The following is a 57,671-nucleotide window of genomic DNA, read 5'->3' as shown; positions in this document are numbered from 1 at the left end:
TTGAGTTGTCCAGACGGGTGGTTATGGGCAAGGATGATTCCCACGGAAAGGGTCTTTAGGGTAATGGCAAAAAGGATGCGCAAATCTACCAATGTTCCCGTTATGCCCCCATGGGATAAGGGATAAATGCCCTTGACCTTGTTGGACTGGTTGAGCAGCACGATCTTAAAGGTCTCATGTAGGCCTATGGTCTTGTTGTCCCAATTTTGGAACAATAGATTTGCCACCTCGTTGGAATTGGTCACGGAAAGGGATTTCAGGGTACTGAGCTTTTCCCGATAACTGATCTGTATTTCATTGACACGGTGTTCCATTTCAAATGTTTTACGGATGAAAAAAAAGGGATGCCCAAAAAGGTGGACACCCCTATCCATTTTACTCGGTGGTATTGTTATCACCACCACCCAAAAGCAGGATCTCACTGGCCACTACTTCGGTCACATACTTCTTATTGCCCTCTTTGTCCTCATAGGAGCGGGAGGTCAATTTCCCTTCAATGGCAACTTCCTTGCCCTTGGTCACGAACCCTTCGATGATGTCCGCCAGTTTTCCCCATGCGATGATGGTGTGCCATTCGGTGTTGGTCACCCGTTCCCCTTCGGAGTTCTTGTAATGTTCATTGGTGGCCATGGTGAACCGTGCCACACGTTTGCCTTTGTCAAGGTCTGTAATGGTAGGGTCTTGCCCCACGTTTCCGATAAGTTGCACTTTGTTTCTCAATGTACTCATGATAAAAAGTTTTAAAGGCCTGCCGTCCTCCTTAATTGGACAGATCAGCAAACAGGGTTAAAAATTTCCCTTCTATTTTTTTGGTCTTTGTTTCCCAAATTTTAAGGGGCGTTTGTTTGCTTCTTACGTGCGTAGCACAATAAAAGAAGGGGGTTCTGTCAAGGCTTTTGGACTGAAATCGGGAGGTTCCGCGACGTAGTAAAATCCTGGGATTTTCAAGGAAGTGGAAACCCTATTTATGGACAAAACCTGTCTTGGCCTTGACAGGTTCAATGAGGGCCCTAGGAATTCCATCCGACCCATTGGCAAGAGAGCGTACGGGAAGTTAAGCGACCGAAGGCAATGGTGTCCTGATTGGAAGTCCTTGGGCCCTGCCCTGTTTTTCGATGCCCCGAAAAACAACAAGGGCTTCTTTTATTATGGACCCCTTAAAATTTGATGGGCGGACGGACGGATTTGCGACCTTACAGGCAAAGCCCCAAGAAGGGTTTGCAAAGGAAGGACGCACCAAAAATCCGTTTGGACGACTTCCATATTGGCCGAATGACAATACAACAACTATTGCGATAGTAATGAGTCAGTAATCCTAGAACTTGGTTTCTTTTTAGTCTTTCTGGAACAGCTCTGCCTGATCGTTAGGGGAAGGTTCCTTCAACTTGGGCGTTGAAGTTTTCATACTGTCCTTTAAGGCCTTTCTTCGTTTCTCATAGATCCAGATCCGTAACCTTTTCAAAAGGCCCATCTCATATTCGGACAGTTGTTTTGGTGCCACTTCTTCCATGGCCTCCATCTGCTCTGTTTTTTTGAAGGTCTTGGCATACTGGAGCCCACACCAAGTGTAGATGTTCACCCATTCGCTGGGCATGGGAGATTCGAAGGTCCTGGGCATCATATAGGCCACAACCTCGGTCAAGGAAGCCATGTGTTCCCCACGCATCTGGGTCAACATCCGGGCCATGGTAATATTGTTTAAAAGGTCTTTGGGAACGGCATCCTGCCATTGGGATGGATACACAATGATGGGACTTTGCAATAGGTCCACAAAGTCAATGACAAAATCAGATTTATCCTTCTTAAGGGACTTAGGATTAGGGGTTGGATTCGGTGTTTTCGTTGGCTCCAGTTCAAAGCCAAAATCCAGTTGCACTACGTTTTGTTTTTCCATGATTTGCGTTTTAAATTGAACAATAGTGGCAGACCGCCAAACGCAAGGGAAAATTTTGGAGTGGGAAGGAAACGGAATAAATAGTGACAACGGCAACGGCTTTATGCCGTCCCTTGTCCGAGAAATATTTTCCGGGTTTATCTTTGGACAGTATTGATCGGAATAGCTTCTACACCCTATTATTTGGCCATCAGTGCACCCGTACTTACCTGCCTTGGGTCAGGTTTTAATGGTTGTTTGAGTGTGGTAACCACCTCCAGACTGAAATGCCCGAACTCTTCGGTCACTGTACCGTGGCACAGATAGATGCCCTTTCCATGAATGGGGGTGGATGCCATTGCTTGGGGAAAGTGGACACAGTCAAAAAAGTGACCTTCCAGATCGAGCATGGTGGTAAAGCGCATGGTGTCCCCTTTGGATGTGGTGTTCAGTCGAGTATGCACTAGGGAACCATAGATCCAGATCTTTTGGTTGACATGGGCCTCAAAATCACCGGCGGTCAACCGGCTCTTTATCTTGCCTTCCATGAGCTCATAATACCCGCACAACGGAAACCCCAAAAGTTCCATTTGGTCATAGGCATCCTCAATGGGATGGGAAGGCAGGTGCGGCAATGTAAAATGCCTGTGATTGGGTTTGAACAGCAGTTTCTGTATTGTTTCCTTTCGATGGGCCTTGGTCTTGAACACGGCCTGCCAAAGCACTTGCTTCTTGGGCACGCCAAAGCCCCGAAAGGCATCGATACGCACCAAGATGGTCAACTGTTCGATGGCAATCGGGACACGGTCGATAAAATCATCAAAATCCCGGAATTTGCCATGGAGCTGCCTTTCGTTGAGGATGCGTTGGATGACCAAGCGTTCCAGACTCCGAAGCTGTCCCAGTCCCAAATAGATGTGTTTCCCATAGATGGCATTGACATGGCCACTGCGGTTGATGCAGGGTGGATGGATGACCCCGCCCCACATCTTGGTCTCATGCACATAAAGTTCGGTATCATAGAACCCTCCCCCATTGTTGAGCACGGCCACCATAAACTCCAAGGGGAAGTAGCATTTCAGGTAAAGGCTCTGGTAGCTTTCCACGGCATAGGAAGCGGAATGTCCCTTGGCAAAGGCATAGCCCGCAAAGCTCTCGATCTGTTCCCAGACCATTTGGGTCAGGGCGACATCATGCCCCCGCTGCTTACAGTTTTCAAAAAACTTGAGTTTCACTGCCTGGAATTCCTCCCGGGAACGGAATTTTCCGCTCATCCCCCGTCGCAGCACATCGGCCTCTCCAAGGTCCAGACCTGCAAAAAGGTGTGCCACCTTTAGCACATCCTCTTGGTAGACCATGATCCCGTGGGTCTCCGGCATGATCTCCAACAGGATGGGATTGGCCTCCTTGCGGCGTTCCGGTTCACGTTCCCTACGGATGTATTCATCCTTCATCCCCGATGAAGATACCCCTGGACGGATCACGGAGCTGGCCGCAACCAGTCCAAGATAATCATGCGTCCGTAGCTTTTTCATCAGCCCTCGCATGGCCGGGGATTCCACATAGTAGGCCCCAATGGCCCTCCCCTGACTCAACAGTCGGTTGATGTTGACATCCTGCTTCATCGCCTCCACGCTCTTGATATCCCAAAGCACGGCATCGGGTTGGTTGCATTTGATGACTTCCACTGCCTCTTTGATCTTGGCCAATCCCCGTTGCCCCAAAATATCGAACTTGAACAGGCCCACATCCTCTGCAATGATCATATCAAACTGCACCGTCGGGAACCCTTTGGGTGGTAGTGTCGTGGCCGAATAGTAATGCTCGGAACGGTCCAAGATCAGGATCCCCGAGGAATGCACACTGATGTAATTGGGCATCCCATGGATATAGGTGGCGTATTTGAGCACCAATCGGGCCAGTTCGTCCAAGGCTCCCTGCTCGTACCGACCTGCACTGAGCCTATCGATTTCCTCGGTGGGCAGACCGAACACCTTGCCCAGTTCCCGAACGGCAGCCCTATACTTAAAAGTGTTGTAGGTACCCAAAAGGGCCACATGCTCGAAGCGTTTGAAGATATAGGCAGTGACATCGTCCCGGTCCCAAGTGGAGAAATCAATGTCAAAATCCGGGGGCGAGGCCCGAAAGGGATTGATGAACCGTTCGAAATACAGGTCCAGTTCAATGGGGTCCACATCGGTGATCCCGATCAGGTAGGCCACTAGACTGTTGGCCCCGCTCCCCCTGCCCACATAGGGGTAACCCTTGGACTTGGCATAGGAGACAATGTCATGGTTGATCAAAAAATAGGACACAAAATCCAGTTCTTGGATGGTCTTCAGTTCCCGGAACATACGTTCCCTGACCTTTTCCGTAGGATGCGCATAACGTCGGGGCAACCCTTCCAAGGCCAGTTCCCGCAACCGTTCCACATCCATTGCTTTGGACGCCAAAAAACGGGACTGGTTCTGGGAAATTCTATGGCTTCCAAACCCAAAGGCAATGGAACAGGAATCCATCAACCGCTGTGTATTCTCCCAGATATGCGGAAAATCAACCAAAGCTTTTTTCAATTCCTCCATGGGCCGGAGGGTATCGGTAGGTCTGGCCTCTTCGGACTGTGGGAGTTTGCTCAATAGTGTGTTCAAGCCTATGGCCCGAAGCAACCGATGGGTATTGAAATCCTTTTTGCTGCGAAAGCTCACGGGCTGCAACAACACCAATCTATCGGTATACTCCCGATACTTGGAGAACCGTAATTTCCGAAGCTCATCCATGGATACCCCTATGTATTCATAGGCCCGGAAGTCCGTTCGTTCCTCTTCCTGTATCTTCTCGAAGGGATAGATGACATGGACATGTTCAAAAATTGGAGCCACTGCTGGAATAGGTGTCCCTTTGTGCAGGTGCTGGGAAAGAAAGGCATTGATTTCCCGAAACCCCTCATTGTTTTGGGCCAGTCCCACAAATACCTGTACGTTCCCGTTCCGAAAATCAATCCCAAGAATGGGACGTATCCCCTGCTCATTGGCCAGTCGCACAAAGTTCATGCCTGCTGAACTGTTGTTGATGTCGGTCAGGGCCAAGGTTTCCACCCCATGGGCACGGGCCAATTCCAAAAGCTCGGTTTCGGAGAGCACCCCGTAGTTCAAGGAATAATATGTATGACAGTTCAGGTACATGCTATTGTTGTCTATGTGCCAATAAGATGGGTGGTTGTCCGTCGAAGGGATTACCTCCCCTTCCTATACTGTGTGCCCCCATGGCCGAGGCACGCATCAGACTGGATTCCCCAAATCGATTCCGCACCCGGTCCATGGCCTGATAGAGGTTGAGCAGTTTTTCATCATCAGCGAAGAGGTCGATTTGATAGTGGCCCCCTACAATATGGCTGTAGTTGACTCCGACCAGGCGGATCAGCATCCTTCGGTCATAAAGGGAGGTAAAGAGTTCCTTTACCAAGGGTACCAATACATGGTCCGCAGAAGTATAGGGAACCCGTTTCTGCTTGGTGTAGGTCTTAAAGTCACTATATCGAATCTTCACACTCACACAGCCCGTCATCTTATTGGCCCGACGCAATTGGTAGGCCAGGTTCTCCGCCATGGCGAACAAGGTGGTCTCCAATTTGACCATATCGGTGGTGTCCTTCCCATAGGTACGTTCCGTGGAAATGGATTTCCGCTCATGGAACGGGACCAAGGGGGAATTGTCCAACCCTTGGGCCCGCATCCAAATGGTACGTCCGTGCAGGCCAAAGGCACTTTCCAACATCTCCAAGGGCAGTTCCTGCACCGTCTGTATGGTGGTCACCCCCATATTGGACAAAAGCCCATAGGTCTTCTCCCCCACCGAGGGCAGTTTACGGATGTGCAGGGGCGCCAAGAACTCCTTTTCCAATCCAAGGTCGATCTTCATCTGGTTATTGGGCTTAGCCTCCCCAGTAGCCACTTTGGAGACCACTTTGTTCTGGGAGAGTCCGAAGGAAATCGGCAATCCCGTTTCCCTTAAAATCCGTTGCCGCATTTCCGAGGCGTACTTATAGCAACCAAAGAAGCGGTCCATACCCGAAAGGTCCGCATAGAACTCGTCCACACTGGCCTTTTCAAAGACAGGCACGCTTTCCTTGATGATCTCGGTCACGTTGTCCGAGAACTTCATATAGGTCCCCGCATTCCCCTTGATGACGGTGGCCTCAGGACACAACCTCCGGGCCACTTTCATGGACATCCCTGAATGCACCCCAAAACGCCGGGTCTCATAGCTACAGGCCGCGACCACCCCTCTATCCCCCAACCCACCGACCAAGAGGGGCCGCTTCATCAGACGGCTGTCCAGCAGCCGTTCACAGGAGACGAAGAAGGTATCCAGATCGAGATGGAGAATGGTGGGCTTCATAAAAATTATTGGATATATTCCTATATATTGGAAAATATCCAAATGTAAGCAAAGCGATAAACTGTTTCAAAATTTTAACAATTATGACTATCTTAATGCTATATAAAAGCAACCTCAAGATGTGCTATTCGACCAGACAGACCCGCGAGCGGAAGGAACTGGAGAAATTGCTCTCCGTCAAGGCCATGTACGGCGATCTCGACACCGACCTGGAACTCATCTATTTCCATGCTAACGGCTGGAGCCACCCGGTGATGTGGACCTTGGGCCAGGAAGAGCCCAACAATATGCTCCCTGCCATGTGGGGCATTATGCCCCCTAAGGAAAAACAGGAAAATTATACGGAGTATTTCAAGAACCCCAAGACCTTTGGGGGATTGAACGCCAAATCGGAAAGCCTCTTTGACCACTTTATGTACCGCTACTGTTGGGAGAACCAGCGGTGCATCATTCCCGTGGATGGTTTCTTCGAACCACACAATACGAAAGTGAAGGTCAAGGGCAAGGATTTTAAGGTTCCCTTTTACTTCCATAGAAAGAACGGCGACCCCATATACCTAGCGGGCATCTATACCAACACCCTTGATGGTAGAAGGACTTTTGCCGTGCTCACCAAGGACGCCACCCCCATGTTCGCCGAGATCCACAACGAAAAGAAACGACGTCCGGTCATCATTGATGACGAAAACTTGGATGCTTGGTTACATAACGGCAACAATGAATCCGACGTTCAAGATCTCATTGATGACGATTTATGGGAAGGCAATCTCGAAGCCTATCCCATCACCAAGGATCTATACAGCAGAAGTGTGGATTCCAATTATCCCGGTATCATAGACAAAGTGGATTACGAAGAAGTGTCCATTTCCTATGGTTTACCATAAAAAAAGAGGGGCCTGTTGCCAGACCCCTCCCGTAATCCAAACTAGTCTTCCAAAGCCTTGGCCTGCTGTTCCAATGCAGTGACCCTTTCCTTGATCCTTGTTTCACGCTTTTGACGATTTTCCGCATAAGTGTCCTCAATCGCCGAGATCTTGTCCTTGTAGAAGGATTGCATTGCGACATAAAAGGATTGATTGGTAAGGTCATTGGTGTGATTGCTCTCCCCGAGGTGCACCTGACGGGTCAACAGGAACCGGAGCAGTTTGTACAACGTCTCTTTCTTGAAGTTTTCTTTGAACCGGGCCACCAGCTCTTCTCTGGACAATTGGTCATCATCCCCAAGGAAATCCCCAAAGTGTTCCCTTTGGTCATGCCAGCCCAGATTGTTCTCGAACAGTGAGATGGAAATCGCCACCATCTCGTCCGTGGACAACGGTTTTTTACGATTGATATAATCGGTATCTCGGACCATATCCACGACCTCCTTGAACTGGTTGTTGTTCTCGATCTGCTTTTTCCGAAGTTCCCGAGCATTGATCTTGATGATCTGTTCCTCTGGGGTACACTCGGCCATCTTACGTTTCTCCAAGGACTTGGCACCTGGACTTTCCTCACTGGTTTCTTCCCTGACCCTTACAAAAATGACCTGTGTCAAGTAGGTATCCGTTTCCAGAAGGATACCCTTTTCAAACCCATGATCGATGGCATTGTCCCATGCCTCCTTTTCCTCAGTAAAGGATTCTAAAGCCTCATTCAGGAATTCAGTCAATTCTTCCTCTGTGTATTCATAGTGTCGGTGCTCCTCTGTAATGCTTTCCATGGTAGGCTCAACAGGCTCCTTTAAAATGTCCAGCTCATTGGTCAAATGTACCTCAAGGCCCACTTTTTCCATTTGGGCCATGACCCATTGGTTGCGTTCCTCATCCACCCAGTATTTGCTGATGTTGGGTACAAGTCTCAAACCCTGCTTTTTCACTCTTTTCAAGAGTTGCATAAAGGTCTTGGTCTTTTTGGTCTCAAAACAAGATGTCCGGGTACAGACCATCTTCCCTTCCCCGAATAGGTTCCCTTGGTTGGCGGCATTGAAGGGACAGACATCACAAGCCCCTGCCTTGGTCACCAAGGTATTATCCGTCACTTCAAAGCAGGCTTTGGTCAGGTCAAAGGTCCGGCTTTCTATCATCCGTTTGATTCGATGTTCTTGGTATTCTCCTTCCAGACTGTCAAACATCATCTGCTGTTCCTCGGGTTCAAAAAGCGCCACTGCCACCCCAAGGGAAATCGTCATATCCCCATTTCGGACAAAGGCCTTGAATCCCTCGATCAAACCTGCCAGTTTGATTCGCTGGCGGATATAGTTCTCGGAACGCCCCAAACGCTTTGCAATCTCACCAGGTTCGTAATGGTCCAACAGAAACTGTATGGCCTCGGCCTCCTCTGTGGGTTCCACATCCTTCCGTTGCAGGTTTTCGATGATCTGTACTTCCAGAACTTCCGTGTCGACATAGTCCCTTACCATGGCAGGGATAGTAGTCAATCCTGCCAATTTACTGGCACGGAACCGACGTTCCCCTATGACGATGGTAAATCCTTCATCCATTTTTCGTACCGTGATGGGCTGTAATACCCCATGTTCGGCAATGCTCTGTGCCAAATGATTCAGACTTTGCGCATCAAAGGTTTTTCGGGGTTGTTCCGGATCTGGCGAAACCGAACCGATTTCCAACATTTGTATCTGTGGAACGTTTTCCACTTTTCCAATCCCTTTTGCTTGTTTCGACTTAGAGGTTTGTCTTTTACCTCTTTTTTGTGTCACTCTTTGTTTTGTTTGTGTTTCCATGATTTTTGGATTTTGGTTAAACAATATTTAAGCGCAATACCAAGCGGAAGACAAAATTTTGAAGTGGCAAGGAAACGGAATAAATAGTGACATCGGCAACGGCTTTATGCCGTCCCTTGTCCGAGAAAATTGTGCGAGCTTAACTTTCGGGAATATTGGTTAAATAATAATTATCGCAGGAAAGTTAAGTTTTATACAACCCAATAATTGCCAGCAAAACCATTCATTGATAAAAAACCAATTTTCATCCTTTTGGAAATAAATGTTCATTGGGTAAAACAAAGTATATTTATCAGCTCCTTTTCATTGAGTAGAAACGCCGGACATAGTATACCCCCCTTAGCCGATGCAAAGTGAGTACCCTCAAAACCAACACGAAAATCTAATTTTCAATTCATTCAAACCAACTATTGATGGCTCAAATTTTCCGTTTTTGGTGGCCTTAACTATTCGGCTCATCCAGTATGAACTCTTCCAACCCAATTGTCGCAGCACAAAAGCTGTATTTAAAATATTCAGCAGGTAGCATGGATATGATATATCCAGTGTTTGATTGCCATCGGAGGATCTCCGGATTTGGTAAAAGGAAAATACAGCCAATCCTGTTTTATATACACGAATTGATTTACATTCGGGCGGTAAGTGCCTTGATGATGCGGTTTTTAGGAAAGAATTCCCTTAATATTACTTTCAGAACAGTATACCCAGGAACGGCACCTATCATCCCCACTACACCAAAAAGCAGCCCTGCTATTATAATTATCAAAAAAATTTCCAAGGGATGCGATTTGACACTGTTGGCAAATATAAATGGCTGAGAGAAAAAATTATCTATGAATTGGCCTATGCCCACCCCAATGGCAACATACCCTAATTTCGGGAGAATCTCTGAACCAAAATCTAAATCAACATTGCTGGTAACGGTAAACACCATCATAAAAACGGCACCAATGATCGGGCCAACATAAGGTATAATATTGAACAATGCGCAGAGAAAAGCTATAGCAAGTGGGTGCTCAATCCCTATAATTGTGAGTGTGGCCGCATAAATGGCAAATAATATCAGCATTTGGACCAAAAGGCCTATAAAATATCTGGACAATAGGCTTTTGGTGACATTAAAAGAATTTATAAGGCGAGGTCTATGGTCTTCCCTAAACATACTTACCAACGTATCTTGAATGATATCGGTGTCTTTTAAAAGAAAAAAAGTGATGAAAATTATAGAAAAAAGACTAACACTCATTGTTCCAATAATTTCAAAAAAAGAATCCAGAAAACGCCTCAGGAAACCAGTTTCTATTTCCTTTTTTACAGATTCCTCGATATTTACATCCTCTACAATTTCCTCCACGATTTTTTTTGAAGCTCCAAAGGAGTTTGAAAGTTCATGAAAAAAAAGATCCAGCTCGGCCTGCATATTTCTTAAATTCAGAAGTGCCAGCTTTTCTCCTTGTTCCGATACCAATGGAACAAATAGAAAAAGTAACCCAATAAGCAAGGAAAAGAGAAGAAATATGGTGATGCATACAGCAAGAGTTTTGGGAAACCGTAGCCTAATCTGCAAAAATAGCACCAGTGGTCTACCGATTAACGCAAAAATAATGGCGCACACAATGTAAGCGATTACGGCTCGAATCAAATACAAAAAATAAAGCAGTAAAAAAGTACCGCTTATAAGCAGGAAGGAACTATAGAGTCCTTTTGCGATTTTTCTAGCTTTCATCGCACCGATACATTGTATTTAGTTATTAATTATAAACCTATTATATTAAAAACCGATTCGTATTTTTGTTTGTCATTCATGACGTGATTTTAAAAGAATATCTGTCCAACTAACAAAAATGAAAATTCTCCAACGAACTCATTATCTGAAAAAAACTAAAAGTTAGCTCAAAAACGATAAATTGGATAATCTTACTTCCTATAAAACAATAACATCTGGGGTCTTTTGACCTGTTACAAGATTTTTAATATGGCTTTCCATTAAGGATTGGGCGAGGTTCTTGGGTCTTTGGCAAATAGGGCCATTAGGTTGAAAAGTAGAATGCAAAAAAACACCCAGATTGCTCCGGCAATGAACCCTCCAAGAATATCTGAAGGAAAATGCACGCCTAAATATATACGGCTGATTCCAATACTTAGTATAATTAGAATACAAAGTGCAATCGCTATGGACTTTAATAGTTTTTTCATCGTAAAAGTGTAAAACAAATAAATTAAAAATCCATAGAAAGCCATGGCACTCATCGCGTGACCACTCGGATAACTCAAAGTTTCAACCGAAACAAGATGTTCTATCCCAGGCCTTGCCCTGTCAATGGCCCTTTTTAATATTATATTGGAAATGGATGCCAGTGCAAGTACAAATGCAACTTGGGCAATATGCTTCCACCGCTTGTAAATGAAAGCCGAAATAAGTACGGCCAGTGCAAGTACTATTAGGTAGCCTTTCACATCCCCTAAGTGAGTCATAAATAAAAAATAGTTGGTCAACTTGCTATTACGAAACGAGAGTACATAATTTGTTACCTTTTGGTCATATGTCGCCAACGTATCCGTGGTTAACGTATCCGTGAGTTCAATAAACAAATTGATTCCGAGAATCACTATGATAAAGGCAACGCCCACGGTTATGATATATGGTAATTTTCCATCGTACCTTTTAAGCTGATGGGATAAAAAGCCTCTTATTTTGTTTATAAGATTCCTTAAAAGTTGTTTCATATTGCTTTTAATTGGGAACGCCAATTTCTTATTTTACCCAATAGCCAAAATATAGGTTTTTAAAAAATGGCATCCACAATGTGTTTTGGTACTGTGGTGTGCACTTACATGTTTTCATTGGGGTTATGTCCAATGAATGGGACAGTCCTTAAAAGTGCCAACTATCGGGCCAGAGCCACATGATCAATAAGCCGGCAATTATTGAAATTCCAAAAGCAATGCCAATCTATTTCATCAATTGTTTTGTTCCAAGTATTGCTGCCATCACCCCTTTGAACATAAGGTTTGATAATGAAGCCAAAAGAATCAAGCGCCATCCCGTGCTAGTTTTTAGACCTTCATTTTTCATGAGCTGTGAAAGTGAAAGGGTTATGGCATCAACATCGGTAAGACCGCTAATAATTGCAACCACATACAAGGCCCCACTACCGAATTCTTCCTTTGTAAATGCAACCGCCAAAAGTATCAACCCATAGAGCAGACCAAAAATCAGGGCACTCTTAAATTGAGCTGGATTATCAGGTTCTGGCATTTTGTCATCACTTTCCTTATTTATTTTGTAAAACAGGCCAACACAAATTGCAACCATTACAACAAACTCAACAGTTAAGGGAAGCATTATTTGTGATAACTTTTGGGGAATAATGACACCCACCTCCACCATCACACGCACCAAGGCAATGGCGGATGCCGTGGTGATAATAAACGCCGCCATCTTGTCTATGGATTGCGTATCCTTTGTTTTTCTGGCAAAACTCACCGTTGTTGCGGTGCTGCTGATTAACCCTCCTAATACCCCATTGGAAATTATACCTGTCTTTTTACCAACAAATTTGTAAATAAAATAACCAATTACACTAATACCTACGATCAATACGACCATTAGCCAGATATTATAGGGATTCAGCACATCTAAGGGCCCGTAGGTCGTATTGGGCAAAATGGGCAAAATTACCAGTGAAATGCCGGCAAAGGTCATAATAGCCTTTAGGTCCTTGTTGTTCAAACGTTCAATAAAATCGTGCAAATATTCCTTTACATAGAGAAGAACTGCCAAAGCCCCACCTACAATGATACCGATAACCCTGTCACCCATTACCATATGTGCACAAATCGCATACATTAACAATGCGGCAATTTCAGTCGTTTGACCGACATCCGGGTCATCAAATTTTTTAAGCTTAATGACATTTGCAACGACCAGTAGGGCAACAATTGCAATACCGAAAACAGGAAGAATAAATGGATTATCAAAATCACGGGCCAAAAAACCACTGACAGTACCCAAAATGGCAAGCAGCGTAAAAGTACGTACCCCTGCCATTTTGCTATCGGTGTGTTGACGTTGCAGTCCAACTAAAAGTCCGAGACCGAAGGCTATGCCCAATGTTGTAATATCTTTATAATCCATTTATCATCAAGGTTATTCGTATTCAAATATAATGAGATCAACTTTCAAGTACCCACTAATACATTTGCCATTCTGCTGCCGATCGAGGTTGATTTTATCATTTGTCCATTCAAACAATTAATTCAAAACAATAAAGCGTGTCGACTACAACATCCTTTCCAAAAGCAAAGTGGCCACAGCCCAAAGTATCAGCGACAGTATACCGCCAATGATAAAAAAGTGTTTAAACCTATAGTTACCGATACGGTACACAGGGGTATTGGTTTGATAGCCTACCAGCAATCTTTTCAACCGGATAACACCTGCAATGCAAAAAGGATCAAAGTGGTCAGCAATACAAGAAACACAAGCATGATTTCGGTAGTCATGAGCCAATCAGTTGGTCATGATTAAGGTAGAAATTGTTTGATGAAATTTGTGATTATAACTCAAATGGGGCATTTTTTTATTCTTTTAAGCTAATTTTTACAGCTTAACGGAAACTACTATCTCAAATCTTTACATAAAAAGGTATTTTACAAATTCCAAAACGGGTATACAAAATAAATATGAAACTCATGATAACATTAATAATTGAAGTTCAAAAGACTCTTTTTTTAGAAGTGTATTTGGGGCACCTGTCAAAGAGCCATAAAAAAGGTTAAGAATCTAATTTAACCTGGAAATTTATCGAGTCAAAATCCGATTGTATTGGTATATCATTTTTTTGAACTCTGATGTAGTTTTCCGCTATAATTATAAATTTTAAAATATGGGGACCAAAAATCTTTTTAGCAACGAGGCAAAACAAAAAATAAAAGAACTGGCAGAAGATATCGATATTGCCATTATGGAAACCAATCTTGGGTCAAAGCCCTCGCATACAATCCCAATGAGCACCAAGGAAGTGGACGATGAAGGGTGCATCTGGTTTTTGAGCAATAAAAATAGTGAACATAATTCCTATTTAAACTCAGATAAAAGCATTCAGTTGATTTATTCCAAACCAAGTGATATGGAGTTCATGACCGTATATGGACACGCATTTATCACCACGGATAGAACAGTCTTGGAAAAGTACTATGGGAAATCGGACGATACTTGGTTCGATGGCGTTGACGATCCTAACCTTACGGCAATAAAAGTAATTCCAGAGGATGCGCATTACTGGGATACCAGGCACGGAAAGTTCGCAAGTTTGTTGAAAATGGGCATCGGGGCCTTAACAGGAAAAAAGCAAGACTTGGGTGAAGAGGGCGATTTGGAATTGCATAGCCCAAAGTAAAATTTGAAAAAAGCCATCATTTTAGGAAAATTGTGGATGAGGAGAGGTATTGTTGAATGCATAAAAGAATAAAAGCACTATTGGTTAACAGTGCTCTTATGTTTATCCCATTTAACGCTCGTTGGGATGACCGAACCATCCAATTGTATGTTGTTATAAACCAGAAACAGGCACTGAAACTCTACAACCTGTCCCCTTTAAAAGGCGTTGATTGGTGGGCCAATTTCATTGGCCATACTATTGATCGGTTCTTTTCTGTCGGGGAACTCAGTGGTGATGAAGCCAAAGTACTGATAAAAAACTCACTTGAAGGACTTAGTATGCTTTGCAATACCATAATTTTGGCATCGGCGACCATTTTGACATTACTTCTCACATTGTTAGGTCTAAGCACAGGTTCAAAATTAAAATAAAAAACGACCGTCATGTACTTCAAATCGCCAAGTTTGACACAGCACTCTTTATTTCAGCATTGATCTCCTTTCACTATTCAATCTGCCAGTTACAGATTCAGATAATGTACCCAACAACTGGTTTGAAATGATTTACTATTCCCGTTTGGCGATTTCTAGCATCTTAAGTGCCGCCCTCATCATTGTAGCCTTAATGCTATACGATAAAGTGGTCAATATTATTAAAATAGTAGGTCTGGGAGATACAGACCACTATCTTGCCGCTAATGAGGAGGAAAATGATGGGAAAAAGAAAAGTGGGCAAAATGCCAGCCAATTGTTGTTGGGAAAATAAACATATAAAAAAAGGCTATTCAACTGCGGGCCACATCCTCCAATAAAAAATCCTCTACAGGTCGGTCATGCGCTTTATGAAGGACGGAAATATCACCGGTTGTCTCAAAAACAACCGCTTTAACTTCAGAAAGTTCCACAACATTGGCTTCCCTTAACTTAGCCCGTAAATCAGATTTCGCCACCCTACTTTTTTTCAGATTATCTTCCAAAATAAGCGAACCATCCATGAGCAAAAGAGGTTCGTTGTCCATTACTTTTTTAACTGTATCGCTGCGCCGTATGAAAGCTGCAAAGATTTGAAGCAGGTAGACTGCCACAGTTCCAACAATACCATCCATTAGGCTCACGGATTTCGATAAGATCGTGGAAGCGATGATTGACCCAATGGCAACGGTCATCGCGAAATCGAAACTTGACATTTTGGAAAAACTGCGCTTACCACATAAACGGGTCATTAAAATAACGACTAGGTAAATACCAGTGGCCGTGATCAAAATAGCAAAAAAGGCTTCCCATGAAAACTCGAACCAATCACTCATAATCAATATATTTAATGTTAATTCTTAAACGGTTGGTATTGGTCAATCCAATCAAAATATTATACTGTCCTTTACCTCTGCTTTTTACCCACATATCATCGGAATACAATCTGCAAAAAAAGCCTAAGGGTTCGTTGCAAGTTACCTTCAAGGGCAGATAGGTCTAAATTTTACAGGATGAATTTAATCCCCGTAAAAATAGAGCAGCCAGATAATTTTTTTTAATCGCATGAAATCTATCTTTAGTGCAAAAGGAATCTACACTTTTGATTAAATCCGATCCAGTAAGATCTAATGCCTCAGGTTTTTTATTGTCCTAACCTTGAATAAGAAAATTTCCCATTGTTTTAATTGCATTGACCAACTGGACAAACTACATTATTTCCCGTATCAGACAATTTTTAATCTTAAAAATTCAATAATTGACCCATTCCCTGTCTGGGTTTTTAAATAAACCTTGGACCAGTTATATTAGGGTAGAATATGTAAACGATTAGGAAAAGCCCCTATTTATTTAAAAAATAAAAATTAAGAAAAATGAAGACATTAAAAGATTTATTTGAACATCAATTAAAGGACTTGTACAGTGCGGAAAACCAATTGTTGGATGCCCTTCCAAAAGTCATGCAAAATGTGAATGACAGCGAATTGAAGAACGCCATTGCATCCCACAAGGAAGAAACCCAAAAGCACAAGGAAAGAATCAAGGAAATCTGCACAGAAATTGGAATTAATCCTTTCGGAGAAGAGTGCAAGGCCATGAAAGGGCTCATTGAAGAAACAGCGCATTTTCTAGAAGAAGATGCAGATAGTGATGTTAGGGATGCAGGAATTATTGCAAACTGCCAACGCATTGAGCATTATGAGATTTCAGGGTATGGAACTGCGGTAAAATTTGCAAAGCAATTGGGGCTCAATGATATTGCCAGCAAATTGCAGACTACATTGGACGAAGAATATGATGCAGATGAGAAGATGGACAAGCTTGCCGAAAATAGGATTAATGAGGAAGCAAAGGCCTAGACTTCCATAAATTGATTTGTAGGCGGACCCTTATGTCCGCCTTTTTTTTTGCAGTCTACCTGCCATAGTCCTATCAGCTTGAATCAGAAGTACCACGGATAGTATGAATATATGTTCCAATTGAAAAAGCTTGGCCTACCGCTTTTTCCGGGTGAAAGACTTTTCAGTGAATTTATAATAGAAATAGATCATTGTACCGTTCAAAAGCATAGAAATTCCATTTGTGATAATGATTGGCCAATCTTTTTGGATCAAACCGTAAATCGTCCATAGTATTACTCCGGCAAGTATGGCAAAAAACATCCAGACCGATACATCACCCACACTTTTGCTATGATACGCCTTTACAATTTGGGGCACTGCACCTATTGTGGTAAAAAAGCCTGCAAGAATGCCTATAATCTCTACCCATTCCATTACCTAGAAATTGACAGTTTCTGGAAGAATTCATTCGGAACTTTGGAGCCGGTTGTATAAAATTCTGATTCTTTCGATTTTTCCGGTAGGCTCTTATACATAACATAGAGAAACCGTAAAAATATTGAAGAAGCCCTGCTATGAACATTCTTAAACAAGAAGCGGCTGGCCAAAGAGCCGTTTAAGCAATCTCCGCCCGAGTGGTGTGATAGCCGTATTAAGTGATTCTGATCAATGGCCTTCATAATTTTGTTCAATAGATTTGGTTCCTCATTAAAGGTGCTTTAAATATTTGGTAGCTTTCCATCCATCCGCAAGCGGCTCCTTTTGGGAAAGCTATATTGACAATAATGCCTAGCTTTAGTTTAAAACTACCAAATATTGCAGAATACAACGGCTACGGTCTTCCATCGAAAAAGGAAAGGGCAATGTGCGCCCGCCCCTTCTACAACCAACTAACGAAAAACACTATTATGCCTTAGTTAAATTCCTATAGCATTCCTCATAGTAATTCGAAGTAGACCATCACTGGAATATTTAAAGCGCTTTGTTTGATTAATTATGTGGTCTATTCGACATGCTTTAGTTCAGTGCACTTTGATTGCTTGCCAAAAGCATTGTCGGAAGTTTCAATATTTTGTTTTTGCTAACCATTTTTTTATACATTTAAATTGAAGGTTTCCTTCCGGGCAGAAAATAAAAAAGGAACCGTCCCTCTATCATTGCTCATCTCCATCTGGAGTTATTTCGCTAAGTCCAAATCAAATTCCCTATAGGAGATACCTGCGGCCAAATCCACCGAAACAACTGTGCACCTACCATTCCGATTATGAAACTGGAGTATGCAATCCCCTTTGAGTCTCGATATACTTCCCCAAAGTTTGGTGTTAGGCGTGTTGAGTTAATGGTGTGTGGCTTGCATATTATTTCTTTTATAGGGCTAAAAATAGGTTTACTGTAGAGTCTATTGGCTCATTTTGAAACTAGACTGCCTCTTCAGAATTGAATTCTTCTTTAATTAAAGTCCTTTCCTTTAAAGGCTTGTTCATGGTGGGGGCGACTTTTTTACGAACAGTCCCAACTTTGGCATATTGTTTATTTTTCATGATAGTAGAATTAGTTATTTAGCGTTAGTTCAAAGATGCCGGAATTCTGGCCGGATATGTTATACAATTTTTCGAATTTATTGTACAATTCCACTAAAATGAGAGTTTTATACGTGGCCATTGTATTTCTTGACCTAATTACAATGTTAATAGATAGAATAAAGGAATTCAAAAGAAATAAAAAGCACGACCCTTAGTCGTACTTAATGTGAGGAATTGTACTTTTAAATGTATCGACAATTTCCTTTAACCTTACTTATTTTCACCTATTTTTAGGGTGATTTTGTCATGGTCCGTTTCCATTTTATTGGTATAAATCATTGTTCGTAATTGTTTTTTTTTTGCAAACTATACATTCAATCAAATCCAAAATGCATTCGTATTTGCGGGCCCCTGCCATTTAAAGATTCAGTAATGCCGAAAACAACCTAGGCGTTTAAACTTTGCCCTTTATGTTTGCCCTCCATGGTTTCCTCCACAATTTTCTGTATAAATGCAGGTAAATCGTCAGGATTTCTACTGGTTACCATGCCTTGGTCCACAACAACCTCTTGGTCCAGCCAATTGGCTCCTGCGTTGATGATATCTTGCTTAATACTTTTATAGGAAGTTGCTTTTCTATTTTGCAAAACGCCCGCATCAATCAACAACCAAGGTGCATGGCAAATGGCAGCAACCGGCTTACCCTCTTGGAAAAAGGCCCGAATAAATTGAATGGCATCCTTGTTGGTGCGCAACATATCGGGATTCATGACTCCTCCAGGCAACACCAAACTATCATAGTCTGATGGGGCTGCATTGGCCAAGGTCATGTCCACCAATATGCTTTCACCCCAATCCTTTTGGTCCCAACTTTTTATAAAGCCACTCTCTGGGGCGATGACATGTACTTGGGCACCTTCCTCCTTTAACGCGTTCAATGGTTCAAACAGTTCAGATTTCTCAAAGCCATGGGTTGCTACAATTGCGATTTTTTTATCTTCTAATCTCATGTTTCAATAATTTCTTGTTAATATTCTTTCATTTTTCCCTTTTCTCTTACGGAGCTGGTGTTCCAGATTATTAATCGATTCAGTAATCGAATTTTCAAAATTCTCGTGGCTTGCCTCTGCGAACAATCTTGGTCCGGGAAGGTTCAAGCGTATATTACAGATGTTGCCAGTACCGGGGGAAGACGTATTCTCATACTTAAAAAAAACATCGGCACGAAGAATTATATCAAATTTCCTTTTTAGGTACTCCAGTTTCTCTTTTGCCAATTTTTCCAGTCGGTCACTTTGTGCAACATCGTGGTATTCGTAAATAATTTGCATAACTGTTTAATAATGATTTGTACTGTAAAAGAATAATATGGGAATATGTTCAGGTTAATCGACCTGAAAGCATGAAGTATGGATTCATAAAGTTTTTACATGGCTTTCACCATTTTAACTACAGCATCAAGTAAATCATGCAATAAACTTACCGTTCATTGTTTGGAAGTTATCTTACCTGGGCTGCGAGGTTACATATCTCTACTTCGGAAATCCAAATTATTGATATTTGCCATGTGGTAACTAATCAAACGGTTCAATGACATGATAAAGCCCATTTCCCTGACCTCTCTGGCATACTCCTTTTGCGTTGCTATTTCGTTGAGGTTCTCTATAATCTCCTGGACTATTGAATCTTTAGTATTTCCTGGATTAATATTCAGACTCCGTAATGATTCGCTAACCCGTTCCTCATTGTTACAACTAAATTTTACATATTTCATCAAAAGTTGTTGTATCCGTTCGGACAGAAAACTTATGTCGCTACCATTAAAATAGTGATTGACTTGTTTTGAAATGGCATACAAGTTACTTAATTCCTTTCCTAATAATTCTTCCTTGTTCATTGTCTTTAATTTTCGTGTGGTAGCAAATTGGTCATCCAACAATTGTCAGTACTTTACCCTAATAATCATGTAAAAACCATCACTTGTATTTAGACCAAGATCAGTCCATTATTAGCTGAATATTTACAGTTTGACCAAACCCTACTTTACATCTTCCAATCTCTTGATCTTATTCAGAGTCGCTGCAATCCAATCTCGCTGTTCCCTAATGATTTGGGCAGTTTTTGCAGGCAAAGCAGTATTGGCCAGCACATCATTGTACTCCTCTATAGCAGCTTTGTCTCCTCGAATGGCCTCTTCCAACATGGCTTCATCGTTGTCTCCCGAAAAAAATGCCTTCACATCCATCCAAGTCCTGTGCATAGCTCCTGTGGCACTACCGCTTACATCTTCGCGGGTATCCAATTCCGGTACAGAAGATTTTAATGCAACCAGAAAAGTTCTCCTTTCCTCGGATTTGGTGCGAAAATAGTTTTTCAGTCCAATGGCTTCGGCATTTTCGGCCGCCTTTTCATAGCCCTTTATGGCATCTTCATTTTTCTGGATAATGTCATTTATACTATCCTCGATTTCTTTTATATCCTTATTCATAGTATTAAAATTTGCGGTAACAAATATGCCTACCGTTTAGCATCTACCTTAAAATTACTTCTCAAGTTTCTATTTGTTTGATGCAAAGAATAATCTTGTGGACTCAATACGTTTTGGTAGTGTTTGTTTATACCCTTAAATGCTTACAGTTAATTTTTTACGGTTTGAAGTCATTCGACCAAATGTCGTTTTATTAGTTTTCCAGTTTACCTGTGGTGTAACACGACAAACTATGTACAGAACCAGAGAAATAAGATGGTTTTTTCAAAATGAAAAAGAGCAATTTGCACATCTGTTCCAACAACTCAATTGCACATCAACCAACACACGGACCGATTTTTACCTCGATCTCAACAATGTGGATATTGGCATTAAGACTCGAGAAGGGAAAATTGAAATAAAGCATCGTGTGGGCTCAAGGGCATATGGTGGGCTCAACGATAACATTTGGGGCTGTTTTGATGAGTTCATAAAATGGAGCTTCAATGTGGAGGAGAAAGATTCAGTGTTAACCAACATAACTGATTTTCAACATTGCGATTGGATTCCGGTCCATAAAGAACAAAAACTTGTGCAGTTAACTCAGGAAAATGGTGCAATTGAGCCCAAATCCATTACCGAAGAACTGGATTTTGGATGTCAAGTAGAGTATACAACCGTTAAAATTTATGAAGAAGTGTGGCACACCTTTGCCTTGGAATGGTTTGGGGATGAATGCCTGAAACTGGACGGAACCATCATTGCAGAAATGATGGGTTCTGCTTATCTAGATATCAAGGATTCCTTTGGCTACGCCCATTTTTTGACGAAATTTTCACAACTGAATCAAATAGATTTCCTATAAAGGAGCAATTATTCAGAGATGGCCCAGCGGACCGCTCCTTGAAATAAACACAATAGCTACATAGAACCTTATTAACCAAAACTAAAGTATAATGAATCTACAAGTTAGCATATATACCAAAAGAGCGTTAACAGGAGGCGGAATATCTTTGGTCATTATTTTAACGGGCTCTTTTCTTTTGGGCGAACTTAGCGGGTACGAAGCCAAAGTGTTGATTAAAAATTCGCTCTCAGGTCTAAATATGCTTTGCAATACTGTTGTACTTGCTTCCGCCACAACTCTTACTTTATTACTGACTCTTTTAGGGTTGAGTTCTGGAACCAAATCCAAATTAAAAGATGACCATTATCTGCATGTACTCCAGATTGCAAAGTTCGATACCATTATTTTTATAGCGGCATTGATGTCATTTCTGCTTTTCAACCTACCCATTACCGAATCGGACAATGTACCCAATAATTGGTTTAATATTATATACTATTCAAGTTTAGCCATATCAAGCTTGTTGAGCGCGGGATTGATCGTTGTTGTCCTAATGCTATATAATACGGTGGTGAACATCATTAAAATAGTAGGTTTGGGGAAAACCGACCATTATCTTACAGTCAGCGAAGACGAAAAAACCGGTAATGAAAAAAGCAATAAAAACAATTGAGAATATACCGAAATCAATGGCATACCTCAAACATTCCTGGCAAGAATGGATTATAGGTCACAATTTAACATCCAGTTAATTCCGTATTTATCGGTAAACCTGGCAAACAAAGCATTCCATTCTCGCTCGCGAAGCTCATGATGAACCTTACCTCCTGATGAAAGTTGTTCAAAAATCTCTTGGGCCTTTTGCTTTTTGTCCACATCAATGCTCAAATGAATTTTTGTGCCATCCATCAAAGGTGTGTCGGGAGCAGCATCATATGCCATAAAATCCACCCCGTTACCTTTCAATTCAGCGTGTTGCAAGCGGTCTCTGTATTCATCGGGAACATCAATTTTTCTATCGGCATAGGTCTGTCTGTTTTTTATTTCTGCGCCCAGACAGTCTGCATAAAAATCAAGAGCTTCTTGGCAATTGCCTCTAAAGGCTAAATATGCTTGTACTTTCATAACTTATATTTTGTTCTCGTAAACGTATTATATTTTTTCTAGGGAAATTGCCTTGAACAAACTTCTTCTTGATGCAAACAACTCGAATATTTAATATAAAGAATTGAGAAAATATGCTTGAAAAATTAATGTGTTAAAAGGAATGATTACGTATTGAATTCCTTCGAATTCCTTTAAGTCGCAAAACGAAACCGGCCTATTTTTCACCTAGTTTTCAAATACATCCTCGACACTATGTTTTTTAGATAGGGTGTCATCCGGTAGAATAGTTTCATTATCATCGTGAATATAGAGGTTCTTTGATAGCTCGAACAGGTGTGCTTCTGTTTCATAAAAATGCATCATATATCCACCAGTATTCACAAAAACCACAAAATCACCGATTTGAGGTAGATTGGGGAAGGATAGCTTCCTTTTGAGGATTACATCTTGTTCAAGACAATAGGCCCCGGTAAAATAGAGTTCTATGTTATTCTCTGTTTCTATCGGGTCTGAATAAATAATGTATGGGTCCAAAAGAAAATCGGCACTCGAGCTTTTTAACTGGCTCATGTTCATATCCAACCCAACCAGCCAATTGTTTTCAGCGTCCTTTTTCCTGTGCACCACCTTGGCAATGGTAAGGCCCACTTGATTTAATAATGAACGACCCGGTTCTATTCGCAATTGGATGTTTTCATTCCTCACATATTCTAAAACCGGTTTATCGCCTGGTCGTTTATACGTAAGGATACGTTCCAAAAACTCAGGACCATTGATTTGATTGAAATAGGGATAAGTATTAAGTTTTCCAGTTATTCCGTTTTCTTGGAGATTTTTTTTAAAGCCCAGACCATTATTTTTAAAGGTAACTGGTGCATCTTTCTCCAATACAGCTTGCTGCAAACGTTCTTGAAATTGTTCCCATTCCTCTTTTGATTCCAAATAATTCATCAATATGCCGCCACCAATATCAATAAACGAGATCTTGGTGGCCGCAATGTCAAATTCCTCTATAACATCCAAGGTTTGTAAAATTGCTTCGGCCCTTTGCTCAATGGAATATCCATCTAAATGAAAGTGAAATCCGCAGAGCAACAAGTTCTTAGATTTTAACCGGTCTCCCAGCCATCCCTTGAGTTTGTCCCTTTCCATATCGATGTCAAAACCAAACCTACTGTATAGCTTTTGGCCATTTATGTTAAATCCACTTAACCGAATCCCAATATGGGCTATGCGATCCATTTCTTGGGCCACGTGCTGGACCAATTCGAGCTCATCGTAATTGTCAATGATGATGGAAATATTGTTCTTTACGGCCAATTCCATCAGCGGTAGTGTTTTTATGGCGGCGGTCAGCACCAAATTTTCCGCATTGCCGCCCAATGCCAAAGCCTCCTGCAATTCCCTGTAACTTGCGGTATCCACACCAACGCCATAGGACAAGGCCGCCTTAACCAAGCTTTTTGACTTGTTGGCTTTTCGTGCAAAATAGATTTGCCCATTTACTTCAAGTTTTTGGAATATATGTTGAAAGTCCTCAATGTTTTTGGTGAAGGATGGCAAGTGGTGCAAATTTATCGGGGAACCATAGATTTCCATTAATTTACCGATCTGTTCATGGTTATCCATGATTTTGTACATCCACGAACTGGTTATAGGGGTCAATGGGTTTGATCCTTCCGATTTTCTATACTTTTTTATTTTCTCTTCCATTTTCACGGTTTCAATTCCAATTTAACATTTCGCTCCATGATTCCTTTAGCCCAACTCGATGCCATATTGTTTCGGGTACGGGAAAGCGAATCGTTATCGTAGGTAATGCCTTCCGTTAAAGTTCCATATAAGGTAATCTTTGAATTGGTGGTGCCATTTTGAGCAACCACATTTCCTTTTTGATCAATTTCCGGGCAAGCCGTTCTGTAGGTGGTATGCTCACTGGTAATCAAATACTCACGAACCTCCCCTCTTTGGCGCATCCTGGTCAATAGTTTAGACCAATCTTTGCAGCTTGAGTTCGTGGGAATGCGGGCATCAATCAAGGTATCTACGTTGATGGGTGGTATTTGAGGTGTCTTTAGCCTCCAACCGTTGGAAACTGCCTTAATTTCAGGGTTTTGCGAATAATTCAAATTTAAAATTCCCGAATCAAGGAGCGCAATTATCTTTCTCATGTTCTCCAACGGTGGACCGTAAGAGATTCGGTTGAGTTGAGAGCGATATTTTTTATCAAATACCTCATGTGAATCCGGTGTCATTCCGCCAAAGCGATATATTCTGTTAAATGTTTCCCCTATCTGCCCCCATGTCATCGCAGCCGCCATGAACGGGCTTTTTTCAGACCCAAGTTCCGCTTGGCTCAACACATATTTAAAATATACCAAAGGTGTACGTTTTGTATTCGGGTCGCCAAAATCCACAGGACTGAAAAGATTGCCAAAATTGAACCTTGGCTCGCTTGGAAATTTACTGTGGAAATTTTCTATCTGCTTTTGAAGTGTTTCGGCACTTTCTCCCGGATCCAAGGTTAGACCGTAATTTTCAAAAAGCACCATATAATACCTGTACGTTATCTCCAATTTGAACAAAGGCAACATATGTTCTTCAAAACTGGGTTTACCATTGCCATCTAATTGATTGTAAACACTATCTTGAGTGAAATATACAGGTTTATATTCTTTTTTGCCCTCATGGGAAGACCGGGGAATCATGGGCAGTCCACTTCTGGAAAAGGCTAGGATTTGTTTTGGCTCTTTGCAGGATTTATGATATAGTAAAGCTCCATTATCCACGCAACTAAAGCGCCCACCCCTCCCCTCGGTCAAGGCCAATATCGTATCAATAAAAGTTAGGCCCATACCTTTAATCCCAACCATCGAATTTTCTGGAATTCCAGACATTTTCTGCTGGAGCGGGTAAACAAAAGGTATAGTACCGGGCTCGCTTTCAGCTCTAACCGCATTGTTTTGTTTGCTTTCCAACCTTCCTTTCCAACTGCAATGACCCGTGGTAAGTAATAGTTCATCAACATTTAACCTAGAATGGTATTCCGACTCGGGGTTCTGATATAGCAGACAGGTTTTTTCACCCATGGATAAAATATCAAAAACAGCAGCTTTATGTTTTTTGATTTTACAAAAGGAATTGCCAACTTCATATAGCTTTTCGAAACACTCCATGAGATAGGTGCCAACCACCCCCCTTGGTGCAAATGCATCAGCGACTTCTCGAATGGAACAATTCTTTCTTTTGGAGAACCACTCAGAAAATGATAGTTTTTCTACGGGCAATGGGTCAGGATATTCTTTGGTCCAAACATTGATGTTTCGGTTGGGGTAGTTCATCAACAGATAATCCGATTGAAGGGGATCATAGATTTTTCCCGCCCCAAAATTCCCGGTTTTTTCAAAAAGATGCACCTCCAGTTCTTTGGCAACATCCGAATTGTACAAATGAGACAATAATCTTTCGAAGGCAAACAAACCTTTTGGCCCCAAACCTACAATCGCGACCTTAAATGCTGACATGCTCATAAAGTCGTTTGTTGTTATTTACCTTTTTCTCTTGTGATGGATTTTTGATCGCTTTTCCCATTTCAATATGTTGTTTTACCCATTCTGGATTGTATATGGTATCCAGATAGCGCGCTCCCCTATCTGCAAACAACAGAACCGACCTTGAATTTTGTGGCAATCTGTGCCTGTACTTTTGGTAGGCAGCAAAAATACCTCCAGATGACCCACCCGATAAGATAGCCTCCTGTTCCAAAAGTTTTCGGCATCCCTCTACACATTCGGCATCGCTGACATGGATTACCTCAAACACCTTGTCCCTATCCAAAAAATGGGACGCTACACCTGCACCGTGCCCTGGTATTTTACGTTTTCCCACTTTATCCCCAAACAGTACACTTCCCACAGCATCCACGGCTATAATTTTTGTCTTCAATTTCTTGTTGCTGACATAATTTATACATCCCATAAGACTACCACAGGTGCTTGTGGCCACAAATAAATAATCCAAATTGTTATCCAAGGCTTGCATTATCTCGGTCATGGTTCTTTGGTACGCTTTCGGATTGTTCGGATTTTGGTATTGGTTCGTCCAAGCACTATTAGGTACCCTGGTCAACAATTTGTTCACCTTTTCCAGCCGTGCTGCTAAAAACCCACCTTCGGGATGCGGTTCATGTACTGTTACAATATTAGCGCCATAGGCACGGAGCAACTTTCGTGTATGCGGGTTTAAATTAACATCCACCACAACGATTAGGTTGAGCCCATGATAAAGACATGCTTGGGCCAGACCAATGGCCATGTTTCCAGAACTGCTTTCTATAATGGTGCCCCCGGGGCGTATTTCATCTGCATGTAGCATTTCAGAAATAATAAGACCTGCTGTCCGATCCTTCATACTTCCGCCTGGATTAAGTCCTTCCAACTTAACAAAAAGGGAATGACCATCATCAAGTTTTTTATTTATTTGGACCAGTGGTGTATTACCTACGGAATCCAAAATATTATCATATATTTTCTTTGTCATTTTTCTTTATTTAATGAGTGTTCACCACAATTGGTCGTTCGAGCAATAATGGAATCATTGGAAAAAGTAATATAAAACTAAGGTTGGCCTTAGCGTTATTCCACCAATTGTTACTCCAAAAAAATAAGGGGTATAGGGCAAATCATATTAAAGGTGATTCACAGATAAGGAAGAAGACTATAAACCACAAACACTATTTCATAAGCTCCCTTAAATGAATATGTATAAAAGTATACTTTGCAAAAATCAATAGACGGCATTGATCAGTTATGAACCATTGGCTGCCATCATTACAGAAATCATAATGCGATTGAGTATGGTCCCAATACAGTTTGAGAAAAAAATTGATTTCCATACCTATTGCCATCCCCTTTTACAGTAACTCCCTTTCCTTCGCAAATTATACGGTATTGATATCCTTGATTTGGGTTGAACTTTTTGGCCTGGGTCGCCAGTTTCATTCATATTGGTGTGTAAAGAAAATAATGGAGTTTTGAGGCAATAATTTATTTTATTTGTAAATCTTCAACTAAAAGTGGACCGGACTTGGTCTAAAGTTAAGTGATGGTTTTGTTATCTTCAAGGCTAGCCTTGAAGATGGATTCATTAACCATTTAAATCACTTAAAAATGACAAAGAAGAAGAAGAACACGGAATCAATCGTAAAGGACATCAAGAGAAAGACAAGGCGGAAGTTCTCCGCAGAGGAAAAGATCCGCATCGTACTGGAAGGGCTCAAGGGCGAGGAATCGGTATCCGGTATCTGTAGGCGTGAGGGTATTGCCCCGGCACTGTACTACCGTTGGAGCAAGGATTTTCTTGAAGCAGGAAAAAAACGACTTATGGGCGACACCATGCGTGAGGCCAATACCAGTGAGGTAAAGGAATTGCGTGGGGAGAACTCCCAGCTCAAGGAAACGGTGGCCGAACTGTTGCTCCAGAACCGTGTGCTCAAAAAAAGTACGAATGGCTTAGGGTAAAATGGAGGAAGTACATGCGATTTACCCAACAGGAGAAATACGAGATCATAAGGCTTGTGGAGACATCTGAAATAGGCGTGAACAGGACATTGAAGGAAATAGGGATAAACAAGAGCACCTTCTACAACTGGTACGGCAAGTACCTCGAAGGTGGCTTTGACGGACTTGCGCCCAACCATAGGGCGCGCAATACCTATTGGAACAGGATCCCCGACAAGATCAGGTCGGAGGTCGTGGAGATGGCCCTGGACTTCCCTGAGGAATCCTGCCGTGGACTTGCCTGCAAAATGACAGATGAGCGGGAATACTATATCTCGGAGAGCAGTGTCTACCGCATACTGAAGTCCAAGGGACTGGTGACATCCCCCGCCTTTGATACCATGGCGGCCTCACAGGAATACAGGGACAAGACCCAAAGGGTACACCAGATGTGGCAGACGGACTTTACCTACCTGAAGATCGTGGGGTGGGGCTGGTACTATCTCTCGACCATTCTGGACGATTACAGCCGTTATATCATCCATTGGGAACTCTGTCCCTCCATGAACGCCGGTGACGTGAAGAAAACGGTGGCAAGGGCATTGGAAAAGGTATCGTTGCCCAAGGGGCAGATGCCAAGGCTGCTGTCCGACAACGGGCCCTGTTACATCAGTGGCGAGCTGAAGGAGTTCATAAAGGAAAGGGAGATGGAACACATCCGGGGAAAGCCCAACCACCCACAGACACAGGGCAAGATAGAGCGTTACCACCGTTCGATGAAGAACATCATCAAACTGGACAACTATTATCTGCCGGGGGAACTCAAGGAAAGGTTGGAAGAGTTCGTGTACTATTACAACAACAGGAGATACCACGAATCATTGGACAACCTGACGCCGGCAGCCGTATATTTTGGGTTGGACAAAAAGATATTGGAAAACCGTAAATTGATAAAGAAAAGAACGATGCTCAAAAGAAGGAAAGAGCACCATAATCAAAAGTTGAAACTATAACTTAACTTTGGACCGGGCCAGTCCTAATTCGTTTGAAGACGTACACTTAGTTCTATCATAAACGGGGTGCCCAATATATGACTGAGAATATACCCGAGACTGGTCAGATAATCCTGACCAAGGATTTTATGAAAGCAAAGGGAACTGTTATATGATTTCATATTGAGTTCCCTTTGTCCATTTATGCAATTCACTTATCATTCATCATAAAAACTTTCCTTATTACAAACAACATTTTTCAGGATTGTTCTTTATGGGTTTTGTTAAGATACTTTTTATCTGTTAAATCCAAAATCATGGGGGTAATACTTGTCTTTCCACTTTTAATTGCCCATCGATCAGAACCCTCTTCTTCCGGTTCGATCGGAATAACCGTAAACCTGTAAACTGGTCTCCCTTTAGGATCTTTTTGGGCAATTACCTTACCATCATATTGGCGTACCGACTGTTTTGTCCATACAATCTCACCATTCGGAAACTGAGGAAAATTAATGTTGAGAAGTTCCGATTCCTTTATATTGATAACTTCATCCATGCCCGTTTGAATGAAGGGCTTTAACTTCTCAAAATCAGTTTCCGATTCACCAATTGATATACTCAAAGCTATACCACGTACTCCAAAGAGCACCGCTTGCCTAGCAGCTGAAAGTGTTCCTGAATGCCAGGCAGAGTTTCCTAGGTTCGATCCCAGGTTAATACCGGAGAGCACCAAATCGATATCTTCAAAAAGATGAAGGCCCAATGCTACACAGTCGGACGGGGTTCCACTAACCCTATATGCTTCAATATCACCAAAGTGGATGGGCGATGTTTTATATGTTATGGGTTTTGAGGAGGTTATGGCCTGGCCCATAGAGGATTGTTCCACATCGGGAGCCATTCCAATAACTTCACCATAGCGTGTTGCCTCTTGTGCCAAGCATAAGATGCCGGGACTATAAATACCATCGTCATTTGGGACCAAAATCTTCATTTCTTCCAGTTTTATTTAAAATTTACTAAAAATTGAAATTAAACCTCTTAACATGAGGTTAAAACCTGGTAAGATTATGCAATTAGATTAAAGATTTCTCCGAATGTAGCCAACAGTGGACCAATTAGAATTTAACTTCAATAAAAGTATGAGCCATAAAATAATATATAACCCCACGGCCGGAGACGAAAAGCATTCGCCTGAAAAGCTGATTGATTATTTTACCAATCAAGGAATTGATGTGGAATTAACATCAACGGACGATTCAGGTTGGAAAAAATCCTTAAAAAAATCATTGGATTCAATTATAGTGGCCGGCGGGGATGGTAGCGTTCACAATGTGGCCATTGAAATTTTGAAACAAGACAAAGACCATCCATTGATAGTGTGCCCATTGGGAACGGCAAATAATATTGCCAAGGTGCTCCACGGTCTTATACATAAACCGCAGGACATGGTCCATTTTGATGCCGGCAAAATTTCTGGAATCAAAGGAAAAAAGTATTTTATCGAAAGTCTGGGTTTTGGGGTATTTACACATTTTGTAACCGCAATAAAGAGTGAAAAAAACAAAGATCAGATCAAAACGGACAATACTCGAATTGTAAAGTTTTTAATGAATGTAGTGGACGAACACATACCTCAAAAAACTACTATCGCCATCGACAAAATAAAAATAAAAGGAAATTTTCTGATGGCGGAATTGTGCAATATCAAGTATATAGGGCCCAATTTAAACTTATCGCCCAAGAGTGTCCCTAATGATGGCTACTTTGACCCATGTATGGTTGCTGGCCATAAGAAAAAGGAGTTCAAAGAATTTTTGACCCGAACCTTTATTCAAAAATCAGTCAAAAAGGAAGAATCGAATGATCTTTTCCTGACAATACGGTGTAAAAAGGTGAAAATGAAATCGGAACACGCGCATTTTCATATAGATGATGAATTAGTCAATTACTCGGGGGAAAAGATAAAGGCACGTATTCTACCTAATAGGCTCAAAATGTCGCTTGACTCGGAATCTATGGGTAGACGTTTTCTGTAAATTGAGCCTCAACCACAAATAATGACTTAAAAAAGTTAAACGTTAATTCAAAACGGTTATTGGATCGTACGACATTGAACAATACGGTAATTTAGTTAGAAATACGTCAAGTATGATTGTTGAAACAGAGTATACAAATAGGACCAGTGGCAGGAATCCAAAAATAGTACGGAGCATCATGGAATTGCATTATAAGACATATCAAAAAATCAGAATCTATCTTGATAAGATTCAGTATGGCCATGATAACTTAACGGCGATTCTGAATCGAACCGCATTTTCAGATTGTGAAGCTCTTATAATGAAACGATTGACAGAGCTTCATCTCATGAAGGCTCAACTGGTGGAATTTTGCATCAATCCCAACAACTCTTTGCCCTATGTCCCATCGTGTCGTTGCGAAGCATTGATTCCATGGTATGGATCCAAAGACTTGTTCGCTCCAAGCAGTCCGTCCGGGTTTAAGAAAATACTTATTGAGGCCGATAAAGATATATTACGGGAGGCAGATTATATCATCTCCGATGAAAATGCGCCTCTTGATTTAAAAAAAATATTCATAAATCATAGCGTACGTTTCAAGAACATACAGGAAAGTAAATGTGCTTTTGAAAAGGAAGGGCAAGGTTGGGATTGAATCCTCTCTACCACTCGAAAGCATCAATTCTGTAATATTCTGGGCCGATACCCCTTAATAATTTTAAGTACGGCTGTTTCGGAAGGAGAAAAATATTGGGTCCCATCCGAATGGTTTTCAATATATGCAAAAGACTTTTTTATGGAACCATTCTCATAAGCGTAAACCAAATGCGGATGCACATAATGTGTTTTACAAACGTTTCTGGTATTTCCCAAGGCCTTTGCTGCCGTATCATAGGCCAACAGCAGGTTTTCCTGAATCTCCTTTTTGTTTGAGGCTATTCCGATATCCAGCAATGCATTAAAAAAAATTACAGTGGCGGCCCAAGTTCTAAAATCCTTGGCCGAAAAAAACTCCTTGCCTGCTATCTCACGCAGGTAATCGTTGACCATAGAACTGTCCAACGACTGTTTTTTACCATCTTCATCATAATATTTAAATAGCTCCCAACCCGGAATGTCCTCACAGAGACTTACCAACCGGATCAATTTTTTATTACGGACCGTTACAGCGTGTTTTTTGCCTTTTTTACCAACAAATTCAAACAACATTTTACTATTATGGATGTCCACATTTTTTTTTCGTAGTGTTGAAAGGCCGTATGATTCATTGCGTTTGGCATATTGTTCATTGCCGATCCTAATGTGGGTTTCTTCCATAAGTTTTATGATCAGGGCAACTACTTTGTTCTTTGGCCAATCTTTTTGTTTCAAATCCTTATTGACCTGTTTTCTAATGATGGGCAGCTGCTTTCCGAAGTCGGTCATCTTATAAAACTTCGTCTGATTTCGGATTTTGACCCATCTGGAGTGGTAACGATACTGTTTCCTGTTTTTTTCATCATACCCCACCGCTTGTATATGTCCATTTGGGAGATGAGTAATCTTTACGTTGTTCCATGCAGGAGGAATGACCAATCCTTTAATTCTTTTTAAATGTTTCTTGTTTTTTAGAGGTTTACCCTTCCATCTGTAGGTAAAACCTTTGCCCTTGCGTAATCTCTCAATAGTAAATTTTTGGTCGTCCACATACACAAGATTCAACTCCTCCAAAGCAGTTTCTGGAGCTTCCACTAGTTGCCGCAATACTTTTATTTGGGACATTGGAATATATCGTAAGAATTTAAAATTAATATGATTCCAATTATAAAATGTGCCTAAATGGATTGATTATTGACCCTTTGTGATAGTTTGGAACAAAGGTATTGTCCATAATGTGCAATAAATGAATCATTTGGGTCAAGAGAAGGAATTTACGATAAATACCTTTGCTACAAAATGGTAAAAAAGTCGGAAGAGAAAAATGAATGGAGGGGCTATTTTAATACAACAACATAAAAAATGGTTTCAGGGGGTTATCAAGGTAGCAGGCATCTCTTTGACCATTCTGGTTTTGGCTTCTTGCAATCAAGTGCAGAAAATTTCGGACATATTTGAGCCACCAACGGAAAGAGAAAAATACGAGCGCACATTTGATGAGAACGACACTCGTTTTATCGCGTGGAGAAATGCAGCCAAAAGAGCCTTGGGAGATACGCTCTCAATTTCTTTGCCCTATTCTGAAGTAGGTGCTTTTCCTTCTGACTTTAGTTTTGTGTATGGGTACGATACACAACTGCAGAACGGTCGTAAGCTGATAGTGTCCGTTACTTCCGAATCCGATAGTATAGATGCTTTTGTGGACATTTACCAATTCCCATACGATTTGGAAAATGAACCGTTGCTGAGCAAGGACACAAAAGTTTCAAATAAGGTGGAGTTCCTTGTAGAGGAGACAGGCGACTATAAGATTCTAGTACAGCCAAAAATTGGTCTTTCTTCTGATTTCCGAATGGATATAAACACCGAACCCACCCTTATTTTTCCGGTAGTCGATGTAGACACCAAAGTAATTCAGAGTTATTGGGGCGATGTAAGGGCTGGGGGCGCCCGCCGACATGAAGGGGTCGATATTTTTGCGCCAAGACTAGCGCCAGTAGTTGCCGTTAAGGAAGGGAGGGTGAGCTTTACGGGAGAAAGAGGGCTCGGCGGCAAACAAGTTTGGTTGAGAGAAGGCCTCTTTAATTCATCCTTCTATTACGCCCACTTGGATAGTATAAAAGTATCTTCTGGACAAAAGGTCAACGTAGGTGATACCTTGCGCTTTGTAGGGAATACGGGGAATGCCATAACTACACTGCCCCATCGTCATTTTGGCATTTACGGGGGCAATGGGGCCATAGACCCCCTACCATTCATAAAAAAAGAACAGAAAACCACCCCAGAACTAAAAAGCCCATTGCCCACAGGGCAAATAAGTTCAGCACTGGCCAATGTTCGGGAAGGCCCAAGTTTGGACAATGAAAAGATAATATCCCTAAAAAGAATGCACCCCGTCATTATTTTAGGAAAAACAGTCAATTGGTACCATGTGCTTCTCCACAATAACACCCAAGGTTATATTCACCACAGCTTGGTAACCGAAGGCTAAAAAAATTCTTAGGGATTATCTTTAAAACAAGTGGCCCAATTAAGTTGGTAAAGGATATTTACTCAATCTCAACTTTATGTACCAAGTAGTCCAATAATTTTTGCCATTGGTATTCTTGGAAACCCGCCCAACCAAATTCGGCAAGAAGCGTATTGATGAGTTTTCTATTGCCTGCTTCCTCCCCTTTATTGTTTATCGCTTCATTTTTGCCTATTTCAAGGGCATGGATTTCAGTCCCCTCTATGTGCACCTTAAATGTACTGGTTGCCTCATCTATAAAAAAGTGTTGCACTTCCTCATTACTATACCACTTATCCGCCGGACTTTGACTAGGACTTACCGTAAAACTGGCCATTTCCTTTTCATCTACCACGTTGGTAACTACCACCCAGTTCTCTGGAAATGGTCCTGGTAGTACTATTTTTATATAATCGTTTACACAGGGACTATCCGTAAATTTCTCAATGCCCCTAGATCCGTACAATTGAAAACTTGCCGTTATACCGGGTAGTTTGGACCAAAGGTTTACCTGAAACAATTTTTCCTTGGATTTTTTGAACAGTTCATGGACCACCTTCTTGTTCCCGAAACGGTTGAGGCTTCCATATGTTTTATCCTTGACCTTTTTGTGATTCATATTTTTGTTTGAAGATTGTTGTTGGCCCCGTCAAACAGTCCTGTTTATTGTGCTGGATGCCATAAAGCAAGTACAAGCTTAAATTTGGCTTAATCTTATGTTATCAATAATATCAACCACCAATGATTTCACCTCCATTGATATGCAATACCTGTCCGGTGATGTAACTACTGTCCTCACTGGCCAGAAAGACATAGGCCGGACCAACTTCAGATGGCTGCCCAACTCGCCCCATGGGAACATCTTTTCCAAACCCATCTAGTTCTTCTCGATCAAAGCTCGAAGGAATCAGGGGAGTCCAAATGGGTCCGGGAGCCACGGCGTTTACCCGAATTCCCTTTTTAGCTAGATTTGAAGATAGGCTTCTTGTAAATGAAACCACTGCTCCCTTGGTACTGGCATAATCGATCAAAGTGGCCTTGCCTCGATAAGCTGTTATGGAAGTTGTGTTGATGATTGAATCTCCTTTCCCCAAATGTTTTAGGGCAGATTGGGTAAGATAGAAAAAGGACAAAATATTTGTTTCAAAGGTTGTTCTAAGATTTTTAAGGCCAATATCTTCTAGCCTATCTTCCGGAAACTGCATAGCGGCATTATTGACCAGAATGTTAAGATTGCCAAAGTGGCTGACGGTCTTTTGGACAGCCTCATTGCAAAACTCTTCATCCTTGATGTCCCCTTTTATCAGCAAGCATTCACATCCCTCGTTCTTTACCAGTTCTTTGGTGGCTTCAGCATCGACATCCTCATTTAAATATAAGATGGCCACATGGGCTCCTTCCCTTGCAAAATGCATGGCAGCACTTCTTCCTATGCCGCTATCACCCCCTGAAATCAAGGCAACCTTACCCTGCAGCTTTTCACTTCCCTTGTAATCACTGCGTATGGAGATTGGCTGTTTTTCCATTTCGTGTTGATCTCCTGGCTGATTGTCTTGTATTTTTTCCTTTGTGATCATTTCTAAATAGTTTTAATTTTCAGGATATAACCTCCAGATTTTCTGGTCTTTTCCGTATGTTGGAAGTTAGGTAAGTCCACGATGAGTCCCTGTCTCGATGAGGATAAAAATTAGCTCATTAACAAACTCAAATTCCAGTTCATTATACTTTTTATGATTTAATGTGCTGTTTTGTCACAATAAGCATCTTCTCCAGAATGCTCTTCCAAATATTGAAAAGAGATATATATGGAACCATCTTCCGAAGGTGGATACCGAACTTCAAGTTACCGCGATACTCCGATCCAATTATTTTTAAAAATAAGATGCCCTAAAACATTGAATGTCATTTATTCTCCTTATCTTTCATCTATTAGATGTGGAAGTAGTAATACTTTTATCCCATTAAACCTTGTTCAGTCTTATGGTGCGTTAGGCAGCAATCTGGTAAAATTAATCGTGGACTTGCCCGCTTAAAGATTGTATGATTAATCCACATAGTCCAGAACGGGGTTTTGGAAATTTAAAAACGGATTACTTATTTTCAACATAACCTAACTAACTGCTAAGTTCTTGTTTTGCATGGACATATACTTAAGACGGTATGTGATTCTCAGCAAAACAGTAAAGTGTGCAGGAATTGAATATTTAAACATGTTCACGGATTTTGGCCGCTGTTCCTATCGGGGTCCATTACCATTTCTATTGCAACTTTTTGGAATTATGGAACTATACGTTACAGGTCCATTGATAAATTTTTAAAACATTAAGACGGACACTATGAATATATGCTCCAAAAATACTGTAAACCAATTCTTGAACATTTTACTTGCAGATGATGATGAAGATGATCGTGCATTTTTTCAAGAGGCCATGGAAGATATTTGCAGCAATACCAAGTTGTTTTTATTCGAGGATGGAGAGGGTTTAATGAAGTATCTCAGGCTCCCAACAACGATTTTACCCGATTTAATCTTTTTGGATTTGAATATGCCCATCAAAAATGGGATGCAGTGCCTCAAGGAGATTCGGCGAAATCCCTCCATGGACCAGTCCTTTATAACCATTTTCTCTACCTCCTGCTCTGAAAAGGATATTGAGGATACCTTTGTGAACGGCGCAAATATTTACCTGACCAAGCCCAATAGCTTTTGTAAATTGCGGGAGTCCATACAAAAGGTCTTGGAAATCAAACATCAATACCCTGCCTCCCAATTCAATCGGGATAACTTTTTACTGCGGTTATAAGTCAAATTTAAAAGTATAGATGTGCAGAGGCTGCTGCAACGGATTCAAATATCCATGGACTGGAACCTAAATGATATTGAAGTACACCCAACTAACAATAACATGGTGATTTGTAAGAAAACCTCCAATACCCAAGGAGTAAAAATTACTTGCTGAAATCCATCAAATCTATCTTGATCTGGTTTGTTGATGGTATTGCACAACTTTTTAATTGAATTGGGTCACAGCACCATCCGGAATGTAGGTAATTTTAAACTCATTCTATAACCATGCAAATACCAAATCAAAGACTCAAGAATCAGACCTGCATCGTGACCGGTTCAAGTTCTGGGATTGGAAAAGCGGTTGCTAAATCCTTGGGGTTGGAAGGAGCCAATATGGTGGTGAATTACCATAGCGGAAAAAAAGAAGCGGAGGAAGTCGCAGATTGGATCAACAATGAATCCCGTTGTGGCTCAGCTATAGCTATTAAATGCGATGTAAGCAGCGAAAAGGATGTGAAGGAAATGTTCAAAAAAACAATATCACATTTTGGGACTGTCGATGTGTGCGTGGCAAATGCGGGCATCCAAATAGACCATCCCTTGCACGAAATGCCGTTAAAGGCATGGCAAAAGGTGATCGACGTGAATCTTACCGGTCAGTTTTTATGTGCGCGGGAAGCCCTTAAGGAATTTTTGAGACGGGGCATGCGCAAGGAAGTATCCAAATCGTTGGGAAAAATAATACACATGAGCTCTGTGCACGAAGAAATACCTTGGGCAGGCCATGCCAATTACGCCGCATCAAAAGGGGCCTTGTTGATGCTGATGGAGAGCATCTGTCAAGCCTATGCACATAAAAAAATAAGATGTAACAGTATAGCTCCCGGTGCCATCAAAACGGATATCAACAAGGAGGTTTGGGTGGATGAAAAAGAAAAGAAAGAATTGCTCAAACTCATCCCTTACAAAAGAATAGGAATTCCCGAAGATATTGGAAGTGTAGCATGTTGGTTGGCATCAGACGAATCTGAGTACGTGAATGGAACCACAATTTTTGTGGATGGTGGAATGACATGCTATCCAGGTTTTTCAACAAATGGATAATGCAATAGCAATAATGGAAATAGCAACAAAGTGCAAATCACATAGCACAGAGCAAAGAAGGGAAATTCCTTTTCATTTTAGGAAATGAAACCTTTGTCATAAATAAAAAGTGGATGATGCTGGGAGAATATAAATGTATTACCAAAAATCAGCGGCATGATTCTTATCTGATTGTCCATTATTTAATTGCAAGTCCACACTGGACTTACTACATCTATTGAAATGCTAAATAAGCACTAATTGGCCCGAAACAATACAAAGGCGTATCCTTTATTTGGGTTAAAGTAAGTTTGTTCGATGTGCATTTGCGACTCCTGGGCAATTCCTTCTATATCCTTCCAAAAAAACTTTTTGGAAATTTCTGTATGTATCGCTTCGAAAAGATTAAAAGCAACGGAAAAGCCATCGGAAAATTCTACTATCTGCTTTTTCAAACTAACTATTTGACTGGACGCAACGCCTGTCAATGGATTGTAATAAGGAAAGTGATCAAAGTGTTGGATGTTAAAATTAGCCCCTAGCTCCCTATTCATTCTTTTTAACAGGTTAAGGTTGAACTCTTTGGTAAGGCCTTTATTATCGTCATATGCGGCGAGAATTTTTCTGGGATTTTTTACCAAATCGAAAGCCACCAAAAAACAATCATCTTCCCTCAACCTAGATTGTATAAACCGAAAGAAACCATATATCTCGGTTGTATTGTAATTACCGATATTGGCGCCTAAAAATAAAACCATTCTTCCATAAGATGTTTCGGGAAGGGATTGGTAGGTTTCAAAATAATCACCAACAATACTTTTATAATCCACCTGTGCAATTTCTCTTCGGATTTCCTTCTCATTAATGTCCAAAACATGATCGGAAATATCCATGGCAACATATTCCATAGCACCAAAATAGGGTTGGAACTGCTTGAGCATATGCTTGGTTTTAGTTCCATCCCCCGCACCTAGTTCCACAATTTGCAAACAAGGATGTCGAGCGGAGAGATCTTGGGCGATTTGGTCACTACTATTTTCTATAATCTGCATTTCACAACGGGGAAGATAGTATTCCTTCAACTGCATTATGTCCTGGTACAATGCATTTCCCCTGGAATCATAAAAATAGCGAGAGGAGATTTCTTTCGGGGTTTTCCCAAGCCCCTCCTTTACATGTTCAAAAAATTCCCCCATTTTCCAATTACTGTTTCACAAGTCGTATTCCAGAAAAAATCCATCTGCTCGAAGCGTGGAAAAAATTACGGTAAGTCCCCCTTTCGTGACCTTCTGGTGTAGCCAACGAAGCTCCTCGCAACACCATTTGATTTAGCATAAACTTTCCGTTGTACTCACCAAGCGCACCCTCGGCACGGTTGAATCCCGGATAGGGCAAAAAGGCTGAATTTGTCCATTCCCAAAGTTTCCCCCAAGGCAATTCTCCTGCTGCCACCTCCCATTCAAATTCAGTGGGCAATCGCATTCCTTTCCAATTGGCAAAGGCATAGGCTTCGTACATGGAAATATGTGAAACGGGCAGGTTGGGGTTTAACGTTTCCAATCCATTGAAATGGTACTGTTGCCATGCTCCATCATTGCAATGCCAATACAGAGGATGTTTAATGGCGTTGTTCTGTATAAAATGCCAGCCTTCATCATGCCAAAGATCAAAGTTTCCATATCCGCCATCTTCCATAAATTCCAAAAAATCCCCATTGGTAACCAAGCTGTTGCTAATGTCAAAATCTTGTACAAAGACCTTGTGCACAGGTAATTCATTATCAAAACAAAAACCATTACCTTGATGCCCGATTTCATAGAGACCTTCTGAAAAGGAGAGCCACTGCTGGCCCTGCTGTTCTTCTTTCAAGATATAATAATCACCGATACTTGGAAAGGTGGGTTGTGTGCCCAAAATGTATTTAATATCATAAGCCAATAATTCTTGATGCTGTTGTTCGTGGTTGATACCGACTTCTACCAAGTCCATCACCTCATCACTGGGGTTATTTTCCAAGACCTTCGTTATGGCAGCGGTGACATAATTTCGGTATTCATAAACATTGGCAACACTTGGTCGGGTCATAAAGCCTCTATCTTGTCGCTGCGTCCTTTCGCCCATATGGTTGTAATAGCTGTTGAACAAATAGGAAAAATCTGGATGGAACACTTTATAATATGGATCATACTTTACCAAAACAAACTGTTCAAAAAACCAAGTGGTATGGGCCAAATGCCATTTTGGCGGGGACACATCCACTATGGGCTGTACCAAATAATCCTCTGTTTGTAGCGGACTGCATATCGTTTCAGTTTCTTTTCTGGTCTTTAAAAACTGTTCTTTAAGTTCCATTATTCCTCAATTTTCACATTGTTCCAAAAAGTATAATATCCGGCGAATCCCTTTGCCAATGCCGAAGGTTCCAGGCAGTACCAAGCGGCTTTCTCGTTAACCTCCCCCTTCACTACGGTTGTTCTGTGCAGGGCCGTACCTATAAAATGGTAAGCACTAATGGTTTCGCTATCTTTAAAATACTCCGATTTGAGACTATATGGGGGGAAATAATGGTTGATTTCCATAATAACTGTGTCGATACTCTCGGCCACACTCTGATTGTTCCAAATGACTTTCATACTATTTTACTATTTTGTCAATGATTCCAATACTATGGGGATAAGTTCTGAAACTGTAGGATGCGGATGTACAGCGTCTCGTATTACCTTATAACCTGTGTCGGCATACATGATATTGATGATGCTGCTTATGATTTCATCACCTCCAACCCCGAGCACTGTGGCACCCAATATTTTCTTGGTCCTTGCATCCACCAGCACGCTCATATAACCACTGGTTTCTCCCTTTTCCTTGGCACGCGCAATCTTACTGAATGGGCGATGTCCTATAAGCACGTCCATTCCTTTTTGCCGAGCTTCCCTTTTGGTGATACCCACCCTACCTAGAGGAGGGTCAACATAAAGTCCGTAGGTTGTGATTCTATCCGAGACCTTTCTATTTTTTCCGCCAAATTTATTGTCAGCGATAATTTCATAGTCATTATAAGCTGTATGGGTAAATGCTCCTTTTCCATTGCAATCGCCCAAGGCAAAAATACCCTTCACATCGGTTTCCAAGTGGTCATTCACTTCAATGAATCCATCGTTATTTATCTTCACTCCTGTTTTATCAAGTTGTAAATCTTCAGTGTTGGGACGTCTACCAACGGCCAACAGCAGATGGCTTCCCTCTATTTGCACCGATCCATCCTTAGTACAATTGATTTGCGCTGAAATACCCCCGTTATCGTTCTTTTTTGCAGCAAGACACATTGCCCCCAATCTGAAAGCTACGCCATCACCTTCCATAATCTGTTGAATAGTTTGGCTGGTTTCCTCATCCTCGCGTCCGATTATGGAGTCTCCTTGTTCTATGATGGTAACTTTTGAGCCTAAACGCGAGAACATTTGGCCAAACTCCAAACCTATATAACTTCCACCGATAATTAGTAAATGTTCAGGTAATTCCTCCAATTCCAACATACTTTGATTGGTAAGGTAAGGAATGTCATCATACCCATCAGGAATAAATGGTCTGCAACCAACATTGATATATATTTCTTCAGCAGTCAAGAACTTATTGCCCACGGCAACAATCTTTTCACCTTCAAAACGAGCCTCGCCTTTAAAAAAAATGATGTTTTCACTCTGCTCCACCTCTTTGGAAATGCCTTCAACTGACTTTTGTATCAATGTGTCCTTTCTCGCTTTTATTTTACGAAGATTGGCCTTTGTGCCAAGTGGAATTTCAATGCCCATGTCTTCCCCGTGCTGTGCCTCCCACATACGTCTGGCACTAGCCACGTAGGTTTTGGTTGGGGTGCAACCAACGTTGAGACAAGTACCCCCAAAATGCTCTTTTTCGATAAACGCTACTTTTTGACCTTGTGAAGCCAATTTAAATACCAAAGGGGTTCCTGCTTGTCCAGAGCCGATGACAATGGCATCAAAGGTGCTGATCTCTTTATTATGCATAATTCACTCTTTAAATATTTACTTTTCGCAAACATTGTATTCTTTGTAGGACATTGTATACTGGTCGGTCATGGTATTGATCGTTAATCATTGGCCTAATTATCCTTTAGCTTTTTTTTATGATAGATAGCTATAACTGCTGGAAATTATACTGGTTCCTTTTAAATCAACATTGGTATGGCCACCTTTTTTTATATAATAAAATCAGGATTAGAATAAAACCCTAACCGGTAAGACCTGACGCAGGAATTCCAGGATTATAGGATATGAAGATCATAACTATGAGCAATATAAAGATATTTAAAGTATTTTTCATGTTATTGATTTCAAATGATTAATCGAATCGAACTCCAGAATCGTAAACAACGAATACGTAAACACTCAAACATAGAAAAAGGATAATGAACCACAAGCGAGATATACAAAAGGGAAAGGTTTACAAATAAAACGATATAAACTGAGTATTTTTGAGCCAGCAAAAAAGCTGTTCTCCGTAAAAATAAGGCCTTTCTTTCAAACTGGACATATGTCTGGCCATAAAGCTGCCTTCCATACTATTTACCACCTTTTGAAAAGAAACAATTTCTTTTGAAGTCTACCAATCAATGAATGCTCAAATATCTTATAGGTATGTTCTTTGAAAATCGCTAGGGATAATACCTATTTTGCTTAAAAAACTTTGAGAAATGTGCATAATCAGAGAATTCGAGTGCATAAACCACTTCCGCTAGATTATCAGAGGAATTTACTGATATGCGTTTTGCGTCCAACAATACCCTTTCCGATCTGTTGTGATGGAGCACTGAACCGCTCTCTAGAAGATGTTGCGGTTTACCAGGTTTTTTATGACTTTTTAAAAATCATGGAGAATCGTAAGCACGCTGAAGATAAGGAAACAAAAGCATGGGCATATGGCCGTTGATGGTCAATATGATTCCAAAAAATGCTATCTGGTCGATCAACTTGGATACCTATATCAAGGATTGGGAAAATAAAGCTAACCAATAATAGGGTTTTGTTGCTCTGAATCGAGTTGGTATGGACAACTAATACCATGAAACAGATCCTGAAGATTACTACAAATGATAAATGGAACCACCCAAAATAAAGGAAATATCAGTCATCATCTACTTATCTGTAATTACCATCCCCCCTTTGTCTAGATCAAACAGTTGGCATTCTGGATTCAATAAACTTGAAATTCGTTTTTGTCACTCCATGTTCATCAGGTAAATCCTCCCAATGAAAGAGCGTACTTAATTTGCTCAATAATTTCATTGACCTTGGATTGTTTTAGACTGGCTTTCTCCCCTCATTTCAATAAATGTAACTGATGGCGATTAACCTTCTCCCATCACCATGGTGCCCTGCTGTCCCTGTGAATAAGAAGAAAAGGTCAGGCCATAGGCAGGGAATGATTTCCACACCAACTTCCTTAGCCAAAAAGACACATACATACTCAATTGCACCGGCATCGGATGAAATTTAATTTTTTCGATTTACCATTGGACTGCCTCAATCCTTAATAGTTCAATTCTATAGCTGTGATGAAGGTTCAAAAGGGCGATATCGACTCAGTGTTCAGCATTACGCACCCATGGGGTTATTTGGGAGCGCTTATTCATTACCACCAATCGATAGGCCCGGAGCAAGACGTATCTTTCGGTTTTTCAGACCGTCAAAGAGTAGTGAGAAATCTGTTTTAAATCTATAGAATCAAAGGGAACTGGCCATATTCCTGTTCCTAAAATAGCGATATTATTATTTGCTCCCTCAAAGTAGCAAAATCCTAATAGAGTTAAAGCACAGATCCATCTGTTATACCGCCATGGAACTCTAATAGACAGAAACCACTGGGTATAAAACGAACCATTTATCCGGAAAAGTCCATTTTTTTCGAGTTACTAATTCGTGCAAATGGATTATTCATTTAAGAATTGAAACTTTACATTACCATTGGTTTATTGTAATTTCTTTTAACGTTAACCCGTCAGATAAAATTAGAGTTCCATGGAAAACAACATAATAGATGTATTAAATAAAATTTTGACCAATACCTTGGACTATAAACAAGTTCTTCAAAAATTGGCTGATTCCATTACACATCCACCAACTACGGATAAATTAAATCAACTAGAGGATATAGCCGAAAAGGAAACTGAGAAGCTTATTAGAATAGTTTCAGACTTGGGGGGTGATGTGGAAAGCAGCGAAAGGCTCACCGACCAAAAAGCTATTTATTGGTTTCCCAGACCATTGCCCGACGTTGGTGACAATGCATCTGTTTGGGCCAGTTTAATTAAAGCGGAACGAAATAAGGAGGTTGATTACAAAAGCTTGTTAGAACACCAGGAGATAGATCGTAAAACTAAGAATGTGCTTAAAAGCCACCTTAAAAAGACCGAATCCAATATTAGGGACTTTCAATCCATTTTATACGAAATGGAATAGTACATTAATTAAAGAAGACCAAATCCTCTTTTAAATATAAATCAATCTTTAAAACTAAACTAGATCATGAATATCTTTTTAGCTGACGACGACGAAGATGACAGGCTGTTTTTTTCCGAAGCCCTGAAAGAGATTCCCTTAAGCATTGAAACCTCAACTTTTGCAGATGGCGTTTGTTTAATGGAAAACTTATATTCTGATGAAAAACTTCCCGATGTTATTTTTTTGGATTTAAACATGCCAATGATGAACGGTTTTGAATGTTTGTCAGATATCCGAAACGATGAAAAATTCAAAAACATTCCGGTAATTATTTATTCCACATCGTTTCTTAAGACTGAAATAGAACGGCTTCATAGAATGGGGGCCGCAGGGTATCTCAGGAAGCCTACGTCTTACAATCAATTAAAAACCTTGATTTATAAGTGTGTGAAAAATCTTCAGGATTGGCAAATGACCATTAATAGGGATACAAGTGTTTTTGCTATTTATAATTAATCCAGTGAAGCATCATTAGTGTGCACATCAATCAATAGTATCCTGAAATTGTACTTTTCCATCCCGGGTATCTCATGCCGATGCAGAAGCTTTTAATCCAACAAGAAAATTGCCGCTTTCTTTGGATTTGGTACGAAAAAAGTTTTTCTGTCCAGCTTCTTTGGCATTTTCTGTCGCCTTTTCATACCCCTTTAAGACATCCTTATTATTTTGAATAATTTTATTTATACATTCATGATATAGGAGCGATATAAGTTATGGAATGGTTTTACTAGGTATAAAGGTGAAATTGTGGAATCCAAATAATTATGAACACTTTTAATCAAATTCTTAACGCAGTCGGTAAAAGTGCTTTAAGGATCAAACAGTTTTTATACTTTATTGTCATCATAAACGGGGTGCCCAATTCTAGGCTGAGAATACACCCGAAGGCTGGACAGGTAATAATGGCCAAGGATTTTATGAAAAGCAAAGGGAGCTTACATATGATTTCATATTGAGTTCCCTTAGTGCTTTTGAAGCCTTTGTAAACCCGGCGAACATTACCATTTTAATGTTTATCCTTAGGGAATTGCGATTAAGCTATTTATCTGTTTTTTTAAGTATTTTTTATCGGTTGAATTGAAGATAGTTTTGGTTCCTTTTTAGTTTAAGGAGCCAAAAAATTCCATCACCCACATAATGATATATAGACTTGGTACACTGCATATTATTAAGTTGCCAGATAAGTTAAAGTAGTTGCCGATTCTATCTTTAAAGAATGGAGCTTACCATTTGGAGTAAAAATTAAATCGAAAGCGATAAAAAATTCAAACACTATAAGGTATTATAGTAAGCTAAAGGATAAGGTGTTCTACAACTAAATACTAATTGATTTAGCGGCAAGGTACCTTACGCAAATAAGAATCAGGAAAGAGAATACAAATTCCATTGATAAAAGAAGATTTGACCTAAACCGGAATGAAGGGTCCAACTTCACAAGAAATGAACTATGAAACGATCTCACCTTCCCCTATTTTACGGCATTTGTATTGGAGCCGTTGCAATTGTATATTTTCTTATGTTGTCCTTATTAGATCTTCACGAAAACCCATTTTACAGGGTTGTAAACATCATTTTCTATGGGATAGGATTATTTTTGTTGATTACGAAATTCAAGGATAAAACAGAAGGAATATTCAAATATCAGGAAGGGTTCTGGGCTATGTTCAGATCTGGTATCATTGCCACATTCGTCATTACAGTTTTTTTTCTCCTGTATATTACCGAAGTCAATGATGTTTTTTTAGAGAAACTGCTCACCGTGTGGAAAGAAGACCATAATGTAAAGCCGGGGACGGTTATCCTAGGTTTGGCATTGATGGGATTTTCCACCAGCTTGATACTTTCCCTAACTTATATGCAACTATTCAAGAGGTCTTGGAACACTAGGGAAGGTAAAAAGCATACATTATAGTTTAAGATTAAAATCTTTTCGAGATGATATCGTATCGGACCCTATTTTAAATAGTATTCCACGGAATAAGCAAATCATTGAATCACTACCAATACTTTTGCGACATTTTAATCACACTATCCAAACCAGCGCAAGTCACAAAATTATATGATGTCATGTGCCCGATAAACTTGTTTTTTCCACATCCTGTCCTGTACCATGAGTGGTGATAGGCGCAATTGTATGTATGGTAAACAGGGTAATATTATCTGATTAAAAGATTTTCCTTGGAAGTATATCTCGTTTCTAGCCTATCTGCTCTTAGAATTGGCCATGGATTAGACCAAAAGCAATTGTAACAGCCAAATTCTATGGTTTTAAACAAAACACCCTAAATCAGTGATTGCCAATAATTATCATTACCCTTAAAACATCCTATGTTGAAATTGTAATCAACAACAGGTTATCTATTTCAACACAACCTCACTAACTGTCAAGCTTGGATTTTGGTTAGGCATATGCTAAGGATAGTATATGAGTCGCACCCAAACAGGGTATTATCCAAATCTGAATGTCCAAACAATCTTCAGGGATTATTGCCAATACTCATTGGTAATTGGCTCTAATAACATTTTCATTAGAACTATTTGAAATTATGGGGCCATAGGTTTTGTATTGGACCAACATAAAATATTCAAAAACATTAAGACGAATCTATGAAAACAGACCTCACAAATTCCGTATAACAATTCTTGAACGTAAGTCTTGGCGATGATGATCACCAATTTTTTCGAGAGGCCATCGAGGATATTTGTATTGATACCAAACTGTCTTTGTTTGAGGATGGAGATAAGTTGATGGATTATCTCAACCACCCCAAAACCAACTTGCCCGATGTAATTTTTTTTTGGATTTTAACATGCCCGTAAAAAATGGGATGCAGTGTCTAAGGGAAATTCGGAGCAGTATTATCATGAATCATGTCTTAATTGCCATATTCTAAACCTCGTGCTCAAAAAAAGACATTGAGGATGCCTTTATACATGGTTCAAATTTTTATCTGAACAAGCCCAACAGCTTTGGTAGATTAAGGGAATCCATAGAAAAGGTCTTGAATATAAGTAGTCAATACAATATCTCCCACCCCAATCGGGACAACTACTTGTTGCGATTGTAATAATGATTCACAAGAATTTGTGTGTGAGTTCGGCATTGGATAAAATTTGAAATCAATCTTCAACAGATATAGAGGCATACCTCCATAACGATGGTTGTCTCCCATTGCAACGTAACCTCTATTACCCTGATACAAAAGCAACATTGAAGAATCCACCAAGTTTATTTGATTACGTTCTTTAATTACAAAACCTTTTAATTGTATTGAGTTTTAGAACCGACCGGAATTGAAGTAGTTTTAAATTCATGCTGGAAACATGCAAAACCTATTCAAAGATTAAAGGGTCATACCAACACCGTGACCGGAGCAAGCTCAGGAATTAAGGAAATACAATGGAAGTTGCATGCCTTATGCGGTGTCAAAAGCAGTGTTGCTCATGTCGTAAGAAAGTAGCTGCCAAGAAAATGTTCCAAAATGTGATAATATCTTGGATTGACCGGAATGTAGTTTCATAAGAGCTGTACGAAAAACCGTTTCGGTAGATGGGAGGTAACAAGAAAGCGAAAAAAGAAAGTTTAAACCCTTTTTTCGCTTAACTCATGAATTTTTAGGACCATCATTTCCCATCATCCACTTCAAAGGAAACCTTAGCTATTACCCCAAAGGAGACAATCTGATTGTTTTCTACCTTTGCGTTCATCTCCTTGATGTACAGGGATTGTATGTTCTGGATACTTTTGGATGCTTCGTTTATCGCATTCTTGGCAGCATCATCAAAACTTGTCTCTGAACTTGCAATTACTTCTATAACTTTGATAATTTTCTTAACATTACATTTTAAAAAGGTTATACAATTATTATTTTCATCCATATGAGTTTTTTCTCCAATACAGTCCAGGCTTTGTGTCTTCTACAAAATTTAATTAAGTCTTCTGGATTAGGATGGGAGTAATACCCCTGTGGATTTTTCTGTGAAGCTATCGCATGTAATGCGTTTAAACGTTTTTTTTCAAAGAAAAAATTAACGCAATGGAAAAATTTTATTCCAACTATTGATATGGAGAATGGTCTCGCCCCTTTTTAAACATTTTGAAAATTTGATTTGACTCATTAAAAGAGATAATATAATCGATTCTCCCACGGAACGATTGAGTATTTTTTTGTGGATTACGATAAAGATGACCAAGGTTATTTAGCGATGCACTCTCAGAAATCAATAGATCGATGGAACTTGTATTTCTTATAATGGTGATGAAAAGACTTCTGTTGCATTATACATAACAAGTCTCAAGGGAAACACGACAAGAAAACAATAAGGGAGTGGAAAACCTATTGATCCATTCAATAAAAATCGATTTCCCTGACACTGTCCCTATAATTGATTTCCAGTACTATCTATCTTTTTTTCCACCCTCTATCTTATCATCTATGTAACCAAAAACGATGTTTATGATTACTACTAAAAATGTAAGTATGCCCAGTTCCACAAACATTGATGTGGCCGCCAAACTGCCAGCTCCAGCACTGCACCAAAGTGTAGCGGCAGTTGTAAGGCCCTTAACCCTGTCCTCTTTTTCCTTTTGGAGAATAACCCCTGCGCCCAAAAATCCTATTCCCGTTACAACTTGGCTCAGCACCCTGGTAACGTCGGCATAATCCTCACCATAATATCTCAAGGAAATCAGAACAAAGACAGCCGCTCCAATGGCTACGAGGGTATTGGTCTTTAATCCTGCATGTTTTCCTTTGTACTCCCGTTCCAAACCAATCAAGAGTCCCGCCATCGTGGCCAAGCCCACCCTAAGGCTGAAATTCATGGTTTCCGACGAGTCATAGGCAAATATTTCGATCATGATAAACCTTATTTTATAAAAACCCATACCAGCTTTCAATCTCCTTTTTCAGTTTTTCCTGTAACCTTTCCGACATTTCATCAACATTACGTTCGGATAATATTAAATTACCATCCGTGGGTTCTCCATGCTTTGTTTCAACCAATCATTGACCTGCTTTCATTTACCTCTCAATTGATTGTAATCCTAATTTTGAGTTTTATAGATTTATAATGGATTAAGCTGCGCTTTCTATTTCTGCTAACTTATCGTAGATAACCAAAATATTGACGCTAAAGCCCCTTCGGCCTGAGTTGTAGATGTTGACAATTTTCTATTTTTCAAAGGTAAACGAGATAAGCTTACCCAGTAATATGAGGTCTTGCTCGTTATTGGTTACGGTAATGAAAAACGGCTATGATTCACCAAGCGAAAGAGAAAATTGTGCGAGCTTAACTTGGGAGGAGTATTGGAATAAATAATTTATCCTTATAACATGACAATTTCAATAATGGAATTGATAGTATAATACTGGACGGATTCTATTTTATAAGGTGCACTATAATACACTTTTAAATGCATTTATAGTTTTTAGATTAATTGTTATATTGAAAAGTGCGATTTAATACACTTTTTATTGGTTTTTTTTGTAGAAAATACTATTTTTATACTAAAAAGAGCAACATAATGCACCCTGATAAGTTAGGACAGACCATAAAAAACCGAAGGGAAATACTTGCCATTACCCAAAAAGACCTAGCGGAGCTTTCCGGTATGGGACTGCGCACACTAAAAGCCATTGAAAATGGAAAGTCAAACCCAACCCTTGAAACTTTGAACAAGCTCATAGATATACTTGGCATGGAATTGAGCATTGATGTGAGAAAACCTAAATTTTGATAGATGAGGATTGCAGAAGTCTATCGAAACGGAGAACTCACCGGATTGCTCACCGAGCATTCGGTCAATAATTATGAGTTTACATATGATGATAACTGGTTCAGGGATGATGGCAAACCGGCCATAAGTTTGACATTGCCCAAAACGAAAAAGACCCATCACTCCCAGCACCTTTTTCCCTTCTTTTTCAATATGCTGTCAGAGGGTGTCAACAAACAACTCCAATGCCGACAGTTACGAATCGATGAAAGAGACAGTTTCGGCCTATTGATGGCCACAGCAAAGAATGATACCATAGGCGCCATAACGGTAGAACAGATTTATAAAGAAAAATCATGAGTATCCCCAAAATAGCATACTGCCCGGGAACTTTGGCCGAAGGTTTCACGACCTACAGCCAGAATTGCCTGAACCGTGTTTTCGAAGGGAGAAAGGTAAGCCATATCCTTCCCTATGACCCTCCCACTGAAAGTGAGGAGGTGGCAGAGAAGTTCCAGGAAAACCGAAAACGAATTTCAATTTCCGGAGTCCAGGAAAAACTCTCGATGGTCCTTGAAAAAAACAAACTGCGTTTGACAAAGGAAGGGGAACAGGGCACCTACATCTTAAAACCTATCCCCAGAGACCTCAAAAAGGTTGACCAGATACCGGGCAATGAACATTTGACTATGCAAATTGCCCGGCAGGTATATGGGATACATACGGCCGAGAATGCAATTCTATTTTTCAGTAATGGTGAACCTGCATACATAACAAAACGTTTTGACGTAAAAGAGGATGGCACCAAACTGGGTTTGGAGGATTTTGCCTCATTGGCGGGTAAGACCTCCGAAATAGACGGTGTCGAATACAAATACAATTACAACTACGAAGAAATCGGCGAATTGATCAAAAAATATGTTCCGGCATATAGGGTGGAGTTGGAGAAATTTTTCCAATTGGTGATATTCAATTATCTATTCTCCAACGGTGATGCCCATTTGAAAAACTTTTCGTTGCTCGAAACCCCCAATGGTGATTACACCCTTAGCCCCTCCTATGATTTGATAAATACAAGAATCCATGTGAACGATAGCGATTTTGCCTTGGACGGCGGATTGTTCAAGGATGTTTTTGAGTCCGAAGAGGTCAAGACCAATGGACGGGTCGGTCTACAAGATTTCGAAGAATTCGGTAGAAGGTTGGGCATCATGGAGCCACGTATGGTTCGACTCATGAAGCCTTTCAGACAACATCAAGACCTTGTGGAAACATTGGTTCAACGATCTTTCCTAAATCAGGAAACCAAGGATTTTTATCTTAACGAATATGTGTTTCGATGTGGGCAGCTCAACAAAGTGTAAGAGTCCCTACTAACGATGGGATACTTAGTGATCAATTGAACTTTGTCCTTTTTGGAACCAATTAAAACCTTCCATCAATACCTCAGAGTACATTGCCCCATTTCGATTTTTTGACTCTTCAATAGTGTGGAACAGCAACCATCTCCAAATAGTGTTAAAATTTATTGCGAAATGTTAAATTTTGAAAAAGTGTGCAAAAAGTGTGCAGGAAAAATGATTCTAAATAATTTACATGAAGACCAAAAAAGATAAAACCCCAGTGTTTACTGGGGTTCATAGTAGTGATCGCGGAAGGATTCGAACCTTCGACCGTCTGCTTAGAAAGCAGACGAATGGTCATGGATGAAGGCATCGGTTCGGGGGTACTGATTTCTGGGGAAGGGGCTATTCTGACCGCCGCCCATGTGGTCAATGATGCACAAAAAGTGGTCGTCATATTCATAAATGGGGAAGAAATCCCGGCCAAAGTGATCAGATCCGCACCAGTGGCCGATGTGGCACTCCTGAAGCTGTCCTGGATGCCCAAGGACTATAATGTTGCTATATTAGGTGACTCGGATAAGGTGTTGGTCGGAGAACAGATCATTGTCCTAGGGGCTCCCTACGGTTTGGGACATTCACTTTCCGTGGGCCACATCAGTGGCAAGCAAAAAGAAAAAACAAGGACCTCCGGCTTTGTGATCAACGAATACTTCCAAACCGACGCATCGATCAATCAAGGAAATTCCGGTGGTCCCATGTTCAACCTGAACGGAGAAGTCATCGGAATATCAAGCTATATCATCACGGAATCGGGAGGCTTTCAGGGGCTCGGCTTTGCGGCCACTTCCAAATTGGCCAAAAAATTGGTGGTGGATGGCAACAGGAGATGGACGGGCATCACCGGGTTTATTCTGGACAGGGAACTGGCCTGGATCTTGAACGTGCCCATACATGGCGGGCTCCTTGTTGAATCCGTGGTACAATTTTCGCCCGCCTATTTCGCGGGGATCAAAGGTGGGTTTGAGACCATGGCCATTGAAGAGGAGCCGATAGTTTTTGGTGGGGATATCATCCTCTCGGTAAATGGGTTCCCACTGACCAAGGATGCCTTTGAAAAAGTCGATGTTTCCTTGGAAAAAGAATCGAACCTCTACAAAAAGAAAGAATTTGTGCTACAGGTTTTGAGAGGGGGAAAAGTTGAGGAACTCACGATCAATTTTAAGGACTAGGCCTAACATCAATTCTTACTATATCGAGATTAATTCACTCTGTCATTTAATAAACCTAAAAAAAATCAAATCATGGAACTGAACATTGCTCAATTAAAATTCATAAAGATCGATCAACTTGAAGAATCCTATTGTGCATCCCTGGTCGATAACAAGGAATTTGAAATAATCAAGGGGTACGGTGCTACTGTGGCCGAGGCCATAAATGATATCCACCATAGTATTATCTGAACCAAACTTGTTTGGATGATTGCTTGATAAGAAGGAACATCTATGTCAGGTATGTTTGTTTTATTTACAAAGAGCTTTCCTTAGAAGTTGATTCGTCAGCCTGCATATGTTCAACTAGATTTTGCATATCCTCCCCTATCTTGTGTTCCAATACTCTTGCATAGATTTGAGTGGTGGAAAGCTTTGTATGTCCCAACATCTTTGAAACAGTTTCAATTGGAACTCCATTGGACAGGGTTACTGTTGTGGCAAAGGTGTGTCTTGCCGTGTGGAATGTGACCCTTTTACGGATTCCACAGGCTTTACTGATCTCTTTCAGATAAAAATTGACTTTCTGGTTGCTGAAAACGGGTAAAAGAACATTTTTGATTTTCCTTTCGGAAGACCCTTCATATTTCTTGATAATTTCCTTTGCTTGAGGCAATAATGGTATTTTCAGCCTTTCATCGGTCTTCATCCTTGTGGTGAACAACCAATCATTTCCATCTATTCCCTTCATAACATTATCAGGACTTAGCGCTTTGACGTCAATATAAGACAAGCCCGTATAACAACAAAAGAGAAATACATCCTTTGTTCTTTCAACACCTTGCTTGGTAAAACTGGTTTCTTCAATGAGTCCAAGTTCCCTTTTGGTCAAATGTTCCCTTTGGGACTTGACAAAATGCAGTTTATAGTTTTCAAAGGGATCCTTGGACAACCATTCCATTCTTACCGCCAATCTTGACATTTTCTTTAGCCGTTCCATATGCTTCATCGCACCATTATTGGTACACCTGGTACGAGTAGATGGCCTGTATTTTCTTAGGTATTGTTCAAAGTCGGATATAAATCGAAAGTTCAGTTTTTTGAGTTTTATATCTTCGATACCATATTCCTCTTTTAAAAAATAGGCCTACGCACCTTTCGGTAATAAAGTAGTTCTTTTTGGTTCCCGGGCGTAAAGATGTGTGCATGGTTCCGTTGTGGTAGGCAATCAATTGCTTCAATGTCTTTCCCCCTTCGTCTTCACCAAAGAACCTTGCTTTGATAGCTAAAGGAGTGATTACCTTTTCCTCGGCCATCATCAATCTATGGGCCTCATGCAGGCCTGTATAAATTTGGTCAAGGTACTTGTTCAAAGAGACCACATAATTGGAAAATCCCTTGCCCCTTTTACGGTTATTGTCCCATAAATTGGCCTTTATTTCCCGATTTATACTAAAATCAGTGCGCTCACAGTCGATGGTGATCCTACAATAAATAATAAGCTTATCGGATTGGACCCGGTGTTTCCTCGTGAAGAAATTAATTGTTAAACGATTGTTTTTCTGCATGTTGTCATGTTTTTAACTGTTAATACTGTGAAAGTCAAAACACAAGCAAACTGCTTCAAAAGTCATCTAAAATTACAACATAAAGTGTAATAATCTGCTCCCGTTAAGAACACGCTTTATATGATTTTAGATGGTTTTAATTGATTTTAGATGATATGCCTAAAAACACAAAACACTGAAAATCATAAGATTAACAGTGTTTTGATTTTACTTAAATAAGTTAAGTCGGGGTTGACGAATCATAACTTCCTATGGCTATATTGACCTTGTTCCTCTCTTTTGTTCTTTCTGATTTATGACTATAATATAATCAGAATCAAACTTAAGTTGGCTATCATTCATTGTGGCAGGATTTCCTTGAACGGAAATCCTTAACTTCAAGCCAAGGTTTGATTTCGTTGTGGAATTTCACGCAGTGAACATTCCGCCCGAAATAATAGCCGAGAACGTTATGAGCAATTAATTTGACTCTAGTTTAGCAAAACCAACTGTCTTACGATAAATATCAGGTGATACTCCTACCTTCTTTTTAAAAAAACGACTGAAATAGAATTCATCGTCATAACCTAAAAAAGCAGCAACTTGTTTCACTGGTTTAGAAGTTAGATAAAGTTCTCGTTTCGCCTCAATAATGATCCTATTTGAAATTAAGGATGAAGTCGTTTGATTGAGATATTTCTTGACGATACCGGCTAAAGTTTTAGGACTTACACATAGTTCATCTGCATATTCTTGGGGAGAATGGAATTTGCAATAATTACTCTCAATTGCATCGACTAAATTTTGTAAAATTTCTATTTTTGAATCTGAAAATCTGGAAGTTAATTGTTGATCAAATTGTTTCTTATGTCTGACCGCTTCTATTAAAAACACTTTTAAAAATGCCACAAGAACTTCATGCTGAGCGATTGAGTCTTTGTCCATCTCTTTCGAAATTTGATCAATCAAATTAAGAAATAGGCTTTGCTCGTTTACAGTAAAATAGGGTAAACCATGGAAATTATTAAAAAGGAATCCCTCGGTCTCTATTTCGTTTTGATGTCTATATGTACAAAAAAAATCGGGATGAAAATTCAATAAATAACCCTGACACTTTTCTTCAGAACGTATCATGAAAGGTTGATACGGAGCCAAACAAATCATTTGATTTCCTTGCAATTCAAAACTTTGAAAATCAACGCTTAGTTCATAGCTAATTCCACATAACAAAACGATAGAATAATAATTTCTTCTTTGTAAATGATCAAACTGGCTTAGGTCGTTGAACTCTTCTAATCTAAACGCAAGTTCCCCGTTTTGTTTGTCTATAATTATTTGGGCCATACTAAATTTATTTTTTAGCTCATTCAAATTTAAAAAGAAAGGAGTGCCCAAAGCACTCCTTTCTTAAATCAAATATTTATTTTGAAGCTAGAATGTTAATTTTTTGAATTGCTGAAGCATCAAAGCCTTCCAAAATTACAGGCGCATTCTCCATCAACGCTGCTGCTACTTTCCCTGTCAAATGAGCATCTCTGCCAGCGTCATCTGCAAACGTATCGAAAATGGCATAGGTTTCTTCATTGATTTTAAAAGCATACCATGATAAAGTTGCAGGCTCAGAACTTACCAATGACTTGCCCGCTTGTAAGAAATCCTCCACTGCAGATGTCTTTCCTTCTTTGGCTTTCATAATCACCAACAATCCGTTATTCTGATCACCCACTTTATGATTACTTGCTTGAACATCAACGGTCTTAATGTCTCTGCTAGAATCAAAACCTTCTAAAAGATCTCCAGCATTGGCCAATAAGGCTTTTGCCACTTCTCCTTTTAAGTGTGCCTGTCTGCCTTCTTCAGCTTCAAATGTGTCATAAATTCCGAAAGTTTGTTCATCTATTTGAAATGCAAACCAAGATTCAGTTTTTGGTTCTGCATTTACCAATGATAAACCACCTAGAAGAAACTCTTTCACTTCTTGCTCCTTACCTTCTTTCGCTTTCATGATTACTAATAATCCGATTTTTTCATTTTTTGTGTTGTCCATAATATTACTTTTTTTAGATTGAGAAAATGTTTGAATTGTTATCCCTAGAATTAGAACTAGGCTACTTAATTTGATTAAACTTTTAAATTTCATTTTGACTTATTTTTGTTACACTGCAAATGTGGAACTAAATAAGGGGCCTTGGAATGGAGATAAGAGACTTAAGCATGGACAATTTTCCAGTGACAATGAAGAATGTAAAAAAGCTCATAACACTGTATATGAAATCATAGCTCCCATTCGGGCGCTACGCTTCATATACTTAACGTTGGGACGGATTTTGAAAGCCTCCGGCCTCAACCAAGTCGCTACATTGCTCCGCAATTCCCGCCCCTTGGGCATCCGTCCCAACGCCCCGCTAAACCAAATTGCCAGCGCAGTCGGGACTCGAAACCTACGGCCCAACTGGATGAGCCGGGCAAACTGAGCCACCCGCGCCGGATGAAAGTGAGCAGTGTAAATCAACTGCTTGGATTTGACCTGTCCGTGGGTTAAACTTAGTTCTTATTTTTCAATTTTCTCCTCATCGATTTACCTTTTATATCGATTCTGTGTGCTGTATGCACCAAACGGTCGAGTATGGCATCGGCCAGTGTTCTCTCCCCGATGATGTCGTGCCATTTTGATACGGGCAATTGTGATGCAATAATGGTCGATCTCTGTCCGTGGCGGTCCTCGATTATCTCCATGAGCGCATGCCTGTTGATGTTGTCCAGTGGCTTTAGCCCGAAGTCATCAAGTATCAGTAGGTCCTGTTTTTCAAGCTTGCCTATCTGTTTTGGATAGGAACCGTCCGCTTTTGAGGTCTTCAACATGGTAAAGAGCTTGGCCGTGTTGAAGTACATGACCTTTTTTCCCATGGAACAGGCCTGATGGCCGATGGCCGAGGCCAGATAGCTCTTGCCGACCCCGGTGCTCCCCGTAATGAGGACATTCTCCCTCTTTTTGATAAAATCGCAGTTACCAAGGCGCTGTACCTGGTTCTTGTCCAATTGTCTGGAAGGCCTGTAATCCACCGCCTCCATAACGGCAACGTACCTAAAGCGCGCCGATCTGGTCAGGCGTTCTATCCTGCGGTTGTGACGGTCGTCCCACTCGCATTGCACGAGGTAGGCAATGATCTC

58 protein-coding genes, 1 tRNA gene and 1 pseudogene (1 of these 60 running past the window's edge) are annotated in these 57,671 nt (G+C 40.6%); 24 read left to right on the top strand and 36 right to left on the bottom strand.

Translation table 11 applies throughout. The features are described 5' to 3' along the window. Both K1F36_RS15145 and K1F36_RS15140 read right to left on the bottom strand, forming a co-directional pair. Window positions 1–314: the 5' portion of a JAB domain-containing protein gene (locus K1F36_RS15145; RefSeq protein WP_090294766.1), read on the bottom strand. It extends 136 nt beyond the left edge of the window; only the first 314 of its 450 coding nucleotides appear in the window; it begins with the start codon at window positions 312–314; its stop codon lies off the left edge, out of view. A gap of 61 nt (window positions 315–375) precedes the next feature. Continuing rightward, a complete protein-coding gene (locus K1F36_RS15140) occupies window positions 376–729 on the bottom strand; it encodes a single-stranded DNA-binding protein (protein WP_036385938.1) in 354 nt (117 codons plus the stop codon). A gap of 238 nt (window positions 730–967) precedes the next feature. Between K1F36_RS15140 and K1F36_RS15135 the strand changes: the two genes are divergently transcribed. Further along, window positions 968–1,168 (top strand): hypothetical protein, encoded by a 201-nt coding sequence (locus tag K1F36_RS15135; protein WP_220114599.1) that lies wholly within the window; start codon window positions 968–970, stop codon window positions 1,166–1,168. 165 nt (window positions 1,169–1,333) lie between these two features. Here K1F36_RS15135 and K1F36_RS15130 read toward each other — a convergent pair whose 3' ends face one another. The 3 genes from K1F36_RS15130 to dinB all read right to left on the bottom strand — a co-directional run bounded on the left by K1F36_RS15130 (window position 1,334) and on the right by dinB (window position 6,271). Continuing rightward, entirely contained in the window at window positions 1,334–1,894 is a 561-nt protein-coding gene (locus tag K1F36_RS15130; RefSeq protein ID WP_220114598.1) for a hypothetical protein, read from the bottom strand. A 179-nt stretch (window positions 1,895–2,073) separates the two neighbouring features. Further along, on the bottom strand, window positions 2,074–5,055 hold the full coding sequence (locus tag K1F36_RS15125) for a DNA polymerase III subunit alpha (protein ID WP_220114597.1): 2,982 nt from the start codon (window positions 5,053–5,055) through the stop codon (window positions 2,074–2,076). Window position 5,056: 1 nt separating this feature from the next. Further along, window positions 5,057–6,271: a DNA polymerase IV gene (dinB, locus tag K1F36_RS15120; RefSeq protein ID WP_220114596.1), complete on the bottom strand. Its 1,215-nt coding sequence runs from the start codon at window positions 6,269–6,271 to the stop codon at window positions 5,057–5,059. Between the two features lie 83 nt (window positions 6,272–6,354). On the opposite strand from dinB, the gene K1F36_RS15115 reads away from it, so the two are divergent. Continuing rightward, window positions 6,355–7,155: an SOS response-associated peptidase gene (locus K1F36_RS15115; protein WP_220114595.1), complete on the top strand. Its 801-nt coding sequence runs from the start codon at window positions 6,355–6,357 to the stop codon at window positions 7,153–7,155. A 41-nt stretch (window positions 7,156–7,196) separates the two neighbouring features. Here K1F36_RS15115 and K1F36_RS15110 read toward each other — a convergent pair whose 3' ends face one another. The 4 genes from K1F36_RS15110 to K1F36_RS15095 form a co-directional block, all read right to left on the bottom strand. Further along, window positions 7,197–8,993 carry a ParB/RepB/Spo0J family partition protein gene (locus tag K1F36_RS15110; protein WP_220114594.1) on the bottom strand — a complete coding sequence of 599 codons (1,797 nt, stop codon included), beginning with the start codon at window positions 8,991–8,993 and terminating at the stop codon, window positions 7,197–7,199. Window positions 8,994–9,618: 625 nt separating this feature from the next. After that, on the bottom strand, window positions 9,619–10,719 hold the full coding sequence (locus K1F36_RS15105; protein WP_220114593.1) for an AI-2E family transporter: 1,101 nt from the start codon (window positions 10,717–10,719) through the stop codon (window positions 9,619–9,621). Between the two features lie 260 nt (window positions 10,720–10,979). Further along, on the bottom strand, window positions 10,980–11,720 hold the full coding sequence (locus tag K1F36_RS15100) for a phosphatase PAP2 family protein (RefSeq protein ID WP_220114592.1): 741 nt from the start codon (window positions 11,718–11,720) through the stop codon (window positions 10,980–10,982). Window positions 11,721–11,946: 226 nt separating this feature from the next. Beyond that, window positions 11,947–13,131 carry an MgtC/SapB family protein gene (locus K1F36_RS15095; RefSeq protein ID WP_220114591.1) on the bottom strand — a complete coding sequence of 395 codons (1,185 nt, stop codon included), beginning with the start codon at window positions 13,129–13,131 and terminating at the stop codon, window positions 11,947–11,949. 751 nt (window positions 13,132–13,882) lie between these two features. Between K1F36_RS15095 and K1F36_RS15090 the strand changes: the two genes are divergently transcribed. From K1F36_RS15090 to K1F36_RS20195, 3 genes are all read left to right on the top strand, one after another. Then, window positions 13,883–14,395, top strand: a complete 513-nt coding sequence (locus tag K1F36_RS15090; protein ID WP_220114590.1) for a pyridoxamine 5'-phosphate oxidase family protein — start codon at window positions 13,883–13,885, stop codon at window positions 14,393–14,395. Window positions 14,396–14,493: 98 nt separating this feature from the next. Beyond that, the gene (locus K1F36_RS20200) at window positions 14,494–14,808 is read left to right on the top strand and encodes a hypothetical protein (protein WP_258539096.1); all 315 of its coding nucleotides are present in this window, start codon (window positions 14,494–14,496) and stop codon (window positions 14,806–14,808) included. A 127-nt stretch (window positions 14,809–14,935) separates the two neighbouring features. Next, window positions 14,936–15,142, top strand: a complete 207-nt coding sequence (locus K1F36_RS20195) for a hypothetical protein (RefSeq protein ID WP_258539095.1) — start codon at window positions 14,936–14,938, stop codon at window positions 15,140–15,142. Between the two features lie 19 nt (window positions 15,143–15,161). Here K1F36_RS20195 and K1F36_RS15080 read toward each other — a convergent pair whose 3' ends face one another. Further along, complete coding sequence (locus K1F36_RS15080; protein WP_220114589.1) at window positions 15,162–15,683, bottom strand: DUF421 domain-containing protein; 522 nt, start codon at window positions 15,681–15,683, stop codon at window positions 15,162–15,164. 537 nt (window positions 15,684–16,220) lie between these two features. Between K1F36_RS15080 and K1F36_RS15075 the strand changes: the two genes are divergently transcribed. Next, window positions 16,221–16,706, top strand: coding sequence for a YciE/YciF ferroxidase family protein (locus tag K1F36_RS15075; protein ID WP_220114588.1), 486 nt, complete (start codon window positions 16,221–16,223; stop codon window positions 16,704–16,706). A gap of 135 nt (window positions 16,707–16,841) precedes the next feature. On the opposite strand, the gene K1F36_RS15070 is transcribed toward K1F36_RS15075, so the two are convergent. From K1F36_RS15070 to K1F36_RS15050, 6 genes are all read right to left on the bottom strand, one after another. Then, the gene (locus K1F36_RS15070) at window positions 16,842–17,123 is read right to left on the bottom strand and encodes a SemiSWEET family sugar transporter (protein ID WP_220114587.1); all 282 of its coding nucleotides are present in this window, start codon (window positions 17,121–17,123) and stop codon (window positions 16,842–16,844) included. Window positions 17,124–18,106: 983 nt separating this feature from the next. Then, complete coding sequence (locus tag K1F36_RS20190; protein ID WP_258539094.1) at window positions 18,107–18,229, bottom strand: hypothetical protein; 123 nt, start codon at window positions 18,227–18,229, stop codon at window positions 18,107–18,109. 428 nt (window positions 18,230–18,657) lie between these two features. Beyond that, the gene (locus K1F36_RS15065; RefSeq protein WP_220114586.1) at window positions 18,658–19,221 is read right to left on the bottom strand and encodes a type 1 glutamine amidotransferase domain-containing protein; all 564 of its coding nucleotides are present in this window, start codon (window positions 19,219–19,221) and stop codon (window positions 18,658–18,660) included. Window positions 19,222–19,224: 3 nt separating this feature from the next. Continuing rightward, window positions 19,225–19,542 (bottom strand): ribosome hibernation-promoting factor, HPF/YfiA family, encoded by a 318-nt coding sequence (hpf, locus tag K1F36_RS15060; protein WP_220114585.1) that lies wholly within the window; start codon window positions 19,540–19,542, stop codon window positions 19,225–19,227. A gap of 191 nt (window positions 19,543–19,733) precedes the next feature. Then, window positions 19,734–20,108 carry a DUF892 family protein gene (locus K1F36_RS15055; protein ID WP_220114584.1) on the bottom strand — a complete coding sequence of 125 codons (375 nt, stop codon included), beginning with the start codon at window positions 20,106–20,108 and terminating at the stop codon, window positions 19,734–19,736. A gap of 141 nt (window positions 20,109–20,249) precedes the next feature. Continuing rightward, entirely contained in the window at window positions 20,250–20,699 is a 450-nt protein-coding gene (locus K1F36_RS15050; RefSeq protein WP_220114583.1) for a ferritin-like domain-containing protein, read from the bottom strand. A 232-nt stretch (window positions 20,700–20,931) separates the two neighbouring features. Between K1F36_RS15050 and K1F36_RS15045 the strand changes: the two genes are divergently transcribed. Continuing rightward, window positions 20,932–21,543 carry a hypothetical protein gene (locus K1F36_RS15045; RefSeq protein ID WP_220114582.1) on the top strand — a complete coding sequence of 204 codons (612 nt, stop codon included), beginning with the start codon at window positions 20,932–20,934 and terminating at the stop codon, window positions 21,541–21,543. Window positions 21,544–21,634: 91 nt separating this feature from the next. After that, window positions 21,635–22,198, top strand: coding sequence for a hypothetical protein (locus K1F36_RS15040; RefSeq protein ID WP_220114581.1), 564 nt, complete (start codon window positions 21,635–21,637; stop codon window positions 22,196–22,198). A gap of 50 nt (window positions 22,199–22,248) precedes the next feature. Here the strand turns inward: K1F36_RS15040 and K1F36_RS15035 are convergent, their stop codons facing one another. From K1F36_RS15035 to sbnA, 4 genes are all read right to left on the bottom strand, one after another. After that, window positions 22,249–22,650, bottom strand: a complete 402-nt coding sequence (locus tag K1F36_RS15035) for a VOC family protein (protein WP_220114580.1) — start codon at window positions 22,648–22,650, stop codon at window positions 22,249–22,251. A 207-nt stretch (window positions 22,651–22,857) separates the two neighbouring features. Next, a complete protein-coding gene (locus K1F36_RS15030; RefSeq protein ID WP_220114579.1) occupies window positions 22,858–24,345 on the bottom strand; it encodes a type III PLP-dependent enzyme domain-containing protein in 1,488 nt (495 codons plus the stop codon). Window positions 24,346–24,347: 2 nt separating this feature from the next. Then, window positions 24,348–26,162 (bottom strand): FAD/NAD(P)-binding protein, encoded by a 1,815-nt coding sequence (locus K1F36_RS15025; protein WP_220114578.1) that lies wholly within the window; start codon window positions 26,160–26,162, stop codon window positions 24,348–24,350. After that, window positions 26,143–27,171, bottom strand: a complete 1,029-nt coding sequence (gene sbnA / locus K1F36_RS15020; RefSeq protein WP_220114577.1) for a 2,3-diaminopropionate biosynthesis protein SbnA — start codon at window positions 27,169–27,171, stop codon at window positions 26,143–26,145. The genes K1F36_RS15025 and sbnA overlap by 20 nt, the downstream gene beginning before the upstream one ends. A gap of 629 nt (window positions 27,172–27,800) precedes the next feature. Between sbnA and K1F36_RS15015 the strand changes: the two are divergent. After that, window positions 27,801–29,143 (top strand): annotated as a pseudogene (locus K1F36_RS15015) (IS3 family transposase). A gap of 238 nt (window positions 29,144–29,381) precedes the next feature. On the opposite strand, the gene surE reads toward K1F36_RS15015, so the two are convergent. Continuing rightward, on the bottom strand, window positions 29,382–30,116 hold the full coding sequence (surE, locus tag K1F36_RS15010) for a 5'/3'-nucleotidase SurE (protein WP_220114576.1): 735 nt from the start codon (window positions 30,114–30,116) through the stop codon (window positions 29,382–29,384). Window positions 30,117–30,264: 148 nt separating this feature from the next. Between surE and K1F36_RS15005 the strand changes: the two genes are divergently transcribed. Then, window positions 30,265–31,161 (top strand): diacylglycerol/lipid kinase family protein, encoded by an 897-nt coding sequence (locus K1F36_RS15005; protein WP_220114575.1) that lies wholly within the window; start codon window positions 30,265–30,267, stop codon window positions 31,159–31,161. 112 nt (window positions 31,162–31,273) lie between these two features. Continuing rightward, entirely contained in the window at window positions 31,274–31,798 is a 525-nt protein-coding gene (locus K1F36_RS15000; protein WP_220114574.1) for a hypothetical protein, read from the top strand. 23 nt (window positions 31,799–31,821) lie between these two features. On the opposite strand, the gene K1F36_RS14995 is transcribed toward K1F36_RS15000, so the two are convergent. Further along, window positions 31,822–32,904: a DNA topoisomerase IB gene (locus K1F36_RS14995; RefSeq protein ID WP_220114573.1), complete on the bottom strand. Its 1,083-nt coding sequence runs from the start codon at window positions 32,902–32,904 to the stop codon at window positions 31,822–31,824. 199 nt (window positions 32,905–33,103) lie between these two features. On the opposite strand from K1F36_RS14995, the gene K1F36_RS14990 reads away from it, so the two are divergent. Next, window positions 33,104–34,270, top strand: a complete 1,167-nt coding sequence (locus tag K1F36_RS14990; protein ID WP_220114572.1) for a peptidoglycan DD-metalloendopeptidase family protein — start codon at window positions 33,104–33,106, stop codon at window positions 34,268–34,270. 58 nt (window positions 34,271–34,328) lie between these two features. Here the strand turns inward: K1F36_RS14990 and K1F36_RS14985 are convergent, their stop codons facing one another. Continuing rightward, window positions 34,329–34,907 (bottom strand): hypothetical protein, encoded by a 579-nt coding sequence (locus K1F36_RS14985; RefSeq protein WP_220114571.1) that lies wholly within the window; start codon window positions 34,905–34,907, stop codon window positions 34,329–34,331. A 112-nt stretch (window positions 34,908–35,019) separates the two neighbouring features. After that, a complete protein-coding gene (locus K1F36_RS14980) occupies window positions 35,020–35,865 on the bottom strand; it encodes an SDR family oxidoreductase (protein WP_220114570.1) in 846 nt (281 codons plus the stop codon). A 795-nt stretch (window positions 35,866–36,660) separates the two neighbouring features. Between K1F36_RS14980 and K1F36_RS14975 the strand changes: the two genes are divergently transcribed. Beyond that, the gene (locus tag K1F36_RS14975) at window positions 36,661–37,092 is read left to right on the top strand and encodes a response regulator (protein WP_258539091.1); all 432 of its coding nucleotides are present in this window, start codon (window positions 36,661–36,663) and stop codon (window positions 37,090–37,092) included. 269 nt (window positions 37,093–37,361) lie between these two features. Then, entirely contained in the window at window positions 37,362–38,180 is an 819-nt protein-coding gene (locus K1F36_RS14970) for a glucose 1-dehydrogenase (protein ID WP_220114568.1), read from the top strand. A 236-nt stretch (window positions 38,181–38,416) separates the two neighbouring features. Here the strand turns inward: K1F36_RS14970 and K1F36_RS14965 are convergent, their stop codons facing one another. Genes K1F36_RS14965 through K1F36_RS14950 form a run of 4 tightly spaced genes read right to left on the bottom strand, consistent with a single transcriptional unit; the run spans window position 38,417 to window position 42,187 of the window. Continuing rightward, window positions 38,417–39,355: an L-histidine N(alpha)-methyltransferase gene (locus K1F36_RS14965; protein WP_220114567.1), complete on the bottom strand. Its 939-nt coding sequence runs from the start codon at window positions 39,353–39,355 to the stop codon at window positions 38,417–38,419. Window positions 39,356–39,362: 7 nt separating this feature from the next. Then, window positions 39,363–40,511: an ergothioneine biosynthesis protein EgtB gene (gene egtB, locus K1F36_RS14960; protein ID WP_220114566.1), complete on the bottom strand. Its 1,149-nt coding sequence runs from the start codon at window positions 40,509–40,511 to the stop codon at window positions 39,363–39,365. Next, on the bottom strand, window positions 40,511–40,792 hold the full coding sequence (locus K1F36_RS14955) for a DUF427 domain-containing protein (RefSeq protein WP_220114565.1): 282 nt from the start codon (window positions 40,790–40,792) through the stop codon (window positions 40,511–40,513). The genes egtB and K1F36_RS14955 overlap by 1 nt, the downstream gene beginning before the upstream one ends. Window positions 40,793–40,801: 9 nt before the next feature. After that, a complete protein-coding gene (locus K1F36_RS14950) occupies window positions 40,802–42,187 on the bottom strand; it encodes a mercuric reductase (protein ID WP_258539090.1) in 1,386 nt (461 codons plus the stop codon). Window positions 42,188–42,875: 688 nt separating this feature from the next. Here K1F36_RS14950 and K1F36_RS20410 point away from each other — a divergent pair. The 4 genes from K1F36_RS20410 to K1F36_RS14930 all read left to right on the top strand — a co-directional run bounded on the left by K1F36_RS20410 (window position 42,876) and on the right by K1F36_RS14930 (window position 46,592). Further along, the gene (locus K1F36_RS20410; RefSeq protein WP_417944364.1) at window positions 42,876–43,109 is read left to right on the top strand and encodes an IS1096 element passenger TnpR family protein; all 234 of its coding nucleotides are present in this window, start codon (window positions 42,876–42,878) and stop codon (window positions 43,107–43,109) included. A 1,088-nt stretch (window positions 43,110–44,197) separates the two neighbouring features. Continuing rightward, a complete protein-coding gene (locus K1F36_RS14940) occupies window positions 44,198–44,638 on the top strand; it encodes a hypothetical protein (protein WP_220114563.1) in 441 nt (146 codons plus the stop codon). 66 nt (window positions 44,639–44,704) lie between these two features. Beyond that, window positions 44,705–45,136, top strand: coding sequence for a response regulator (locus tag K1F36_RS14935; protein WP_220114562.1), 432 nt, complete (start codon window positions 44,705–44,707; stop codon window positions 45,134–45,136). A 991-nt stretch (window positions 45,137–46,127) separates the two neighbouring features. Then, window positions 46,128–46,592: a DUF4199 domain-containing protein gene (locus K1F36_RS14930; protein ID WP_220114561.1), complete on the top strand. Its 465-nt coding sequence runs from the start codon at window positions 46,128–46,130 to the stop codon at window positions 46,590–46,592. Window positions 46,593–48,304: 1,712 nt separating this feature from the next. On the opposite strand, the gene K1F36_RS14925 is transcribed toward K1F36_RS14930, so the two are convergent. Both K1F36_RS14925 and K1F36_RS14920 read right to left on the bottom strand, forming a co-directional pair. Further along, complete coding sequence (locus K1F36_RS14925) at window positions 48,305–48,559, bottom strand: dodecin family protein (RefSeq protein WP_220114560.1); 255 nt, start codon at window positions 48,557–48,559, stop codon at window positions 48,305–48,307. A 520-nt stretch (window positions 48,560–49,079) separates the two neighbouring features. Beyond that, window positions 49,080–49,541, bottom strand: coding sequence for an MgtC/SapB family protein (locus K1F36_RS14920; protein ID WP_220114559.1), 462 nt, complete (start codon window positions 49,539–49,541; stop codon window positions 49,080–49,082). Between the two features lie 666 nt (window positions 49,542–50,207). On the opposite strand from K1F36_RS14920, the gene K1F36_RS14915 reads away from it, so the two are divergent. Genes K1F36_RS14915 through K1F36_RS14905 form a run of 3 tightly spaced genes read left to right on the top strand, consistent with a single transcriptional unit; the run spans window position 50,208 to window position 51,763 of the window. Continuing rightward, window positions 50,208–50,420, top strand: coding sequence for a helix-turn-helix domain-containing protein (locus tag K1F36_RS14915; RefSeq protein WP_220114558.1), 213 nt, complete (start codon window positions 50,208–50,210; stop codon window positions 50,418–50,420). 3 nt (window positions 50,421–50,423) lie between these two features. Beyond that, complete coding sequence (locus tag K1F36_RS14910) at window positions 50,424–50,759, top strand: HipA N-terminal domain-containing protein (protein WP_220114557.1); 336 nt, start codon at window positions 50,424–50,426, stop codon at window positions 50,757–50,759. Next, window positions 50,756–51,763: a type II toxin-antitoxin system HipA family toxin gene (locus K1F36_RS14905; protein WP_220114556.1), complete on the top strand. Its 1,008-nt coding sequence runs from the start codon at window positions 50,756–50,758 to the stop codon at window positions 51,761–51,763. The genes K1F36_RS14910 and K1F36_RS14905 overlap by 4 nt, the downstream gene beginning before the upstream one ends. Before the next feature lie 282 nt (window positions 51,764–52,045). Here K1F36_RS14905 and K1F36_RS14900 read toward each other — a convergent pair. Continuing rightward, window positions 52,046–52,158 (bottom strand) — tRNA-Arg (locus K1F36_RS14900). Here K1F36_RS14900 and K1F36_RS14895 point away from each other — a divergent pair. Continuing rightward, window positions 52,114–52,974 carry a S1C family serine protease gene (locus K1F36_RS14895; protein WP_220114605.1) on the top strand — a complete coding sequence of 287 codons (861 nt, stop codon included), beginning with the start codon at window positions 52,114–52,116 and terminating at the stop codon, window positions 52,972–52,974. The two genes, K1F36_RS14900 and K1F36_RS14895, sit on opposite strands and share 45 nt — an antisense overlap. Before the next feature lie 72 nt (window positions 52,975–53,046). After that, window positions 53,047–53,205 (top strand): hypothetical protein, encoded by a 159-nt coding sequence (locus K1F36_RS14890; protein ID WP_220114555.1) that lies wholly within the window; start codon window positions 53,047–53,049, stop codon window positions 53,203–53,205. A gap of 64 nt (window positions 53,206–53,269) precedes the next feature. On the opposite strand, the gene K1F36_RS20185 is transcribed toward K1F36_RS14890, so the two are convergent. The 4 genes from K1F36_RS20185 to K1F36_RS20175 form a co-directional block, all read right to left on the bottom strand. Then, window positions 53,270–54,034 (bottom strand): site-specific integrase, encoded by a 765-nt coding sequence (locus tag K1F36_RS20185; protein WP_313790081.1) that lies wholly within the window; start codon window positions 54,032–54,034, stop codon window positions 53,270–53,272. Beyond that, the gene (locus K1F36_RS20180) at window positions 54,021–54,521 is read right to left on the bottom strand and encodes an Arm DNA-binding domain-containing protein (protein ID WP_258539088.1); all 501 of its coding nucleotides are present in this window, start codon (window positions 54,519–54,521) and stop codon (window positions 54,021–54,023) included. Before K1F36_RS20180 ends, K1F36_RS20185 begins: the two co-directional genes overlap by 14 nt. A 459-nt stretch (window positions 54,522–54,980) precedes the next feature. Beyond that, window positions 54,981–55,844 (bottom strand): helix-turn-helix domain-containing protein, encoded by an 864-nt coding sequence (locus K1F36_RS14880; RefSeq protein ID WP_220114554.1) that lies wholly within the window; start codon window positions 55,842–55,844, stop codon window positions 54,981–54,983. A gap of 76 nt (window positions 55,845–55,920) precedes the next feature. After that, window positions 55,921–56,640 (bottom strand): putative quinol monooxygenase, encoded by a 720-nt coding sequence (locus K1F36_RS20175; protein WP_258539087.1) that lies wholly within the window; start codon window positions 56,638–56,640, stop codon window positions 55,921–55,923. A gap of 28 nt (window positions 56,641–56,668) precedes the next feature. Between K1F36_RS20175 and K1F36_RS14865 the strand changes: the two genes are divergently transcribed. Then, complete coding sequence (locus K1F36_RS14865; protein ID WP_220114553.1) at window positions 56,669–56,974, top strand: hypothetical protein; 306 nt, start codon at window positions 56,669–56,671, stop codon at window positions 56,972–56,974. Between the two features lie 70 nt (window positions 56,975–57,044). On the opposite strand, the gene istB is transcribed toward K1F36_RS14865, so the two are convergent. After that, the coding region (gene istB / locus K1F36_RS14860) for an IS21-like element helper ATPase IstB (RefSeq protein ID WP_220114552.1) at window positions 57,045–57,671 on the bottom strand (627 nt) is incomplete at its 5' end.

This window comes from Flagellimonas abyssi (assembly GCF_019457905.1).
GTDB classification, from domain to species: domain Bacteria; phylum Bacteroidota; class Bacteroidia; order Flavobacteriales; family Flavobacteriaceae; genus Flagellimonas; species Flagellimonas abyssi.
The sequence above is the reverse complement of the archived record's forward strand: the minus strand, read 5'-3'. Positions and strand labels throughout refer to the sequence as shown.

Excerpts from the sequence above, each read along its gene's own strand:
- K1F36_RS14985 (WP_220114571.1), bottom strand. The coding sequence starts at position 34,907 with ATGAATCACAAAAAGGTCAAGGATAAAACATATGGAAGCCTCAACCGT.
- K1F36_RS20180 (WP_258539088.1), bottom strand. The coding sequence starts at position 54,521 with ATGCAGAAAAACAATCGTTTAACAATTAATTTCTTCACGAGGAAACAC.
- K1F36_RS14935 (WP_220114562.1), top strand. The coding sequence starts at position 44,705 with ATGAATATCTTTTTAGCTGACGACGACGAAGATGACAGGCTGTTTTTT.
- K1F36_RS15055 (WP_220114584.1), bottom strand. The coding sequence starts at position 20,108 with ATGAACAAGGAAGAATTATTAGGAAAGGAATTAAGTAACTTGTATGCC.
- K1F36_RS15035 (WP_220114580.1), bottom strand. The coding sequence starts at position 22,650 with ATGAAAGTACAAGCATATTTAGCCTTTAGAGGCAATTGCCAAGAAGCT.
- K1F36_RS20195 (WP_258539095.1), top strand. The coding sequence starts at position 14,936 with ATGATTTACTATTCCCGTTTGGCGATTTCTAGCATCTTAAGTGCCGCC.
- K1F36_RS15130 (WP_220114598.1), bottom strand. The coding sequence starts at position 1,894 with ATGGAAAAACAAAACGTAGTGCAACTGGATTTTGGCTTTGAACTGGAG.
- K1F36_RS14910 (WP_220114557.1), top strand. The coding sequence starts at position 50,424 with ATGAGGATTGCAGAAGTCTATCGAAACGGAGAACTCACCGGATTGCTC.
- K1F36_RS14965 (WP_220114567.1), bottom strand. The coding sequence starts at position 39,355 with ATGGGGGAATTTTTTGAACATGTAAAGGAGGGGCTTGGGAAAACCCCG.
- K1F36_RS15030 (WP_220114579.1), bottom strand. The coding sequence starts at position 24,345 with ATGGAAGAGAAAATAAAAAAGTATAGAAAATCGGAAGGATCAAACCCA.
- K1F36_RS15045 (WP_220114582.1), top strand. The coding sequence starts at position 20,932 with ATGTACAGAACCAGAGAAATAAGATGGTTTTTTCAAAATGAAAAAGAG.
- K1F36_RS15090 (WP_220114590.1), top strand. The coding sequence starts at position 13,883 with ATGGGGACCAAAAATCTTTTTAGCAACGAGGCAAAACAAAAAATAAAA.
- K1F36_RS15110 (WP_220114594.1), bottom strand. The coding sequence starts at position 8,993 with ATGGAAACACAAACAAAACAAAGAGTGACACAAAAAAGAGGTAAAAGA.
- K1F36_RS15070 (WP_220114587.1), bottom strand. The coding sequence starts at position 17,123 with ATGGAATGGGTAGAGATTATAGGCATTCTTGCAGGCTTTTTTACCACA.
- K1F36_RS14880 (WP_220114554.1), bottom strand. The coding sequence starts at position 55,844 with ATGGCCCAAATAATTATAGACAAACAAAACGGGGAACTTGCGTTTAGA.
- egtB (WP_220114566.1), bottom strand. The coding sequence starts at position 40,511 with ATGGAACTTAAAGAACAGTTTTTAAAGACCAGAAAAGAAACTGAAACG.
- K1F36_RS15105 (WP_220114593.1), bottom strand. The coding sequence starts at position 10,719 with ATGAAAGCTAGAAAAATCGCAAAAGGACTCTATAGTTCCTTCCTGCTT.
- dinB (WP_220114596.1), bottom strand. The coding sequence starts at position 6,271 with ATGAAGCCCACCATTCTCCATCTCGATCTGGATACCTTCTTCGTCTCC.
- K1F36_RS14940 (WP_220114563.1), top strand. The coding sequence starts at position 44,198 with ATGGAAAACAACATAATAGATGTATTAAATAAAATTTTGACCAATACC.
- K1F36_RS20200 (WP_258539096.1), top strand. The coding sequence starts at position 14,494 with ATGTTTATCCCATTTAACGCTCGTTGGGATGACCGAACCATCCAATTG.
- K1F36_RS14950 (WP_258539090.1), bottom strand. The coding sequence starts at position 42,187 with ATGCATAATAAAGAGATCAGCACCTTTGATGCCATTGTCATCGGCTCT.
- K1F36_RS15065 (WP_220114586.1), bottom strand. The coding sequence starts at position 19,221 with ATGAGATTAGAAGATAAAAAAATCGCAATTGTAGCAACCCATGGCTTT.
- K1F36_RS14995 (WP_220114573.1), bottom strand. The coding sequence starts at position 32,904 with ATGTCCCAAATAAAAGTATTGCGGCAACTAGTGGAAGCTCCAGAAACT.
- K1F36_RS15050 (WP_220114583.1), bottom strand. The coding sequence starts at position 20,699 with ATGAATAAGGATATAAAAGAAATCGAGGATAGTATAAATGACATTATC.
- K1F36_RS14970 (WP_220114568.1), top strand. The coding sequence starts at position 37,362 with ATGCAAATACCAAATCAAAGACTCAAGAATCAGACCTGCATCGTGACC.
- K1F36_RS15040 (WP_220114581.1), top strand. The coding sequence starts at position 21,635 with ATGAATCTACAAGTTAGCATATATACCAAAAGAGCGTTAACAGGAGGC.
- K1F36_RS15005 (WP_220114575.1), top strand. The coding sequence starts at position 30,265 with ATGAGCCATAAAATAATATATAACCCCACGGCCGGAGACGAAAAGCAT.
- K1F36_RS15075 (WP_220114588.1), top strand. The coding sequence starts at position 16,221 with ATGAAGACATTAAAAGATTTATTTGAACATCAATTAAAGGACTTGTAC.
- K1F36_RS15140 (WP_036385938.1), bottom strand. The coding sequence starts at position 729 with ATGAGTACATTGAGAAACAAAGTGCAACTTATCGGAAACGTGGGGCAA.
- K1F36_RS14920 (WP_220114559.1), bottom strand. The coding sequence starts at position 49,541 with ATGATCGAAATATTTGCCTATGACTCGTCGGAAACCATGAATTTCAGC.
- hpf (WP_220114585.1), bottom strand. The coding sequence starts at position 19,542 with ATGCAAATTATTTACGAATACCACGATGTTGCACAAAGTGACCGACTG.
- K1F36_RS14980 (WP_220114570.1), bottom strand. The coding sequence starts at position 35,865 with ATGATCACAAAGGAAAAAATACAAGACAATCAGCCAGGAGATCAACAC.
- K1F36_RS20175 (WP_258539087.1), bottom strand. The coding sequence starts at position 56,640 with ATGAAATTTAAAAGTTTAATCAAATTAAGTAGCCTAGTTCTAATTCTA.
- K1F36_RS14890 (WP_220114555.1), top strand. The coding sequence starts at position 53,047 with ATGGAACTGAACATTGCTCAATTAAAATTCATAAAGATCGATCAACTT.
- K1F36_RS15025 (WP_220114578.1), bottom strand. The coding sequence starts at position 26,162 with ATGAGCATGTCAGCATTTAAGGTCGCGATTGTAGGTTTGGGGCCAAAA.
- K1F36_RS14925 (WP_220114560.1), bottom strand. The coding sequence starts at position 48,559 with ATGGATGAAAATAATAATTGTATAACCTTTTTAAAATGTAATGTTAAG.
- K1F36_RS14955 (WP_220114565.1), bottom strand. The coding sequence starts at position 40,792 with ATGAAAGTCATTTGGAACAATCAGAGTGTGGCCGAGAGTATCGACACA.
- K1F36_RS14905 (WP_220114556.1), top strand. The coding sequence starts at position 50,756 with ATGAGTATCCCCAAAATAGCATACTGCCCGGGAACTTTGGCCGAAGGT.
- K1F36_RS20190 (WP_258539094.1), bottom strand. The coding sequence starts at position 18,229 with ATGAAAAATAAACAATATGCCAAAGTTGGGACTGTTCGTAAAAAAGTC.
- K1F36_RS14930 (WP_220114561.1), top strand. The coding sequence starts at position 46,128 with ATGAAACGATCTCACCTTCCCCTATTTTACGGCATTTGTATTGGAGCC.
- K1F36_RS15000 (WP_220114574.1), top strand. The coding sequence starts at position 31,274 with ATGATTGTTGAAACAGAGTATACAAATAGGACCAGTGGCAGGAATCCA.
- surE (WP_220114576.1), bottom strand. The coding sequence starts at position 30,116 with ATGAAGATTTTGGTCCCAAATGACGATGGTATTTATAGTCCCGGCATC.
- K1F36_RS15095 (WP_220114591.1), bottom strand. The coding sequence starts at position 13,131 with ATGGATTATAAAGATATTACAACATTGGGCATAGCCTTCGGTCTCGGA.
- K1F36_RS14915 (WP_220114558.1), top strand. The coding sequence starts at position 50,208 with ATGCACCCTGATAAGTTAGGACAGACCATAAAAAACCGAAGGGAAATA.
- K1F36_RS14990 (WP_220114572.1), top strand. The coding sequence starts at position 33,104 with ATGAATGGAGGGGCTATTTTAATACAACAACATAAAAAATGGTTTCAG.
- K1F36_RS15080 (WP_220114589.1), bottom strand. The coding sequence starts at position 15,683 with ATGAGTGATTGGTTCGAGTTTTCATGGGAAGCCTTTTTTGCTATTTTG.
- K1F36_RS15135 (WP_220114599.1), top strand. The coding sequence starts at position 968 with ATGGACAAAACCTGTCTTGGCCTTGACAGGTTCAATGAGGGCCCTAGG.
- K1F36_RS15100 (WP_220114592.1), bottom strand. The coding sequence starts at position 11,720 with ATGAAACAACTTTTAAGGAATCTTATAAACAAAATAAGAGGCTTTTTA.
- sbnA (WP_220114577.1), bottom strand. The coding sequence starts at position 27,171 with ATGACAAAGAAAATATATGATAATATTTTGGATTCCGTAGGTAATACA.
- K1F36_RS15115 (WP_220114595.1), top strand. The coding sequence starts at position 6,355 with ATGACTATCTTAATGCTATATAAAAGCAACCTCAAGATGTGCTATTCG.
- K1F36_RS15125 (WP_220114597.1), bottom strand. The coding sequence starts at position 5,055 with ATGTACCTGAACTGTCATACATATTATTCCTTGAACTACGGGGTGCTC.